This is a genomic window from Cupriavidus sp. 01L45 (genome assembly GCF_056399885.1).
In genome coordinates this window covers 1-44,286 of the sequence record NZ_JBFTSG010000068.1, presented here as the reverse complement: position 1 = coordinate 44,286, position 44,286 = coordinate 1, and the positions used below count along the sequence as shown (strand labels likewise).

General features: G+C 65.5%; 41 protein-coding genes and 2 pseudogenes. 12 read left to right on the top strand and 31 right to left on the bottom strand.

Annotated elements, in window-relative coordinates; all coding sequences use genetic code 11:
• Window positions 1–224 precede the first annotated feature (224 nt).
• Entirely contained in the window at window positions 225–887 is a 663-nt protein-coding gene (locus tag AC1DT6_RS34810; protein ID WP_441634051.1) for a copper resistance protein CopQ, read from the top strand.
• Window positions 888–1,187: 300 nt separating this feature from the next.
• Window positions 1,188–1,754: pseudogene (locus AC1DT6_RS34805) on the top strand (TetR/AcrR family transcriptional regulator).
• A 91-nt stretch (window positions 1,755–1,845) separates the two neighbouring features.
• Here the strand turns inward: AC1DT6_RS34805 and AC1DT6_RS34800 are convergent.
• Window positions 1,846–3,558, bottom strand: a complete 1,713-nt coding sequence (locus AC1DT6_RS34800; RefSeq protein WP_441634049.1) for an MBL fold metallo-hydrolase — start codon at window positions 3,556–3,558, stop codon at window positions 1,846–1,848.
• 337 nt (window positions 3,559–3,895) lie between these two features.
• On the opposite strand from AC1DT6_RS34800, the gene AC1DT6_RS34795 reads away from it, so the two are divergent.
• Window positions 3,896–4,159, top strand: a complete 264-nt coding sequence (locus AC1DT6_RS34795; protein ID WP_035872706.1) for a hypothetical protein — start codon at window positions 3,896–3,898, stop codon at window positions 4,157–4,159.
• A 25-nt stretch (window positions 4,160–4,184) separates the two neighbouring features.
• On the opposite strand, the gene AC1DT6_RS34790 is transcribed toward AC1DT6_RS34795, so the two are convergent.
• From AC1DT6_RS34790 to AC1DT6_RS34760, 7 genes are all read right to left on the bottom strand, one after another.
• Window positions 4,185–4,649 (bottom strand): DUF4126 domain-containing protein, encoded by a 465-nt coding sequence (locus tag AC1DT6_RS34790; RefSeq protein WP_477104567.1) that lies wholly within the window; start codon window positions 4,647–4,649, stop codon window positions 4,185–4,187.
• 248 nt (window positions 4,650–4,897) lie between these two features.
• Window positions 4,898–5,344, bottom strand: coding sequence for a MarR family winged helix-turn-helix transcriptional regulator (locus tag AC1DT6_RS34785; protein WP_441633551.1), 447 nt, complete (start codon window positions 5,342–5,344; stop codon window positions 4,898–4,900).
• A 49-nt stretch (window positions 5,345–5,393) separates the two neighbouring features.
• A complete protein-coding gene (locus AC1DT6_RS34780; protein WP_082095261.1) occupies window positions 5,394–5,606 on the bottom strand; it encodes a hypothetical protein in 213 nt (70 codons plus the stop codon).
• Between the two features lie 51 nt (window positions 5,607–5,657).
• Entirely contained in the window at window positions 5,658–7,316 is a 1,659-nt protein-coding gene (locus AC1DT6_RS34775; protein ID WP_441633549.1) for an FAD-dependent oxidoreductase, read from the bottom strand.
• 95 nt (window positions 7,317–7,411) lie between these two features.
• Window positions 7,412–7,843: a rubredoxin gene (locus tag AC1DT6_RS34770; RefSeq protein ID WP_477104566.1), complete on the bottom strand. Its 432-nt coding sequence runs from the start codon at window positions 7,841–7,843 to the stop codon at window positions 7,412–7,414.
• Window positions 7,844–7,894: 51 nt separating this feature from the next.
• Window positions 7,895–8,593, bottom strand: a complete 699-nt coding sequence (locus AC1DT6_RS34765) for an alpha/beta hydrolase (protein WP_441633545.1) — start codon at window positions 8,591–8,593, stop codon at window positions 7,895–7,897.
• A 47-nt stretch (window positions 8,594–8,640) separates the two neighbouring features.
• The gene (locus AC1DT6_RS34760; protein WP_441633543.1) at window positions 8,641–9,471 is read right to left on the bottom strand and encodes a dioxygenase family protein; all 831 of its coding nucleotides are present in this window, start codon (window positions 9,469–9,471) and stop codon (window positions 8,641–8,643) included.
• A 121-nt stretch (window positions 9,472–9,592) separates the two neighbouring features.
• On the opposite strand from AC1DT6_RS34760, the gene AC1DT6_RS34755 reads away from it, so the two are divergent.
• Window positions 9,593–10,555: a LysR family transcriptional regulator gene (locus AC1DT6_RS34755; protein WP_441633542.1), complete on the top strand. Its 963-nt coding sequence runs from the start codon at window positions 9,593–9,595 to the stop codon at window positions 10,553–10,555.
• Here AC1DT6_RS34755 and pqqE read toward each other — a convergent pair.
• The 5 genes from pqqE to pqqA all read right to left on the bottom strand — a co-directional run bounded on the left by pqqE (window position 10,536) and on the right by pqqA (window position 13,732).
• Window positions 10,536–11,696 carry a pyrroloquinoline quinone biosynthesis protein PqqE gene (gene pqqE / locus AC1DT6_RS34750; RefSeq protein WP_441633556.1) on the bottom strand — a complete coding sequence of 387 codons (1,161 nt, stop codon included), beginning with the start codon at window positions 11,694–11,696 and terminating at the stop codon, window positions 10,536–10,538. The two genes, AC1DT6_RS34755 and pqqE, sit on opposite strands and share 20 nt — an antisense overlap.
• Window positions 11,668–11,913 carry a pyrroloquinoline quinone biosynthesis peptide chaperone PqqD gene (pqqD, locus tag AC1DT6_RS34745; RefSeq protein WP_035872850.1) on the bottom strand — a complete coding sequence of 82 codons (246 nt, stop codon included), beginning with the start codon at window positions 11,911–11,913 and terminating at the stop codon, window positions 11,668–11,670. Before pqqD ends, pqqE begins: the two co-directional genes overlap by 29 nt.
• 41 nt (window positions 11,914–11,954) lie before the next feature.
• A complete protein-coding gene (gene pqqC / locus AC1DT6_RS34740; protein WP_441633540.1) occupies window positions 11,955–12,668 on the bottom strand; it encodes a pyrroloquinoline-quinone synthase PqqC in 714 nt (237 codons plus the stop codon).
• Window positions 12,665–13,579 carry a pyrroloquinoline quinone biosynthesis protein PqqB gene (gene pqqB / locus AC1DT6_RS34735; protein WP_477115341.1) on the bottom strand — a complete coding sequence of 305 codons (915 nt, stop codon included), beginning with the start codon at window positions 13,577–13,579 and terminating at the stop codon, window positions 12,665–12,667. The genes pqqC and pqqB overlap by 4 nt, the downstream gene beginning before the upstream one ends.
• A gap of 78 nt (window positions 13,580–13,657) precedes the next feature.
• Complete coding sequence (gene pqqA, locus AC1DT6_RS34730; protein ID WP_081862393.1) at window positions 13,658–13,732, bottom strand: pyrroloquinoline quinone precursor peptide PqqA; 75 nt, start codon at window positions 13,730–13,732, stop codon at window positions 13,658–13,660.
• Between the two features lie 317 nt (window positions 13,733–14,049).
• Here pqqA and AC1DT6_RS34725 point away from each other — a divergent pair, with 317 nt between their 5' ends.
• Window positions 14,050–15,396 (top strand): DUF1214 domain-containing protein, encoded by a 1,347-nt coding sequence (locus tag AC1DT6_RS34725; protein ID WP_477104565.1) that lies wholly within the window; start codon window positions 14,050–14,052, stop codon window positions 15,394–15,396.
• 288 nt (window positions 15,397–15,684) lie between these two features.
• On the opposite strand, the gene AC1DT6_RS34720 is transcribed toward AC1DT6_RS34725, so the two are convergent.
• The 3 genes from AC1DT6_RS34720 to AC1DT6_RS34710 form a co-directional block, all read right to left on the bottom strand.
• Complete coding sequence (locus AC1DT6_RS34720; protein ID WP_051649119.1) at window positions 15,685–16,098, bottom strand: DoxX family protein; 414 nt, start codon at window positions 16,096–16,098, stop codon at window positions 15,685–15,687.
• Between the two features lie 89 nt (window positions 16,099–16,187).
• A complete protein-coding gene (locus AC1DT6_RS34715; RefSeq protein WP_441633534.1) occupies window positions 16,188–17,780 on the bottom strand; it encodes a zinc dependent phospholipase C family protein in 1,593 nt (530 codons plus the stop codon).
• A gap of 213 nt (window positions 17,781–17,993) precedes the next feature.
• The gene (locus AC1DT6_RS34710) at window positions 17,994–18,683 is read right to left on the bottom strand and encodes an HAD family hydrolase (protein ID WP_441633532.1); all 690 of its coding nucleotides are present in this window, start codon (window positions 18,681–18,683) and stop codon (window positions 17,994–17,996) included.
• Window positions 18,684–18,894: 211 nt separating this feature from the next.
• Between AC1DT6_RS34710 and AC1DT6_RS34705 the strand changes: the two genes are divergently transcribed.
• A complete protein-coding gene (locus tag AC1DT6_RS34705) occupies window positions 18,895–21,270 on the top strand; it encodes a DNA polymerase II (RefSeq protein WP_477104564.1) in 2,376 nt (791 codons plus the stop codon).
• Between the two features lie 3 nt (window positions 21,271–21,273).
• Here the strand turns inward: AC1DT6_RS34705 and AC1DT6_RS34700 are convergent, their stop codons facing one another.
• The 3 genes and pseudogenes from AC1DT6_RS34700 to AC1DT6_RS34690 form a co-directional block, all read right to left on the bottom strand.
• Window positions 21,274–22,695 carry an MATE family efflux transporter gene (locus AC1DT6_RS34700; RefSeq protein WP_441633528.1) on the bottom strand — a complete coding sequence of 474 codons (1,422 nt, stop codon included), beginning with the start codon at window positions 22,693–22,695 and terminating at the stop codon, window positions 21,274–21,276.
• Window positions 22,696–22,833: 138 nt separating this feature from the next.
• Window positions 22,834–23,826, bottom strand: coding sequence for a fimbrial protein (locus AC1DT6_RS34695; protein ID WP_477115340.1), 993 nt, complete (start codon window positions 23,824–23,826; stop codon window positions 22,834–22,836).
• Between the two features lie 79 nt (window positions 23,827–23,905).
• A pseudogene (locus AC1DT6_RS34690) lies at window positions 23,906–24,155 on the bottom strand (IS6 family transposase); the annotation flags it as partial.
• A 392-nt stretch (window positions 24,156–24,547) separates the two neighbouring features.
• Here AC1DT6_RS34690 and AC1DT6_RS34685 point away from each other — a divergent pair.
• The 4 genes from AC1DT6_RS34685 (at window position 24,548) to AC1DT6_RS34670 (ending at window position 30,844) form a co-directional block, all read left to right on the top strand.
• Window positions 24,548–25,057 carry a sigma-70 family RNA polymerase sigma factor gene (locus tag AC1DT6_RS34685; RefSeq protein WP_441633524.1) on the top strand — a complete coding sequence of 170 codons (510 nt, stop codon included), beginning with the start codon at window positions 24,548–24,550 and terminating at the stop codon, window positions 25,055–25,057.
• Window positions 25,008–26,084 (top strand): FecR domain-containing protein, encoded by a 1,077-nt coding sequence (locus tag AC1DT6_RS34680; protein ID WP_477104592.1) that lies wholly within the window; start codon window positions 25,008–25,010, stop codon window positions 26,082–26,084. The genes AC1DT6_RS34685 and AC1DT6_RS34680 overlap by 50 nt, the downstream gene beginning before the upstream one ends.
• A 115-nt stretch (window positions 26,085–26,199) precedes the next feature.
• On the top strand, window positions 26,200–28,428 hold the full coding sequence (locus AC1DT6_RS34675; RefSeq protein ID WP_441633520.1) for a TonB-dependent receptor: 2,229 nt from the start codon (window positions 26,200–26,202) through the stop codon (window positions 28,426–28,428).
• 484 nt (window positions 28,429–28,912) lie between these two features.
• Window positions 28,913–30,844 (top strand): TonB-dependent receptor, encoded by a 1,932-nt coding sequence (locus AC1DT6_RS34670; RefSeq protein WP_441633553.1) that lies wholly within the window; start codon window positions 28,913–28,915, stop codon window positions 30,842–30,844.
• Window positions 30,845–30,869: 25 nt separating this feature from the next.
• Here AC1DT6_RS34670 and bfr read toward each other — a convergent pair whose 3' ends face one another.
• The 6 genes from bfr to AC1DT6_RS34640 all read right to left on the bottom strand — a co-directional run bounded on the left by bfr (window position 30,870) and on the right by AC1DT6_RS34640 (window position 35,443).
• Entirely contained in the window at window positions 30,870–31,346 is a 477-nt protein-coding gene (gene bfr / locus AC1DT6_RS34665; RefSeq protein ID WP_276288369.1) for a bacterioferritin, read from the bottom strand.
• Between the two features lie 377 nt (window positions 31,347–31,723).
• Window positions 31,724–32,071, bottom strand: a complete 348-nt coding sequence (locus AC1DT6_RS34660) for a cupredoxin domain-containing protein (RefSeq protein ID WP_441633518.1) — start codon at window positions 32,069–32,071, stop codon at window positions 31,724–31,726.
• Window positions 32,072–32,107: 36 nt separating this feature from the next.
• A complete protein-coding gene (locus AC1DT6_RS34655) occupies window positions 32,108–33,052 on the bottom strand; it encodes a metallophosphoesterase family protein (protein WP_477104594.1) in 945 nt (314 codons plus the stop codon).
• Window positions 33,053–33,193: 141 nt separating this feature from the next.
• Complete coding sequence (locus tag AC1DT6_RS34650) at window positions 33,194–33,979, bottom strand: anti-sigma factor family protein (RefSeq protein ID WP_477115339.1); 786 nt, start codon at window positions 33,977–33,979, stop codon at window positions 33,194–33,196.
• Window positions 33,979–34,518, bottom strand: coding sequence for a sigma-70 family RNA polymerase sigma factor (locus AC1DT6_RS34645; protein WP_441633512.1), 540 nt, complete (start codon window positions 34,516–34,518; stop codon window positions 33,979–33,981). Before AC1DT6_RS34645 ends, AC1DT6_RS34650 begins: the two co-directional genes overlap by 1 nt.
• A 580-nt stretch (window positions 34,519–35,098) precedes the next feature.
• Entirely contained in the window at window positions 35,099–35,443 is a 345-nt protein-coding gene (locus AC1DT6_RS34640; RefSeq protein ID WP_441633510.1) for a DUF4148 domain-containing protein, read from the bottom strand.
• 385 nt (window positions 35,444–35,828) lie between these two features.
• Here AC1DT6_RS34640 and AC1DT6_RS34635 point away from each other — a divergent pair, with 385 nt between their 5' ends.
• A complete protein-coding gene (locus tag AC1DT6_RS34635; protein ID WP_045242673.1) occupies window positions 35,829–36,047 on the top strand; it encodes a hypothetical protein in 219 nt (72 codons plus the stop codon).
• Between the two features lie 275 nt (window positions 36,048–36,322).
• On the top strand, window positions 36,323–37,948 hold the full coding sequence (locus tag AC1DT6_RS34630; protein ID WP_477115338.1) for an adenylate/guanylate cyclase domain-containing protein: 1,626 nt from the start codon (window positions 36,323–36,325) through the stop codon (window positions 37,946–37,948).
• 162 nt (window positions 37,949–38,110) lie between these two features.
• On the opposite strand, the gene AC1DT6_RS34625 is transcribed toward AC1DT6_RS34630, so the two are convergent.
• Genes AC1DT6_RS34625 through AC1DT6_RS34600 form a run of 6 tightly spaced genes read right to left on the bottom strand, consistent with a single transcriptional unit; the run spans window position 38,111 to window position 44,240 of the window.
• Window positions 38,111–38,935, bottom strand: coding sequence for an SDR family NAD(P)-dependent oxidoreductase (locus tag AC1DT6_RS34625; RefSeq protein WP_477115337.1), 825 nt, complete (start codon window positions 38,933–38,935; stop codon window positions 38,111–38,113).
• Window positions 38,936–38,987: 52 nt separating this feature from the next.
• The gene (locus tag AC1DT6_RS34620) at window positions 38,988–39,440 is read right to left on the bottom strand and encodes a MaoC family dehydratase (RefSeq protein ID WP_441633504.1); all 453 of its coding nucleotides are present in this window, start codon (window positions 39,438–39,440) and stop codon (window positions 38,988–38,990) included.
• A gap of 14 nt (window positions 39,441–39,454) precedes the next feature.
• Complete coding sequence (locus AC1DT6_RS34615; protein WP_441633502.1) at window positions 39,455–39,895, bottom strand: MaoC family dehydratase N-terminal domain-containing protein; 441 nt, start codon at window positions 39,893–39,895, stop codon at window positions 39,455–39,457.
• Window positions 39,896–39,935: 40 nt separating this feature from the next.
• A complete protein-coding gene (locus AC1DT6_RS34610) occupies window positions 39,936–41,123 on the bottom strand; it encodes a lipid-transfer protein (RefSeq protein ID WP_441633500.1) in 1,188 nt (395 codons plus the stop codon).
• A gap of 47 nt (window positions 41,124–41,170) precedes the next feature.
• Window positions 41,171–42,310 carry an acyl-CoA dehydrogenase family protein gene (locus AC1DT6_RS34605; protein WP_441633498.1) on the bottom strand — a complete coding sequence of 380 codons (1,140 nt, stop codon included), beginning with the start codon at window positions 42,308–42,310 and terminating at the stop codon, window positions 41,171–41,173.
• Window positions 42,311–42,350: 40 nt separating this feature from the next.
• Complete coding sequence (locus AC1DT6_RS34600) at window positions 42,351–44,240, bottom strand: feruloyl-CoA synthase (protein WP_441633496.1); 1,890 nt, start codon at window positions 44,238–44,240, stop codon at window positions 42,351–42,353.
• Between the last annotated feature and the right edge of the window lie 46 nt (window positions 44,241–44,286).

The window sequence follows — 44,286 nt, the reverse complement described above, 5'->3', positions numbered from 1 at the left end:
CTATCTACCAGTAGATAATATTCAGGACATGGAAGCCACTGCTCCGCCCCAGCAAGAAAGCTGAAGCAGGAAAGAGGATCCAGCGCAACACCCGGGGAATCCCCGTTTTTTTGGGCCAACCAGTCTATCTACTAGTAGATAACTACCAGAAAGAACGAAGGCTTCCAAAGCGTACCGATTCGATTCCGCCCCAGCGCGGATCCTCAAAGTGAATGGAGAACATCATGACCTCGAACCTCTTCGCCAAGACCCTGATCACCGCCGCCGCCCTTGCCGCCGCCTTCGTTGCCGGCACCGCGCAGGCCTCGGGCCCGAAGGACAGCAGCTTCGCCGGCGACAAGTACGGCTATGTGTTCCGCAGCGCCACGCCCGACGCGTTCACCGACGGCGCGCGTAGCGGCAAGGCCGACCCGTTCACCGACGGCGCCCGCGTWGGCAAGGCTGACCCGTACACCGACGGCGCCCGYATCGTCGCCGGCCTGGACCGCACCGGTGTGTCGGCTTCCGCGGCCCGCAGCGTGGATGCCTATACCGATGGCGCCCGCAGCGGCAAGTTCGACCCGTTCACCGAAGGTGCCCGAGTCGGCAAGGCTGATCCGTACACCGACGGCGCCCGTATCGTCGCCGGCCTGGACCGCACCAGTGTGTCGGCTTCGCCGGCCCGCAGCGTGGATGCCTATACCGATGGCGCCCGTAGCGGCAAGTTCGACCCGTTCACCGAAGGCGCTCGTGTCGGCAAGGCCGACCCATACACCGACGGCGCCCGCATCGTCGCTGGCCTGGATCGCACCGGCGTGTCGGCTTCGCCGGCCCGCAGCGTGGATGCCTATACCGACGGCGCCCGTGCCGGCAAGTTCGATGTGTTCACCGATGGCGCCAATGTCTGAGCGCAGGCAAGCGCGGGAACGGGATCGCCAGGGCGAGGAGCCGGTTCGCACCGGTTCCACCGCCTGAACGGCGACCGGGGCAGGGAATGAAACAAGGTTAGACATTTGAATGGGAGTGCATCATGAACCTACGGGACAGCTTCCTGATCCTGGCTGGCTGGGTGGTCCTCTGCGTGGCCAGCGGCTCTCTGATCACGGTAGTGGCGCAAGTGCTGCCGGCTTGAGTGAGCGTTGAGCAACTTGTGCGAATGCACACGAATTTGGCTTGAGGATCTATCAATAGATAGATAAGATCTCGCTATGAAAACGCAATCCGTACGCGAACAACTGCTCGAACACACGCTGGTGCTGATCCGCCGGCGCGGTTTCAATGGTTTCAGTTACCGCGATCTGGCCGATCTGGTCGGGGTCAAGACTTCGAGCATCCACTATTACTTCCCCGCCAAGGACGACCTTGTGCTGGAGGCGGTAAAGGAATACAGCGCCCGCATCTCGGAGCGGCTGCGTAGTGTGGATTCGTCGCTTTCACCGCGCGAGCAGGCGGAGGGTTACCTCAATTTCCTGCGCACCGCGGCCTGCGGCGACCAGATCTGCCTGGCAGGCATGTTGTCCACCGAGACGCTATGCCTGCCGGAGTCGGTCCATACCGAGCTCAAGCAGTTCTATCGCATGAACGAAAACTGGCTGATGGGCCTGATCTAACGCGCCCAGAGCGAGTACGGCAAAGTCTACCCGGTGACGCCCCGTGCGCTGGCGCAGGTGATCTACGGTGCGCTGCAAAACGGCTTGATCGTTGCGCGCTTGTTCGGTGCGCCCGAACGGCTGGAGTCAGCGGCGGATCTGTTGATGGCCTCGGTGTCCGAGTAAGCACGCCGGCACATGAAAAAGCCGACCCTTCGAGGTCGGCTTTTTGTTTGGGCGATGCAACCGATGATCCGCCCGGAGATCCGCCGCCGCATCAGCCCGGCGCGTCCGCCACTACCTTCCAATGCTCGCCTGACTCCTGCGCGCGGCCGTCCCGCGCCAGCTTGAGCAGGTGCGCCAGCAGCGAGCGCTTTGCCACTGGCAGCATGCGTTCGGGCACATCGTCGTAGACCCGCAGGAGCAGGGTGTCGATATCGGTTTCCCCCAGGTCGCGCAGCGCGTTGAGCACTTTGGCTTCGCGCTGCATGCGGTGACGGATCAGGGTACGGATGGCATCGGCGGGCCTGGGCATCAGGAAGCCGTGGCCAGGGGCGAGCCATTCCAGGTCCTCATTCTGCAAGGCTGCCAGCGAGGCCAGGTAAGCGTGCATATCGCCGTCGGGCGGATTGATCACGACGGTGGAGCCCTGCATTACGTGATCGCCGGTGAACAAGGTCTTTTCTTCTTCGAGCAGGAAGCACAGGTGGTTGGACGCGTGCCCCGGCGTGTGGATCACCCGCAGCGTGCAGCCATTGCCCAGCGACAGGCGCTCACCGTGCTCCAGGATGCGCCCGGGCTGGAACGTCTGGTCCTGCCGCGACGTCGGCGGGGCGGGCCGGCCCAGCACCGGGGCGCCGGTGGCGGCCTTCAGCCGGGGCGTCGCCGGCGAGTGGTCGATGTGCGTGTGGGTGGCGAGGATCCAGCGGATTGGCCCGGGCGCGGCTGCCAGCACGGCGGCTACATGGGCTTCATCGTCGGGGCCCGGATCGATCACCGCCCACTCGTTGCGCGCGGGATCGCCCACAAAGTAGGTGTTGGTGCCGGGCCCGGTCATGACGCTGCCATTGTTGGCGGTGACGCGCCAGACGCGCTCGGACAGGCGCACAGCGACACCTGGCGCCAGTTCGTAGCGTGCATGTCCTTCGCCGTGCGGGTCGATGCGCTCGATCTCCGCATAGGCTGCCTCGCTCGGCAAGACGGGGCGCGGGCCGCCGCTGCCTTGGGCCAGGCGAGGCATGATGCGCGCGATGTCGCGCAACTGCGCGGCATGGTCAAAGCACGCTTGCGCGGTGTCGAAACGAGCAATGGACGCGAGCGTGCGCCGCGTGACGGGCACGGTCTTGATACCGCTTGCCGGGTCGATGGCATCGCCGGGGCGCACCCAGATATGCTCCATGGCCTCGTCGCCATCGTGCGCGGCGGTCTGCCCTGGGGGCGCCACGGCGACGAAGAAGCGCGTGTCGAAGCGCTTGGGCAGGCCGGGCGGCGTCAGCCAATGGCTGTGGTAGGCCAGGCGGTCCACCGCCAGGCGCACATTCAGGCGCTCGCACAGCTGCGCCATGCCCGGGCCGCCATGCCGGGCAGACTGCCGCAGCCAGTCATGCTGCGCCGCGTCGAGGGTATCCAGCGCGATCAGCTGGCCACCGGCATCGCTGGCAAATAGCAGGCCGGCTTCCTCGAAGCACTCGCGCACGGCCGCCAGGTAGAAATCGAGGCCTCCGTCCGGCAGCTTGAGGCGCTGGCTTGCCGCGGCGTCGTCCAGGCCGGCGCAGACATCATGCAAAGCCCTGTCCTGGGGATCGAGCGTGCCGCCGGGAAAGACAAAAGCGCCGCTGCTGCGGTCGTCGTTGCGCTCGGGGCGCCGCACCAGCAGCACTTCCATGCCGGCCGCGCCATCGCGCACGACCAGGATGCTTGCCGCGTGGCGCAGGGAGGTGGATCGGGATCGCAAAGGGGGGGTGCTTCCGCTCTGTTCTTGTTCGCTCATGTGGGGCGGGTTCCTGATTGACTGGCTGGGTTCAGGCGATAGTGTAGCGGCATCGCCCGGCTATGCCACCGAGGGAAAGCGAGACAGGAAAAGGGCGCTACCGATACGCGGGTAGATACGGAGGTGCCGCGGCAGCCTTGGAACGGCGCCGGCCATTAAGATGCTGGCATCACCCCGCCCGCTGATCTGCCGCTGTGTCCGCCGAGGGGGTGAGAAGCAGCGCGCACTGTTTGCGGTGCTGCAAGCCGTTTCGGCCCGCCTGAGATGCAATACATGCCCGACGTGCGATAGGCGCCGGGTGGGGCGAAACCAGACAGATACTGGGGGAGACGCCGATATGAACCGAAAGGGTCTGCTTGATGCAGCCGCGGTACTGGAAGACCTGGCCGCCGGCCTGCAGCCGGACCGGAACCGCCTGGTGGCGGGCGCGCAGGCGCTCGAGACCATGCACGCCGATCACCCGTCGTGGCGCGACATGACCGACGCTTCGTTCGGGCTGCAGGCACTGGCCGCGGGCGGCGCGCTGGACCTGGACCAGAAGGGGCGTGCGCGTGCCGCGCGGCTGGCGGAAGTCATCAGAAGCCTGGTTGATTCCTTGTAGTCCGCTGGCCCGCCGCCGCTGCCGGCTAGGCCAGCGAAAGGACCACCAGCACGGCGCCGGTCATGGCAACCAGGTCCTCGATCAACGCTGCCGGCCGGTCCCGGCCAAACGCTGCCGCAAGGCGCGCGCGAATGGCCGCGCCGCCGAGCGTGCCGATCACGGCGCCAATGGCGCCAAGGATGGCACCGCCCGCCAGCATGCCGCCGCCCGCCCCGATCGCCGCGCCGGCGAGGGCGCCCGTGAGAATGCGTGCGCCGAACTGCTGCGGCACCTTGCGGCTCGGCGTGGCGGGCAGCTTGTCGGTGACAAGCTCGGCCAGCGCCAGCACGCTGAGGATCCAGGGCGTGAACCGGTAACCCATGAAGGCCAGCCAGTTGCCTGACAGATCCAGCAAGCCAAGGCCGGCCGCCCAACTGACGGCAGCGGGCGCCGTCATGGCGCGCAGGCCGGCCACGATGCCGATGAACAGCGAGAGCAGGTAGAGCGTCATGGAGTCTGTCCTCGATCAAGGTTGACGAATGGCGCAAGCCACGCCCGGTGCGCTGGCGCGAACCGGGGACAACGCAGATCCGGACTGCAATCATTCGTCACCCGACCCACGTCCCATGCACAAGGACCGGGGGACGGGATCGCCTCGAACGGGCCGCGCGACGAGCTTATGCTGGCGCCTTGCGCCGGCCTGTGCGCTAGCCCACATGCGGCGGAAGTGCGTCCCGTGGAAGAAGGGACGCCCCGTCTTCACAACATTGTCTCGACCTGCGCGAGCAGCTTGCCCAGGGCGCGCTCCATCACGGCGCGTTCCTGGGCGGTGAGGGCGGACATCAACGTTTCGTGCCGGCCGGAAGCCACCCGCATGATCTTCTCGTACAGCGGCTTGCCGGTCGCGGACAAGGAGATCAGCACCGCGCGGCCGTCGGTCGGAGACGGTTCGCGCTTTACCAGTCCCTGCCTGATAAGGTGATCGGCCGCGCGGCTGGCCTGGCTCTTGTCCAGGTTGGCGAAGCGCGCGAGATCGATCACCAGGAAGGGGCCGAATTCGCCGATGGCGGCGAGCGTCCGCGCCTCGCTCAGCGACAGGCCCAGTTCGTCTGTGTATGCCCGCGCGATACCGCGGTCGAACTGCTTGACGATGCGGTGCAGCCGATAGGTGGCGAAGTCGGAAAGCGACGGCTTGGGGCTGGTCATGGTTAGCAGGGCCGGGTAGGGCAAGGCGGGCAGTATGCCTGCATCGTCGTCATTCGGGGAGAGCGCCGCTGTGCCCGCCGAAGCTATCCGAGACCTCCCGCAGCAGTTGCGAGGCATCCGCGAAGCCAGCATGGCGGCTGAGCGCCAACAGTGCGACCCGGGCCAGGTAGAGGGAAGCATCGCGCTCGCCGAGTGCTGTCATGCGGTAGCACATCGCCGTGTAGATTTCATCGAGTTCGGTCGGGGTCATGGTGGTTTGCATACGGTCCTCCGTCTTTCCGCTTCAATCGTCTTGAATCGTGTTCAATCTTCTTCAGTCGATTCGCATGGCCAGGGCGATGGCATCCCGCACATCGCTGGCGCGGGCATGCTTCCAGCGCCCACTCACATAGCCATCGGGGCGGACCAGGTACAGCGTGCCGTCGGTGGCGTCCAGCGCGCGCCGCACGGCATCGTCCGGATCGGCCAGCCTGCCGGCCGCCGGTGCCGCGCCGGCAATCAGGCGGCAGTCCAGTTCCAGGCCATCCGCGCATAGCTCGCGCAACCCTGGCACGACGGCGTCCGGATCCTGGCCGGCGCCGGCAAAGCAGAAGGCGGTGAAGCCCGTGCCGAGGCAGTGGAGCAGCGAAGCCGGCATGCCCTGCGCGTCGAGCACCGGCATGTCCGGCAGCGCGGCGCCCGGCGCTGGCCCGGTGGCGAAGGCCGGGTCATCCGCCGCGGCGATGGGCGAGTCGGCAAAGGTGGCGGGGCTCGTCTGGCGCGGGTTGATCAGCGAGCGCAGTTCCGCATGCCTGGCGGACAGCCCCAGTACCGCTTCGCGCATCAGGGTGAAAGCGGGCGAGGGCGGGGCCATGAACTCTGTGCTTTTGGCGCCAAAACGCATGTTCTCGCGCGCGGCGGCCACGCGCTCGCTGGAATAGGACGGCAGCAGGCCGTGCGAGGCCTTGCCGCGCACGGCTAGCGCAAGCTTCCAGGCCAGGTTGAAGGCGTCGTCGAAGCCGCTGTTCAGGCCGCGCACGCCGAAGATGGGCACCAGGTGCGCGGCATCGCCGGCAAAGAGCGTGCGGCCGTGCACGTAGTCGTCCAGCGTCAGGCACTTCGCGTTGTAGATCGATATCCACAGCGGCTCCCACGGCGCGGTGACGCCCATCATCGCCAGGTGGCTGGCCACGCGCGGCAGCACGTTTTCCGGCTTGACCGCCTGCTCCGCATCCTCGTGTTCGCCGACCTGGTAATCGATGCGCCAGACCTTGTCCGGCTGCTGGTGCAGCAGGATGGTGGAGCCGGGGTTGGACGGCGGATCGAACCACGCCAGCCGCTCGACCTCGCGCGGCGCGTCGATGGCGATATCCACGATCACGTAGCGCCCCTCATACTGCATGCCGCGCAGCGACAGCCCCAGCGCATCGCGCACGGCGCTGCGGCCACCATCGGCGGCCACCAGCCAGTCCGCGCGCACGGTGTAGGCGGTGTCGCCCGCTGCCACCGCCAGCGTCACGCCGCCGGCGTCCTGCGCGACGCCGGTGACGCGGTTCTGCCAGCGCACTTCGATCAGTCCGGGGTAGCGCGCGATGGCGTTCAGCAGGTATTGCTCGATGTAGTACTGCTGGATATTCACCATCGGCGGGAAAGCCTGCCCGGCCTCGTGCGGCATGGTGAAGTGCAGCACTTCCTCGTTGCGGTAGTAGCTGCGGCCGCCGGCCCACGCGAGCCCTTTGCCGAGGACCGGCGCGACAACGCCGAGCGCATCGAGGATTTCGAGCGAGCGCCGGGAAATGCAGATGGCCCGGCTGCCTTCGCAGGTGCCGTCGTCGGCCTCCAGCACCACGCTGGGGATGCCGTGGCGGGCCAGAGCCAGCGCAACCGCCAGCCCGACCGGGCCGCCGCCGGCAATGACGACCTGCCGCGGCGCATCCGTGCCATCGGGGTTCAGCACCGGCATGGATGCGGCGTGGACTTCGCGCTGGTACATGTCTTGTCTCCTGGTTGTGTGCGCAACCAGTTCAAGATATACCAAAATGGTTGCGGGCACAACCAGATTGCCAAGGCCTGCGCGGAAGGCGCCGCTTAGAATTCGACCATCGCAAAGTCCTCCTTGCCCACGTCGCACAGCGGGCAGCGCCAGCCGGCGGGGATGTCCTCCCAGCGGGTGCCGGGCGCGATGCCTTCTTCAGGCAGGCCGGCGGCCTCGTCATAGACCCAGCCGCAGATGATGCATACCCATTGCTTGAATTCGCCGGCGACGGCAGTGGCCGAGGCAGCCTCAATGGGCCTTGCTGTGTCATCTGGCCCGGTTTTATCCGCCTGCGCCGGCTCGTCCAGGCTGAAGACAAGCGGCGCCGACGTGCCTTGCCCGCCGGCGGCCACGCGGGCCTGCAGCAGCGCAAGGAGCTGTTGCGTCTCTTCCGCCGTCAGGTCGATCCAATACGGATCGCCCGCGCCGTCATTCAGGCGGTCAGGGGAAAACTGGATCTCTACTGCGGTGCCTTTTTTGTACATGCCAATGAAATTGGGGTTGCGCCGGGGGCGTAGTGTCGCTCAGGATGCTGGTCAGCCAGGAAACAGCACGCCGGCGAGCCATTGCCGGAAATCGGCAACGACATCCGCATTCAGTTCGTGGCCGATCGGGTAGCGCCGGGTCTGGTGCGCAACGCCCAGCGCATCCAGCCACTGGTCAGCGCGTTCCGCCCAGCCAACCGGCAGTTTGTTGTCGAACTCGCCGTGGGCGATGAAGGCCGATAGCCCGGCAAGCGCCTCGCGCGGTGCGAGATGCGGCTCGATTTCCGGCAGGATGCGGCCGCTGAGCACGGCAAAGCCGGCGACGTCGGTCGGCGCGCTCAGGCCGACACTGGCGCTGAGGATGCCCCCCTGGCTGAAGCCGGCGATCACCGTGCGCGCGGGCAGGGCGCCATCCTGCGCGCGCAGCGCGCGCACCAGCGCAATCAGTTGCTGGCGGCTGCGCTCCGCCTGGGCGGCGTTGATGGCGGGCGCGCCGCCATGGAAGCTGACCTCGAAGAAACCATACTGGTCCGGCGCAAAGGTCAGCGGGCCTTGCACCAGTACCACCTGGACACGCGGATCGATACGCGTGGCCACCGCCGCGAGGCTGGTCTCGTTGCTGCCCACGCCGTGCAGAAGGAGCAGCCGCGCTGCCGGCGTCGTGTCCGGCACCGCGTTGCGCAGGCGATAGCGCAGGCCCGTTGCGGCGTCCTGGGTCAGTGGGCTGATGTCGTTGCTGGTGGTGTTCATGTCATCTCGGGTCTGGTAACGCTTGCCTTGAAGGAGCGTGGCACCGGTCAGGCCGCCACGGGTTGGTCGTGCCGGTATTGGCCGATCACATAAGATTCCATCGACAGGATGCCGTACGTAATGCCGCCGTCGATCACCTGCAGCGGTTCGCCCGCCGCCGCCGCGCCGATGGCCACCAGCAGCGGCAGGAAATGCTCGTCGGTCGGATGGGCGCGCTCGGCGTGCGGCGCCAGCCGCCGGTAGTCGATCAGCGGTTGGACATCGCCATCGCGCATGGCGTTGCGCGTGGCCTCGCGCACCCATTGGGTGAATTGCGCCACATAGGGCGCATCGCCGCCGCCGTGGCCGCGGAACTCGTAGAGGTTGTGCGTCATGCTGCCGGAGCCGACGATCAGCACGCCCTGGCCGCGCAGCGGCGCCAGGGCGCGGCCAAAGGCCAGCGCGCCCGCCGGGTCCAGCGGCTGCGGCAGCGATACCTGGAACACCGGCACCTGCGCCTCGGGATACAGGTGCCGCAGCGGCACCCACGCGCCGTGATCGAGCCCGCGCTGCGGGTCCGGACTGGCAGGGTAGCCGGCCTGCGCAAGCAGTTCCGCCGCGCGCGCGGCCAGCGCGGGGTGTCCGGCCACGGGATAGCGCAACGCGTACAAATCGCGCGGAAAGCCGCCGAAATCGTGAATGGTCTCGGGCAGCGGGCTTGCGGTCACGCGCACGCCGCCCCGCGTCATCCAGTGCGGCGAGACCACCAGCACCGCCTCGGCGGCCGGCAGCGCGCGGCCCAGCGCGGCAAGTTGCGGGCCGGCAAGGCCCGGCTCGATGGCGAAGGTGGGCGCGCCATGGGAGACGAACAGTACGGGAAGAGGAGTAGCGGCTGACATGGCGGAAGTCCCATCTCGAAAACTTCCAGTCTATTGATTCGACTGGCGATGATAAATAGCCTTCATCGTGATATATAGTCCCGGTAATCGAGACAATCAGGCGCAAGCCGACACGTAGCGCATGGACCGGGCCCTGGAAATGAGTGTGTTTGCCGCCGTAGTCGAGGCCGGCAGCTTTATCGGCGCGGTGGAAGGCCTGCGCATGTCCAAGGCCGCAGTCTCGCGCCATGTGGACGCGCTGGAGCAGCGCCTGGGCGTGCGCCTGCTACAGCGCACCACCCGCCGGCTGTCCCTGACCGAGGAGGGGCGGATCTTCTATCAGCGCGCCAAGGAGGTGCTGGCCGCACTCGACGATGCCGAGTCCGAGATCACCTCGCGCACGCAGGAGCCCAGCGGCCTGATCCGCATCAATGTGCCGCTGACGTTCGGCATCATGCATCTCGCGCCGCTCTGGAGCGCATTCATGCAGGTGTATCCCCAGGTCGACCTGGACATCACCCTCAACGACCGCGTGGTGGATCTCGTCGATGAAGGCTACGACCTCGCGGTGCGTATCGGCGACATGCCAAGCTCCGCGCTGATCAGCCGCAAGCTGGCCAGCACGCGCATGATGCTTTGCGCATCGCCCGCCTATCTGGCGCGGCACGGCGCGCCAGCGCATCCGCAGGAACTGGCGAAGCATCGCGTGCTCGCCTACACCAACTGGTCCGGCCGCGACGAATGGCATTTCGATGGCCCGGACGGCAAGGTAAGCGTGGGCACGCGCGCCCGTGTGTACACCAACAACGGCGACACCTGCCGCGCCATTGCGCTGGCCCATGGCGGCATCATGCTGCAACCGAGCTTCATGCTGCAGGAAGACCTGCGCAGCGGGGCACTGGTCGAACTGATGCCCGAATACCGGGCGAGCGAACTCGGCGTGTACGCGGTCTACCCGACGCGCAAACAGCTCCCGCTCAAGGTGCGCCGGCTGGTGGATTACCTGGTGGAGGCGTTTCGGGATGTGTCGTGGGGAGACGGGGGAGAGGGGGGAGTAGGGCGAGGCGGCCTGTCACGCCCCCTCGCTAGCGGCCCGATTCGCTGAAGCGGCGGGACGCCGCGTCCGCGCGAAACACCAGCGGCGCCTCGTGCGCCGTGGCCTGCAACTGGCCGTGGGCGGCAAGGCGTCCGTGCAGGACGACTTCGCGCACGGTGGCGTGGTCCGGAGATTTGTCGCAAACGGGATCGGTGCGGTTGGCATCGCCCGTCAGCAGGTAGGCCTGGCAGCGGCAGCCGCCGAGGTCGTTCTCTTTCTCGCCGCAGGACCGGCACGGCTCCGGCATCCACGCGGTGCCGCGATAGCGTTGGAAAGCATCGCTGTGGTACCAGATGTCGTGCAGCGATTGCGTGCTCACGTTCGGCAGGATGAGGCCGGGCAGCATGCGCGCGGCATGGCAGGGCAGCGCGGCGCCGTCAGGCGATATGCCGAGAAACACAGAGCCCCAGCCGTTCATGCATTTCTTGGGCCGCGTCTCGAAATAGTCCGGCACCACGAACAGGATGCGGCAACGCTTGCCGATCCTGGCGCGGTAGGACGCCACTACCGCTTCGGCTTCGCGCAATTGCGCTTCGGTCGGCATCAGCGCCAGCCGGTTCTCCCAGGCCCAGCCGTAGTACTGGGTATTGGCCAGTTCCAGGTATTCGGCGCCCATATCCAGCGCCATGTCGATGATGGTGCCGACGTGGGCCAGGTTATGCCGGTGCAGTACGCAGTTGAGCACCATCGGGTAGCCATGCGCCTTGATCCGTTTTGCCACCCGCTGTTTCAGGTCGAAGGTGCGGGTGCCCGACAGGAAGTCGTTCATCTCGCGCGTGGCGTCCTGGAACGAAAGCTGGACATGATCGAGCCCGGCCGCGCGCAGCGCGCCCAGGCGCGCGTCCGTCAGGCCCACGCCGGAGGTGATCAGGTTGGTGTAGAAGCCCAGTTGCCGGGCATGGCCGACCAGTTCTTCCAGGTCGTCGCGCACCAGCGGCTCGCCGCCCGAGAAACCAAGCTGGGCGGCGCCGAGCGCGCGTGCTTCCTCCAGGACCCGCCGCCATTGCGCGGTGTCGAGTTCCGGGCCGTAGCGTACGTAGTCGACCGGGTTGGAGCAGTAGGCGCAGTGCAGCGGACAGCGGTAGGTCAGCTCCGCCAGCAGCCACAGCGGCGGACCCGGTTCAGACGAGCCAGCCGCGTTCGCAGGCATGTTCGACAAAGGTGCGCACCTCGGGGGCAATGCCCTGCACGCCGAAGGACGTCTGCAGTTCGTCGATCAGCATGTCGAGCGTATGGGCGCCGTCGCAGCGCTGCAGGATGGCGGCGGCGCTGTCGTTCAGCTTGACCATGCCTTCAGGATAGAGCAGCACCCATGCCTTTTGGGCCTCTTCCCATTGCAGGCGATAGAGCGTGTCGAGCCGTGGCATGGCGGGAGCGGTCTCGGGGGTGACGGGCGTGGCGGGGGCGTTCATACGGGATAGGCCTTTTCGATGGCATCCAGCATCGACCACAGGATGTCGAGCTTGAACTGCAGGATTTCCGTGGCGCGCTGCTGTTCGGCCGGTGTGCGGAAATAGTCCAGTGTGACCCGCAGGCCGTGATCGACATCGCGCTGCGCCAGCGGAATGCGCGTACGGAAATAGCTTAGCCCCTCGGCCTCGATCCAGGGGTAGTGCTGCGGCCAGCCGGCCAGCCGTTCCTTGTGGATGGCGGGCGCGAACATCTCGGTGAGCGAGGAGCACACGGCCTCCTGCCAGGGAGCGCGCCGGGCGAAGTTGACGTATGCATCCACCGCGAAGCGCACGCCGGGCAGCACCAGCCGTTGAGACCAGAGTGCCTCGCGCGTCAGCCCCACAGCCTCGCCGAGCCGGCTCCAGGCTTCGATGCCGCCGGGCTCGGTGGCGGTGCCGTCGTGGTCGAGGATGCGTATCACCCACTCTCGCCGCGTTTCGCGGTCGGGGCAGTTGGAGAGGATGGCGGCATCCTTGAGCGGGATATTGACCTGGTAGTAGAAGCGGTTGGCCACCCAGCCCTGGATCTGCTCGCGCGAGCATTGCCCGCTGGCCATGCGCCGGTTGAAGGGGTGATGGATGTGGTAGCGCGATTCGAGTCCGCGCAGCCGCGCTTCGAAGGCCGCGCGTTCCTCGGGGGAAACCGGTTGGGGGCGTGCTGCGGGCGTCACAGGGCGATCTCCATGCCGTCGTAGGCCACCTCGATCCCGTGCGCCGCCAGTTCGCGGCGCTCCGGGGAGTCGTCCACCAGGATCGGGTTGGTGTTGTTGATATGAATCAGGATCTTGCGCGCTGCCGGCGCTTCGTCCAGTGCCGCGATCATGCCGTGCGGGCCGGACTGCGCCAGGTGGCCCATGTCGCTGGCGAGCCTGGACGACAGGCCGAGCCGGCGCATTTCATCGTCGGTCCAGAAGGTGCCGTCGACCAGGATCACGTCGGCCCGGGCCAGTTCCGCGCGCACATGCGGTTCGACGCTGCCCAGTCCGKGGGCGTAGAACACGCGCTTGCCACCGGCGCTGACGATGCGCAGGCCGATATTGTCGCCACGCTGCGGCGCGGCGCGGTTGGGGGAGTAGGGCGGCGGCTTGCTGTCCAGCGCGATCGCATGCAAGGTCAGCCCTGCTAGCGGCGGCACGGTGAAGGCACTCGCGTCCAGCGGCAGCGGATGGGTTTCCAGGGTGCAGTAGTGGGACAGGATGCGGGACAGCGGGAAACCTTCGGACAGGTCCCGCAGCACAGGGGGCGTGGCGTAGACGGGCAGGGCGCTGCGGTGCTCGCGCAGCATCAGCAGGCCGGTGACGTGGTCGATCTGCGCGTCCATGAGCAATACGGCGGCGATGCCGGTGTCGCGCACCGCGCGGGCTGGCTGCAGGGCCGGGGTGGCGCGGATCTGGGCCAGGACGTCCGGCGAGGCGTTGACGAGGAGCCAGTGGATGCCATCTTCGGTCAGCGCAATGGAGGATTGCGTGCGGGCCGTGGCGGCGATGGTGCCGCGGCGCAGGCCGTCGCAGTTGCAACAGTTGCAGTTCCATTGTGGAAAGCCGCCGCCAGCGGCGGAACCTAGTACCCGAAGTGTCGTCATGGCCTGGTGCCTGTCCAGCCGGAGCCAAGGAAAAAGCCCGCTGGACAGCGGGCTTTCGCGGATTCCGCCGTCCGCCGGTCAGCGGTTGGCGATGTACATGGTGATTTCGAATCCGTACCGCATATCGATGTATGCGGGAGTGGTCCAGGTCATTGGCGGCTCCTTTCAGATCGGGGGTAGGCAAGTACAGCATAGTTCATGCAGAGGTAACGGCGGGACATCGGGCCGGATTTCGGTTAAGTGCGGCATCGCACTTTTGTGGCTGCTGCATCATGCAACCATGGCTTGCCCCGCCGGTCGGGCGGGACAGACGGCCTCGGCATCCAAGTTACGTAGATCGCTCGCGCAATATTTTTAATTCACTTTTACCCACCGGCCAGCGAAAGTGTACGGTGTGCAAATGGCACCCCTCAGGACACTTCAGACACTTCGGGCATTTCATCAGTCGCTTTTCTGGAGCGGAGTAAGTCATGGATCACTCATCTCGTCCCGTCGCCGCGGTTGTGCTGGCCGCCGCCATGCTGGCCGGCCTGTCTGGGTGCGGCAGTGCGCCGAAGGGTGAGCCAGCCGCGGGCATGGTGCCGGACCAGGACGTCAACGATGCCTACGTCTACCTGCTGGGCCGCCTGCTTGTCCTGCGCCAGGAGCAACTTGACTTCCAGAAAGACGGTTTCCAGTGGAACCAGATCCTGCACCGCGATGTGGGCGGCGTTTCCTGGGCCAATCCGAACCTGGATGTTGCCTACAGCGAGGCCTGGATCGCGGTGGACGAGAAGACTTGCGCGGTCGTCAACGTACCGCGCATCAAGGGGCGCTACTACACGGTCCAGTTCCTGAACGGGTGGGGGGAGACAGTCGCCAACATCAACGAACGCAACTATCCCGGCCATCCCGGCGGCAATTTTGCGATGTGCCTGAAAGGCGCCACCGCGCCACTGCCACCGGATGCGAAGCGCATCGACCTGCCGGGCAAGGCAACGCGCGTGCTGGCGAGAGTGGAGTTGGGCGCGGACAAGAAGCAAGCCATCGCCCTGCAGCGACAGATCACGATCCGGATGACCGGCACGCCGCAGATCGCCCCGATTCCCGCCACCCCGGTTTTCAGCAATGACACGCTGCCCGGTGTGGAAGCCTTCGACTCGGCCGCCATCGCGCTGGACAGCGAGCCGGACATCAATCCGGGCATGGGCGATGTCCGGGCCAAGGTACGCGCAGTGAGCGCCGCGGTGGCGGGCAACCCCGCCGAACGCGCGCGGGTGGACAAGGTCATCCGCGAGCAAACACTGCCGGGATTCCTCAAGTCGTTTTCCACTGCCGGCACCATCAAGAACGGCTGGAACCGGCCCAGCACGATTGGCAAGTACGGAGACGATTACCGGACCCGCACCCGTATCGATATGGCTGGCATCTGGGCCAACAGCACCGATGAGGTGGTGTACTTCAAGACAGATACCGACGGGACAGGCGCCCGGCTGGACGGCGGCAACGCGTACACCATCACCTTTGCCAAGGCCGACCTGCCCGCTGGCCACGTGAAGTACTTCTGGTCGGTGATCGCGGTGGATTCCAGGGACTTTCGCGTGATCCCGAATCCCAAGAACCGGTTCCTGATCAACAAGCAGTCCAGGCTGAGCTACGGGAAGGACGGTTCGCTGACGCTGTACTTCGCGCCGTCCAGGCCGGACGGCGCACCGGACGGCAACTGGCTGCCGACTCCCAGGGGACAGGGTTACAACCTGACGTTCCGCCTTTACGGGCCGGACCAGGCTATCCTGTCCGGCGAGTGGTTCCCGGCCCCGCTGGTCAGACGAAACTGAGCCGCCGCGAGGGGGAGGAGGCGCCTGATTCGCAGGAGCCCGGCCTTGCACCAGCCGCTTACGCGCACGAGGACGTCCATGATGCCGGCGCCGCCAGCGGTCGCTCGGCAACGGCTTTGCCCCCCGCGTTCAGCCGGGGCGGATGATCGACGAAGCCGCCATGGCGAAGGTACTGCACAAATTGCTGCCGGCGCTACTCAAGGTGTTTCGTGGTGGCAAGCCTTCAGGCGCGAGTGAAGCTGGCGATCAGGCCACTCTGCATGGCTCAGCCAACGCTCAGTCAACGGTTCATCTCTGCCTGCGTGATGATTCGATCGCGAATACAACCAGCATGCCACCCAGGATTGAGACGTTCTTCAGGATGTGGTTGAGCTGGTTTGCAACGTCTGAGGGATCGGCGCGCCAGAACCAATGGAAGATCAGGGTCGTGGGGACCAGGAACAGCGCAAGAACCAGTGCGCCCCATCGCGCGTTCCAGCCCGTGGCAAGGGTAAGGCCGGCGCCGACTTCGATCGCGATGGTTAGTATCAGCAGCAGGCCCGGCAGCGGCAGTTCGGCGCTGGCAATCCACGCGGAGTAGCCCGCGAAGCTGCCGATCTTCAATAACCCCGAAATCAGAAAGAGAGAGCCAAGAAGGGCGCGGCCGACAGCGTACAGTCGCGAAACGGTCGTGGGCGTGAGGGAAATTGTGGACGTGGCCATGATGATTCTCGGATATCGACAGAGGAAGAAACTTGAAATTCATCGAACGACTTCACTCGGCCAGCCTCGGCGGCAGGCGCTGATCGACATCAGCGGTACAGGCCCGTGGCGGGGTCCAGCGGCGAGTACTCCCGCGGGGCAAGGCGCAAGCGGTCGAGCGCCTCGTCCGGCTGCAACCTGGTGCGGCCATTGCGCGCCGCCGGGCAGGCCAGCATGAGCTCAATGGCGCGGGCCGGCGGCTCGGCGCCGAGCAGGCATTGCGCGTCCAGGCGAAAAGTGGTCTGGTGCCATCGGAAGTTCGCTGGCCGGCAGGAATTGGCCTGGACGGCGGAGGCCGGTGTCGTCTGTGCCGCCGTTGCCGCACGCGTTGCCGCGCTTGCCGGTGCTGCTGCGCCACCCGGCCGCGGCGGCAGCGTGAGATCCCACAGCCAGTACCGTTCGATCAACGCCAGCGCGGCCGACGGCGGGCGCGCGGCGCACGAAAGGGTCCGCATCGCCTCGCTGGCGGCGTGGCGCACGCAGACCCCGGCGGCCTGGTAGCCATGCCAGTCACGTAGCGCGCCGGTCACGATAGCCTCGGGATGCGCCGGATCGCAGCGGTCACCGGATGCTGCACCGAGGCGGCGATAGGCGACGTCCGCATGCGCGTACTGGCCTCCGACCGAGGGCAGGTTGGTATCGAGGTTGTAGTTGGCGAGCAGTCCCTTGCCCGCGTGGCGCAAGGCCACCGTGACCTTGTCGATCGAAGCCTCGTAAATCGTTTCCAGACCGGCGCGGTTGGCCAACTGGATGCCCTCGGCGGCCAGTTGGTCGGAGGCGGGGTCTTTCTGCGCGCCGGTGGGCTTGACGGTCTGCGCCATCTTCCTGCACGCGTCGAGCATCGCGCGCAGGTCGGCGGTCCGCGCGGGACCTTCGCCGTACGTCGCGTGGGCGGTCTGGCAGACGCTGTCGCTGACGTGGTACAGGAAGATCAGGATGGTGGCGTAGCCTGGCACCAGCGTCGCGCCCGCCTTGCCATAGGTCATCTCCGCGGCCACGGCCAGCACGTATCTCGCTCGCTCGACGAGGCGGCTCTCGCTGCCGCCAACAATAAAACCGGTAGCCACGCGGATGGTGCCGTAGCGAAGGTCGTAAACGGAAAAAGCCCCGAGTTCGAGCCGCTTGTGCATGGCAATGTCCATCTCGTAGGCGACGCGCGTCAATGCCTTGTCGTGGTTCTTGGCCGATAGCGTAGCCACGGCGACGTTGGTGCCCTCGTGATGTCCCACACGATCCGCCCAGTAGTGGGATCGCACCCCCGCGAGGAAGGCGATCATGGCCGGATCGCCACCGTACTTTTCACAAGTCGTCTTGACGAGGTTGTCGATGTAGTTGCCGGTGCCGACGTAGTGCATCAGGTCGCTGAACTGTTCGGTGCCCTGGGTGATGTAGCCGATATCGCCGATGACAGCGCCCAGGCCCGCGGCGAGCGCGATTTCCTGCCGGGTCAGGTCCAGCGCGCCAGGCTTGAAGGTATGCTGACCGGATTGGCCGTCGCACAGGCCGGCGCTGAGCGACGGCCATGCCGCTTCCATGACTCGCCAGTGCCCCGTCCAGCCGTAGCCCCAGACCGGCTGGCACGTCGCAAAGCACAGCCAGACGATGGTCACGAGGCGACAGGCGTTGAGACGTGACGGGTGCATGACGGGCTCCTTGCGACACGCCGGCCGTGATCGGCCGCGATGCGGGCAGCATGGAAGGGCAACACCCGGCACTTATTTATAGGCGGCGGCAGACCTGCGCGCAATGCGCAAAAAAATGCCCATTTGCTGAAGCGCCCGGATCACGAGGCGGTGGTGGGCGTCGCGACCGATTGGCTCATTGCCGCACTGGCGCGGACGCTACACGCGCCACAGTCAGGCAACAACCAGCGGCCCGGCCTGCTCGGCAACGGGCCAGCCCCGTTCCTCCGCGATGGCCCGCAGGCGCGGGTCCGGCGCCACCACGACCGGATGGCTGACATGTTCCAGCAGCGGCAGGTCATTGAGCGAATCCGAATAGAACAGCGTGCGCTCGAATTCCTCCCAGCGCCGCCCGATCGCGGCGAGCCAGTCGGCCACCCGCCCCACCTTGCCGGCGCCGAAGCTCGGCACGCCGATCATCTCGCCGCTGAACCGGGCCAGCGGGCCGTCGCCGATGGTGGCCGCCTGCGAGGCCACCAGGTGCTCCACGCCGAAGCTGTCGGCAAAGCCGCGCGCGACGAAGTCGTTGGTGGCGGTCACGATGCAGCACAGGTCGCCCGCGGCGCGATGCTGGTCCACCAGTTCGCGTGCCGGCGCCGGGATGCGGTCGGCAATGCTGGCGATAAAGGCGCTGCGCCACGCTTCCAGATCGCCGCGGTCGTAGCGGGCCAGGAAGGACATGCAGAAGCGCTGGAAGGCGTGGATATCCAGTTTGCCGTCGACGTAGTCCTGGGCGAAGCGCTGGTTCTGCGGGGCGAATTCGGTTTCGTCCAGCACACCGAGTTGCATCAGGTAGCGCAGCCAGGTGGAGCCGCTGTCGAAGGGAATCAGGGTGTGGTCAAGGTCAAACAGTACGAGTTGCATGTGCGGTACGGGTAACGATGAAGTCGGGAATGGCAAAATCACGCACATGATACGGTGTCGGCGCGGGCGCGCGTGGAAGCTGCCGCAAGTGCGCTGCACCAAATCGTCCTGAATCCGGGGCTGTCAACTGACTCATCCTGACAATGCCGCCCGGCCTCCAACGACCAGTAAAATAGCCGCCCCAGGTTCGGCAGGTTCTCAAAGGCAGCAGGTGGCGCAACGACAACAGGGTTTTCTTCTGACTCGACACTGGCGCGATACGCCCGCCGGCACGGAGGTCGAGTTCTGGCTGGCAACCGATAGCGGCCCGCGGCATATCCGCCTGGCCCCGCAGCCTTCGGTGGCGTTCATCCCCGCCGAACACCGCCAGATGGCCGAAATCGTCTTGCATGGCGAGCGCCAGGCCGAACTGCGCGAACTGCCGCTGCGCGATTTCCACCGCCGCCCGGTACTGGGGCTGTATTGCCAGCAGCATCGCCAGCTGATCAAGCTGGAAAGGCAGCTGAAGGAGGCCGGCGTCAGCGTCTACGAGGCCGACATCCGTCCCCCGGAACGCTACCTGATGGAGCGGTTCATCACCGCGCCGGTATGGTTTGCCGGCGAATCCGGTGAGTCCGGAGAAAATGGCCCGTTGCTCAACAGCCAGATGAGGCCGGCGCCGGAATATCGGCCACGGCTGAAGCTGGTGTCGCTGGATATCGAAACCACCGCCCACGGCGATCTGTATTCCATCGCGCTCGAAGGCTGCGGCCAGCGCCAGGTGTATATGCTCGGGCCGCCGAACGGCGACGACAGCGGGCTCGACTTCGGCCTGGAGTACTGCGCCACCCACGCGCTGATGCTGGAAAAGCTGAACCAATGGCTGGCGGTGCACGATCCCGATGCCATCATCGGCTGGAACGTGGTGCAGTTCGATTTGCGCGTCCTGCAAAAGCACGCGGACCGCTATCAGGTTCCGCTGGCGTTCGGCCGCGGCGGCAGCCTGCTCGAATGGCGCGAGCACGGGTTCAAGGAGAACCATTTCTTTGCCTCCGCCGCCGGCCGCCTGATTATCGACGGCATCGAGGCACTGCGGTCCGCCACCTGGAATTTCCCGTCCTTCAGCCTGGAGAACGTCGCCCAGACCTTGCTGGGCGAGGGGAAATCCATCGACAACCCGTATCAGCGGATGGCGGAAATCGACCGCCGCTTCGCCGAGGACAAGCCGGCACTGGCGCGCTACAACCTGAAGGACTGCGAGCTGGTGACGCGAATCTTCGCCAAGACCGAGTTGCTGACCTTCCTGCTGGAACGCGCCGCCGTCACGGGGCTGCCCGCGGATCGCAGCGGCGGCTCCGTCGCGGCCTTTACGCACCTGTATATGCCGCTGATGCACCGCCAGGGCTATGTGGCGCCGAACCTGGGCGAGGTGCCGGAGGGAGGGAGCCCCGGCGGCTTCGTCATGGATTCGCAACCCGGCCTGTACGACTCGGTGCTGGTGCTGGACTACAAGAGCCTGTACCCCTCGATCATCCGCACCTTCCTGATCGATCCGCTCGGGCTGGTGGAAGGGCTGGACGACCCATCGGACGCGAATTCGGTGCCGGGCTTCCGCGGCGCGCGCTTCTCGCGCACAAAGCACTGCCTGCCCGCCATCGTCAGCCAGATCTGGCAAGGCCGGGAGGCCGCGAAGCGCGAGCAGAACAAGCCGCTGTCGCAGGCGCTGAAGATCATCATGAATGCGTTCTACGGCGTGCTGGGATCGAGCGTCTGCCGCTTTTTCGACCCCCGCCTGGCGTCCTCCATCACCATGCGCGGGCACGAGATCATGCACCGGACGCGCGAACTGATCGAGGCCCAGGGCTACCAGGTCATCTACGGCGACACCGATTCCACTTTTGTCTGGCTGAAACAGCCGCACTCGGAAGAACAGGCCGCAAAGATCGGCCGCATGCTCGTCCAGCATGTGAACCAGTGGTGGCAGCAGCATCTGCGACAGCAGTTCGGACTGCAAAGCGCGCTGGAACTGGAGTTCGAGACCCATTACCGCCGCTTCCTGATGCCGACCGTGCGCGGCGCCGAGCAGGGCAGCAAGAAGCGCTACGCGGGGCTGGTCGCCAAGGCGGACGGTAGCGAGGAAATGGTCTACAAGGGCCTGGAGACGGTACGCACCGACTGGACGCCGCTGGCGCAGCAATTCCAGCAAGAGCTGTATCAGCGCATTTTCAAGAAGCAGCCGTACCGGGAGTACGTGCAGGACTACGTTGCCCGCACCTTGAACGGCGAGTTCGAAGCGTTGCTGGTGTACCGCAAGCGGCTGCGCCGGACCCTGGAAGACTACCAGCGCAACGTGCCGCCGCACGTCCGCGCGGCGCGCGTCGCCGATGCATTCAATCGCAAGGAAGGGCGGCCATTGCAGTACCAGAACGGCGGCTGGATCAGCTATGTGATGACCGTCGCGGGCCCGGAGCCGCTTGAGACGCGGCGCTCCGCGATCGATTATGAGCATTACCTGAGCCGGCAGCTGCAGCCGGTGGCCGATGCCATATTGCCTTTCCTGGGCGACGCGTTCGAGACCCTGGTGACGCGGCAAAGGGCGTTGTTCTGACGGTCAGCAACTGCCCAGACGGCTGGCCTCGATGCGCGGCAGCACCCGCGCCAGGGTGATCCCGCGCACTGCCATGAACAACAACAGCGCCGCCCACAATCCGTCATTCCCGAACGGCCCCGCCAGCGTCACCGCGGCCAGCATGAACGCCCCGAACGAGAGCGCCATCGAGTGCATCAGGTCGCGGGTGCAGGTCGCGCCAATAAAGACGCCATCCAGCAGGAAACCCCAGACCGAAACCAGCGGCAACGCGACCGCCCACGGCAGGAAGCGCACAGCGGCGTCGCGCACCGCCGGCTGGTCGGTCAGGCACGCGATGATCCATTCGCCGGCGCAGGCATAAACGAGCGAAAAACCCATCGCGCCGACCACCGCCCAGATCATCGTGACCCGGACCGCGCGCCGGAATGCGTGGCGGTCCCGCGTGCCGATGGCCGCTCCGACCAGCGCTTCTGCCGCATGCGCAAAGCCATCCAGCGCGTACGCCATGAAGGTCTGGAAGTTGAGCAGCAGCGCATTGGCCGCGAGGATGACGTCGCCTTGCCTGGCGCCGGCATGCGCGAACCAGCCAAAGCTGGCGATCAGGCACAGGGTCCGGATAAAGATGTCGCGATTGAGGTAGACCAGTTGCCGCAGCTCGTGCGCGTGGGCGATGGCCGCCCAGCGCAGCGGCGGCAGGCCGCGGGGACGCAGCCGCCACAGCAACGCGGCGCCCAGCACGAAGCCGCACGCGTCGGCGGTTGCGGTGGCGGCGCCGATTCCAGCGATGCCCCAGTCGAACACATAGACGAAGAGCAGCACCGCGGCGATGTTCACCGCATTGATGAACAGCTGGGTCAGCAAGGCGAGCCGCACGTGCTGGCAGCCAAGCAGGTAGCCCAGCACGACATAGTTGCACAATGCAAAAGGCGCGGCCCATATCCGCGCGTGGCTGTAGGCGCGCGCGTGGTGCTGGAGGGTATCGCTGCCGCCGATCAGTCCTAGCGCGGTCGTGATCAGCGGCATCCGCACCGCCAGGACGCCGGCGCCGATGACAGCCGCCAGCAGCAGCGCGCGTACCACCGTCGCGCGCAGCGCCGCGCCGTCCCGGGCGCCGAACGCCTGCGCGACGAGGCCCGTGGTGCCCATGCGCAGGAAGCCGAAACCCCAGAACACAAAGCTGAAGAACAACCCGCCCGCGGCGACTCCGCCCAGGTAGGCCGGGTCCGGCAGGTGGCCGGCAACGGCGCTGTCGACCGCGCCGAGGATGGGCTGCGTCAGGTTGGCGAGGATGATGGGGAATGCCAGTGACAGGACGCGGCGGTGCCAGCCGGAAACGGGGAGGGGCGGGGCCACGCCCGACGGGCTGTTGGCGGGACAGGAAGAGGGGCTATCGGCGTCTGGCACGGTGCGGGGCGGAAGCTGGATGCTTGGGGCGACCGCCATTATGGTCTATCCACTGCTATCCACTGTGCCGGCCGGGAACGTGGCTATTGCGGTCCGGGCGTTTCGCGACGTGGTGTCGTTTCGCCGCAGCCGCGTGGGGAGGGGCGACCCCGCCGATGCGGCGGGCCGCTTGCCCTGTTACTGATAGCTCATCGTGAAAGTCGCGCGACCATTTGCAGTTCCGGCTTTCACCGCGGGTGCGGTCTGGATGTACCGGGCTGCCAGCGGTACAGTGAATGTGCCATTACCAGTTGAACCTGCCTTCCACTGATTCTTATTGCCCGCGGCGCTGGAATCCGGGCCATATTTGATCACCGTGGTCCCATTTAAAACCTGAATGCCAACGCCGGATGCGGTGGAGTCCTTGGTAAGGGACAGGGTATCTGAAACATTACTCGGATCGGTCTGATCGGTCAGCGTTGTATAGATATTTGTCTTTGTGCCGGTATCTCCGCCAGAGCACTGCAGCACGATATCAAAAGACTGGTTTGGTGACGTCTTTCCGACACCGCTAAAGACGTTTACATTCACGTCTCGAAGACGGACCGCAATCGATGGCGTCGATACCTTGCATGTCGGGATAGTTGGCTGTATTACGACGCTGCCCCCCCAAGAGTAGGTGGCATAATCACCGTCATAGTACCAGTGCGCAAACATTCCTGACAATATCCCGCCGCCGGTAATTGAGCCTGTCTTTATAAGTTCAACGGACAACGTATGGTTTACCATTCCTCCCGACTCGATTACGCAGACGCCTGGGAAATATTGCGTCCAACACATTTGCTGGCCGATTACCGGGTCACTCATCTTGAAACGATATGAAATACCGGGTATGCCAGTCTCGTAAAGATTGTTGCCCAGATAGGGTTTTGATCCTGTGATGCCAAATCTAGTGAGCCCTTTCGGACACCAGCGGGCGCCATTAATTGAGCTGGTACTACGAAACTGCGTCTGAATACCTCTACTCCACAGTACCGTCCCTACCGGGACCGTTGGATCGAAAGCGATTGTCGACGGCGGTGCCATAAGCGTCGTGTAAGGACACGCTAGTTGGGCTTGCGYTATTGAAGGTATTGCATTCAACACAATGGCTATGCTAAAAAATGCAAAAATCCGGATCAGCTTTTTCATCATTCCAGCAAATAGGTAGGGTGCATGCACCGTGCGGCAGAGGCTTCACCGCCGGGATCTCGGTCTTTGCCGCCGGTTAGCTGTGGAGGTGGCCGGGCACGATTTTGCGCGGCCCTTCGGGACAAGAGGCAGGCACGCGCTTGAAAGGCCGCTTGGCTGCGGCCTTGACGCGACGCGATGGTTTCGTAGCTGACAACCACGCCGCGCTCTAGCAGCATCGCTTCGATATCGCGCAGGCTCGACGGAAAGCGGAAATGCCAACGCACTGCGCAACGGATAACCGCCGCGGGGAAGGGGCGACCGTGACAGAGCGATTTGGCTTTCTTCATCGCACCATCCTACTGGACCGCCTCGGTAACGTGGCTGTGCCCCCTCCTTTTTTGGATATTGCCCCCCCTTAAAAGGACCTGTTTGGCGATACCCCGCCAATGGCGGGCCAGGCGGCGATGCGTGCGGTCGGAATGATCTCGAATGGCACGCGTGAACGTGGGAGCCGGATGCGCGGCCTCTCCGCTATTGCGTCATCAACACCTCAACGTGACAGCGCCGCCGCCGTGCGCTTCGGCGCGGCGCCCGGCATGCTGGCCGGCCTTGCGCCGTCGTTCTTCCTCCTTCCCGGAAAGTTGTACCAGCGGACCCGCTTGTACTATAATGCGAACAATTCTCATTTAAGCCAATCGATGTTTGGCCGCGCCAGACCCGTCATCATCAGGAATGCAGCATGGCTGCCGCCGAATCCGCTCTCCAGCAGCACGTCAACACCCTCTACAGCGAGCACAACCGCTGGCTCCAGGGATGGCTGCGCCGCAAGCTGGGCAACGCCTGCGATGCGGCCGACCTGGCGCAGGACGTATTTCTCCGCCTGCTCCACCGGCAGCCCGCCGATATCCGGGAGCCGCGCACCTACCTGAGCACGATCGCGCGCGGGCTGGTCATCGAGCACTGGCGGCGCCGGGAGCTGGAGCTGGCCTGGCTGGAGACGCTGGCGCAGTTGCCGCCGGCCCACGCGCCGTCGCCCGAGAGCCGGATGGTCTTCCTGGAAACCCTGATCGCCATCGACCGCGTCCTGGATGCGCTCAAGCCGCAGGTGCGCGCGGCATTCCTGTGGGCCCAGCTGGAAGGGCTGACGTGCCGGCAGATCGCGGAGCGCCTCGGGGTGTCGCTGGCGACCGCCGAACGCCATGTCGCGGCGGCGCTGCGGCATTGCTACGCCTTACGCTTCGGTGACTGATCCCGCCAGCCCGGCGGGGAAATCGCCCGCGCCCGACCCCCCGATTCCCGCTCGCATCGTCGACCAGGCCATCACCTGGACGATCCAGCTCGACTTCGGCGAGCCCACCGCCAGCACGCGCGAGGCGTTTGCGCAGTGGCTCGCCGCGGACCCGCTGCACGCGCTTGCCTGGCAACGGGTGCAGGCGCTGCGGGACGATTTCTCCGGCATGCCGCCGACGCTTGCCCTGGATACGCTGCAAAACGCCGGCGCGCGGCGCGGCGCCAGCGGGCTGAGGCGCCGGCAGGCGCTGAAGGTGCTGGCGCTGGCCGGTATCTCGGTGGTGGCCGTGCAGGGCGTGCGCGAACTGGCGCCATGGCAGCGCCTGCTTGCCGATGCGAGCACCGCGACCGGCGAACAGCGCACCGTGCGGCTGGACGATGGCAGCACCATCGTGCTCAACACCGATACCGCCATCAGTACCGGGCTGGGCGGCGAGCGCCGCCTGATCACATTGCGGCGCGGCGAGATCCTGGTCACCACGGGACATGACGATCGCTTTGCCGCCGCCAGCGGGGCGGCGCGGCCGTTCTGGGTGCAAACGCCGTTCGGCAGCCTGCGCGCGCTGGGCACCCGCTTCGTGGTCCGCATCGGGGACGGGCGCGCCCGGGTCAGCGTGCAGGAGGGCGCCGTCGCCTTGTATCCGTCGACGGGGGGAACCGGGGACGTGGCCCAGGCGGGTACGAGCTGGTGGCTGGCCAGTGGCGGCAGTGCGCCGGCACCGGCGCAGACCTTCGAGGCGGACGGCTGGGCCAGTGGCGTCATCGCCGGCAAGGACATGCGCCTGGCCGACGTGCTGGCCGAGCTTGCGCGTTATCGCATGGGCCGCATCGTCTGCGATCCGCGCGTGGCGGACCTGCGCATCTCCGGGGCCTATCACCTGCGCGACACCGATCAGACGCTGCGTTTCCTGGCGCAGTCGCAGCCGGTTGCCGTCGTCTACCGCACGCGCTTCTGGGTCACGGTGGGGCCCGCCGCAGGCAGCTAAGCGCCATGCCAGCCATGCAAGAAAAAGAATTCAGGAAAATTTGAGGGGATTTTGATTCTCGACCGGCCTACTGCGTAGGAACTTCAAACACCACGCTGCCGGAGAAGAGAATCAGATGTCTGCAACACGCCATGCCACTGCCACTGCCACCGTCATTGCCACAGCGCGCCCACCCCGGCTCAAGCCGTTCGCGGTCGCGCTGCACCACGCCTTCGTCTGCCTTGCGTTGGGCGCGAGCATGGCGCCGCTCGCAGTGAGGGCGCAATCGCAGGCTGCGGCCCAGGACACCACGGCCACGCTGCCGGCGGTGACCGTCACCGCCGCCACCGAAGCGCCGGGCGAGCTGCCGCCGGCCTATGCGGGCGGCCAGGTGGCGCGCGGCGGCCGCCTCGGGCTGCTGGGCAACAAAGGCGTGATGGACACGCCGTTCGCCGTCACCAACTACACCGCCCAGCGGATCGAGGACCAGCAGGCCGTCACGCTGGCCGAGGTACTGAACAGCGATCCTTCCGTCCGCTTTACCGGCCAGGTCGGCGGCGTGACCGACTCCTTCTTTATCCGCGGCTTTCCGATCAACGAGGGCAACCTGTCCGAGATCGCGTTCGACGGCGTCTATGGCGTTTCGCCGAACTACCACCTGTTCACCGAGTACCTGGAGCGGGTCGAGGTGCTGAAGGGGCCAGCCGCCTTGCTGTACGGCATGTCGCCCAACAGCGGCGTGGGCGGCGTGGTCAACGTCGTGCCCAAGCGGGCGCTGGCGCAGGACCTGACGCGCTTTACCCTCGACTACGCCTCCGATGCGCAGGTGGGCGGCGCGGTCGACCTGAGCCGCCGCTTCGGCAGCGAGCGGGAGTGGGGCATCCGTTTCAACGGCCTGCACCGCCAGGGACCGACCGCGCTCGACAACCAGAAGTCGCGCGCCGAAGTGGCGGCGTTGTCCCTGGACTATCACGGCGATCGCCTGCGTGCGTCGCTCGACGTGATCGAGCAATACCAGTGGGTCGATGCGCCGACGCGTCCCTTCCTGGTCGCGGCCGGCTTGCAGGTGCCATCCGCGCCGGACGGCCGGCGCAATGTCAGCCAGCCCTGGGGCTGGTGGAAGTCCAACGATGTCTCGACGCTGCTGCACGCGGAATACGATGTCACCGACAATGTGACCGTATTCGCCGATGCCGGCGGTACCCGCTCCGATGTGGCGCGCCTGTCCGACCAGACGCCGACCATTCTGAATCCGGCTGGCGCCACCTCGTCGGCCGTGCAGAACTGGAAGTTCCAGGTCAACCGGTCGAGCTTCGATACCGGCGTCAGGAGCAGGTTCGAGACCGGCCCCGTCAGGCACGCACTGGCGCTGCAGGCGAACCTGTATATGGACCGTATCGCCAATGCCAATGTCTCCGGCATGCCCGTCACGTCGAACATCTACGCGCCGATCGACCGCCCGGCGCAGGACATCGCCTCGCCGCAGCGGGTGCCCAAGGTCTCCGACTCCACGCTGTCGGGCCTGTCGCTGGCCGACACCCTGAGCGTGCTCGACGACCGCGTGCAGTTGACCCTTGGCTTGCGCTACCAGCAGGTCAGGTCGAACAACTACGCCGCCACCGGCGCAAAGACGTCCGCATACGACGAGAGCGCCGTCACGCCGCTGGCCGGCATCGTCTACAAGCCCTGGCAAAACGTGTCGCTGTATGCGAACTACGTCGAGGGGCTGAGCAAGGGCGACATCGCACCGGCCACGGCGTCGAACGCGGGGCAGGTCTTCGCGCCGTACAAGACCAAGCAGCAGGAGGTCGGCGTCAAGTACGACTCGGGCAAGGTGATGGCGACGCTGGCGGCGTTCCGCATGACCAAGCCGAGCGGCCAGCTGTTCGGCACGGTCTACGCCATCGATAGCGAGCAACGCAACCAGGGGCTGGAGCTGACGCTGTCGGGCCAGGCCTACAAGGGCGTGCGCCTGCTCGGCGGCGTGACCCTGCTCGACGGGGAACTGACCAGGACCAACAGCGCGGCCACGCGCGGCAACCGTCCGGTGGGCGTGCCTGCCGTGATGGCTAACCTGGGCACGGAATGGGACCTGCCGTGGGTGCCCGGCCTGACCCTGACGGGGGCGGTCAACTACACCGGCAGCGAATACGTCAACCAGGCGAACACGCAGCAGGTGCCGTCGTGGACCACGGTCGACCTGGGCGCGCGCTACAAGACATCGCTGTACGGCAAATCCACCACCTTCCGCGCGGGTTTGTTCAATGCCTTCAACCGCAAGTACTGGTCGGGGGTGGCGTCGTACGGCACGATTTCGCTGGGCGCGCCGCGTACCTTCATGGCGTCCATGAGTGTGGACTTCTAAGCCGTTGCGCGTCCGATACCGCGCGCTTGCCGGCGCTCTCGCCTGTATTGCACTGTGGGTGGCCATGCCGTCGCCCACCGCGCGCGCGCAGGCGCCGGGCGCTGGCCAGGCGCGGTCCTTCGCCATCGCGCCCGGCCCGCTCCATGCGGTGCTCAACCGCTTCGCCAGTGCCGCCGGCATCGATCTTTCCTACGATGCCGCGCTGCTCGGCGCAGCCCGGAGCCCGGGATTGCAAGGCAGCCATACGGTGCCCGAGGGGCTGAAGACGCTGCTGGCGGGCACCGGGCTGGATGCGGTGGCGTTGCCGGGCGGCGGCTTCGCCGTGCGCAAGGCGCGGGAGGGCGCTCGCACCGAGGCCGTGCCGGTGCTGCCCGCCRTGACCATCACCAGTACGTCCCCAGCCGCGGGCGAATTGCCGCAGCCCTTCGCGGACGGGCAGCTCGCGCGCGGCGTCCGGCTGGGGATGCTCGGCAACACGGACATCATGGACGCGCCGTTCAGCGTCACCAGCTACACCGCCAGGGCGATCGAAGACCAGCAGGCGCGCACGGTAGGCGATGTGCTGGCCAACGATGCGTCGGTGCGCTTTGTCAGCCAGCCCGGCGGCATCCTGGATGCCTTCACGATCCGCGGCTTTCCCGTGGGCAACGGCAACTTCGGGGAAATCGCCTTCGACGGCCTGTATGGCGTCGCCTCCAACTACCGGGTGTCGACCGGCTATGTCGAGCGCGTCGAACTGATCAAGGGCCCGACCGCCATGCTGATCGGCATGGCGCCGAGCGGGAGCGTCGGCGGGGGCATCAACATCGTCCCCAAGCGGGCCACCGCGGAGGACCTGACGCAGGTCACGGCCGACTACGCCGCGGCGTCGCAGCTTGGCGGCAACGTTGACCTGAGCCGGCGGCTTGGCGCCGGGCGCCAGTTCGGCATCCGCCTTAACGGGAGCTATCGGGCGGGTGATACCAGCCTGGACAACCAGTCGCGCAATGCCGGGGCCGGCGCGCTGGCGCTGGATTACCAGGGCGAGCGCTTGCGCGCGACACTGGATTTCATCGGCCAGCGGGAGAGGATCAACGCGCCGTCGCGGCTCCTGCACATTGTCCCCGGCATCGCCGTACCCGGCGCACCGGATGGCCGGCGCAATATCACGCAGCCCTGGGAGCACTCCAGCATCCGCGACCAGTCGCTGCTGTTGCGGGCGGAGTACGACATCAGCGACAAGCTGGCCTGGTTCGTGGACGGTGGCGGTGGCCGCACCCGGGTTGCCAGGCTCTTTGCCATCACGCCCACCATTGTCAACGAGGCCGGCGATGTTGCCGTGTCGGACACGAACTACAAGTTCAACGTTGCCCGGGCCACGGCGGATACCGGCCTGCGGGCCCGCTTCGATACCGGGCCGGTCAGCCATCGCCTGAGCCTGGTCGTCAGCGGCTATCGGGACCAGCTTGAGCGAGGCTTCAATCATGCGTCCACGAGCGCGCTGACCAACCTTTACCATCCGCTATCCCTGCCCGCGCAGTACATCCTGGAGCCCGCCAGCGTACCGAAGGTGTCCGAGACGCGGCTGAACGGCGTGGCCGTGGCCGATACGCTGTCGCTGCTGGACAAGCGGTTGCAGGCGACGCTGGGCGTGCGTTACCAGCTGGTCAGGTCGGAGAATTTCGGCACGGCCGGCGCCGTCACGTCGCGCTATGACGAGGGGGCAGTGACACCGATGCTCGGCCTGGTGGTGAAGCCCTGGCAGCACGTCTCCCTGTACGCCAACCGCATCGAAGGACTGAGCAAGGGCGACACGGCGCCCTCCAGCGCCAGCAATGCGGGCGAGGTATTCGCGCCCTACAAGTCGACCCAGTATGAAGCCGGCGTCAAGCTGGAGCGGGGAGGCATGATCGCGACTGTCAGCGCGTTCCAGATCACCAAACCGGGTGGCCAGATGTCCGGCACGCTGTTCACCGCCAGCGGCGAGCAGCGCAACCGTGGGCTGGAGTTCGGCCTGTACGGCGAGGCGGCGGCAGGGGTGCGGCTGCTCGTCAGCGCCGCCGTGCTCGACGCCAGGCTCACCCGGACCGGCAGCGCCGATACGGAGGGCAAGACCGCCGCCGGCGCGCCCCGGCTGCAAGCCAATCTTGGCGCCGAATGGGATGCCGCGTTCGCGCCGGGCCTGACGCTGAGCGGCAGCCTGGTCTACACCGGGCGCCAGTATGTGGACCAGGCCAATACGCAGCGCATTCCGCAGTGGACCCGCGTGGATCTCGGCGCGCGCTACCAGACCACGCTGGCTCGCCGGCAGACCACCTTGCGGCTTAATGTCCGCAACGTCTTCGACCAGCGCTACTGGGCCGCGGTCGATGCATTCGGCGGCGTGGCGATTGGCGAGCCGCGAACGCTGCTGTTGTCGGCGACGATGCGTTTCTGAGGCACGGCGCCGCCGGTTCCCGGAATCAGGCGGGGGACCCCATCGCGGATTGCAGATAGTTTTGCAGGCCGACCTTTGCCACCAGCTCGATTTGCGTCTGGAGCCAGTCAATGTGCTCTTCGGTGTCATCCAGAATCCCGACGACTATCTCGCGCGACACGTAATCGCCCACGGATTCGAAGTACTTGATGGCTTCCTTGCAGCTGGCTTGGGAAACAAGTTCCAGTTTCAGGTCGCAACCCAGCATTTCCTCGGTGTTCTCTCCCAGCAGCAGTTTGTCGAGATCCTGCAGGTTCGGCAGCCCGTCGAGCATCAGGATGCGTTCGATGAGCTTGTCGGCATGCTTCATCTCTTCGATCGACTCGGCGTACTCGTGCTTGCCCAGCGCGCTCAAGCCCCAGTGTCCGTACATGCGGGCGTGCAGGAAATACTGGTTAATCGCTGTCAATTCGTGCTTGAGCTGGCCATTGAGAAGCTGAAGAACCTTCTTGTCGGTTTTCATGGTATTGATTCCCAATTACATTATTTATAAAACCAGTCATTGGATAAAAAATAATAATTTTATTGTTTGAAAAGGCAAGGAGTGAATTATGTATTTTTGTCCGCATTGTAATTGCTAATTGTTTTGATTTTCATTTGGCGGATGAGGGGGGCTTCGGGTGGCGTGTGCTGCATTTTCGGTCCCGGCTGGCGAGAGGCCGCGAGGGCGGGGTTTGTCTTTTGATAAGGATAGATGCCTTGCCAGCGGCTTGTTCGGGGCCGTAGTCGGATTGCCAGTGACCGGCTTGCGGGGCAAGGCAGGCGCGCTGCATGGCCAGTAGCGGCTCGTCGAACACCTCCTCGACGCGGTGGCAGCCGGTCTGGCCGTGCATGCCCGAGCTACTGGACGGTGATTGTCTCCTTCATATTCGGGTGTATGCCGCAGAAGATCTTGTAGACCCCCGGTTTGTCGAACCTGAACTTGAAGGTGTCGTTTTGATCGAGCGCGCCGGAGCGGAACAGGCCGGCGTCGTCGACAATCGTGTGCGGTTCGCCATCGAGATTTTTCCAGGTCACGGTCGAGCCGGCTTTGATCGTGAGCGACATCGGCGAGAACATGAAATTCTTCACAACGATGACATGGGTCTCCTGCGCTTGCGCGACGGAGAAGCCGGGAACCGATGCCGCCATGAGCATCCCGGCCCCGAGGGGGACGACGAGGGCGCGTCGAAGTAGAGTCGTTAGCATGATTTGGGTCCTGGTAGGTGAACAGTGCCTGGCAAGTCAGGCGAGCGTCGTGTCGGCAAGCGTCGCCTGGAACGGGTGGCGCATGATCTTGATGCTGGTCACGCCGAGCATCCTGGGAAGCTGATCGCCCGGGACTGTCAGCGGCATGGGTCCGGGGCCGTTGCCGGCCGTCGGTTGCGGGTAGGCTGTCGAGCGCGCCGTGTGGAAGGTGATATTGCCTTCCACCTTTGAGACGATCTGGTGGATATGGCCGTTCAGGACAGTGACCGAACCGAAACGCTTCAGATAACCCATCGCCTCGCCGGCATCGCCGGTGCCCCACCCCCACGGTTGATAGATCGTCCACATCGGCATGTGCGCGAAGACGACGATCGGCGTGCTGGACGAACGGCCCTTCAGGTCGGCTTGCAGCCAGGCGATCTGGTCGTCGCCCAGTCCCCCCAAACCGTTCGGCTTGAAATGCATCACGTTGACCAGGCCGATAAAGTGGACGCCACTGTGGTCGAAGCTGTAGTAGCCCCTGTTGCCGGAGGCATGGCCGAAACGCTTGAAGTACTCTGTCCCGGGCCCATCGGTGACATCATGCTCGCCGGGCACGGTATGCAACTCGGTGATATTCAGCCCCGACATTAATTGGGCCGCGTGGTCGAATTCCTCGGCCTTGGAAAGATGCGTAATGTCGCCCGTGTGAATCGTCAGCGCAGGCTTGACCGGCATGGCATTGACGAAGTCAATCGTCTGCCTGAGCGTACCAGCGACGTCGGGATTGGCTTCCTTGTTGAAGCCGATATGCGTGTCGCTGATCTGCAGGAAAAGAGGGATGCCCGCGGCAGCCGGCTGACCCTTCCCCGAGGCGGAAAGGGCCAGTTCCACCGGCGCGAGAACGCCGCCGGCTAGGACAAAGACGGTGCCCGCGCCACCGAAAGCGAGACACTTCAACGCGCCGCGGCGCGACGGATTGGATGGATGATCTGACGACATATTGCCCTCACGAGACAGGTTCGAGAGGCAGACCGCCGGACCATCCGACGGCCCCCCCCCGATTGGGTTCATGAGGAAGACCGCCGGGCCATCCGTTTTATTCCGCCGTTTTGTTCCACCGTGAGCACCGCGCCGCGCAGGCTAGGAAGCCGGATGCGCGCGCAGGTCCGTGATGAAGTCGTTCAGTTCCGCTTCGCCGGCATCGGTGATCGCCCAGTAATTCATGCCCGCGGCACTCCAGTGGGCGAGGTGATAGCCCTGCTGCGCATAGATGCGAGGCGTGGCGCCCGCGTCGTTGCCCGGCCACACATAGAGATTGATCGGGTGCAGCTTGTAGTGATAGACCATCACGGCGACCGCCCGCCCGTTCAGGTAATCCAGCCGCCCGCCGACCAGCGGATACCCCTGCTGCACAAGATCGACCACAGGTGGCGCAAAGTCCAGCTTGCCGTCAAACCACGGCTTGACCGTATGCCGGTCGGTTGAAATCACATCGGAGAGGTGATTGACCTGCAACGAGCGAATATGGTTATCCACGAGTTCCTGGGTCAGGCGCGTCTCGCTCGATGGCACCGAGAGGTACAGCCCCACGCTCCAGGTCAACGCGACCACACTCATCASCATCGCGCCAGCCGGCGCCCAGGCCAGCGGCCCGCCGCCGCTCCACCGGCCGAATCGCTCACCCAGCCGCTGCCAGAGCGTGCGGCGCGCCGGCAGCGCAGCCTTGATGCGTTTCACCAGTTCCCGCGGCGCCTCTACACGCAAATCCGCCTGCCGCAGCTGCGCACTCACCTGGCGGTGTTGTGCATAGACCTGCTGGCACTGTTCGCAGTCAGCAAGATGGCGCTCGAATTCGAGCGCTTCGGACAGGCTCAACTCCTGGTCGAGATAGCCCGGCAGTAATTCAAATGCCTGTTTGTGATCCATCACGCCTCCTGATCCGTCGGGGCGAGCAGCGCCGCGAGTTGCTGGCGGCCTCGGCCCAGGCGAGACATCACCGTGCCTATCGGGATGCCCACGATGGTGGCGATTTCCTTGTACGACAAGTCTTCCAGTTCCCGCAACACGACAACTTCCCGGTATTCCAGCCGTAAGCCCTGCAACGCCTTATGCACCCGCTTCTGGCTCTGGCTGCGTATGAGCATCGCTTCGGGACTGACGTCATGGTCAGCGGCACTCATCTCAAGGCTGTGCATGTCTTCCTCGAACATCATGGTTTCCGCTGCATGCCCCCGGTTCTGCTGATGCCAGGTGTAGAAGGTGTTGCGCACAATGCTCAATAGCCATGCACGGGCATCCTCGCCGCGGAATCCGCCAAAAAACCGGAACGCGCGCAGGTACGCCTCCTGCACCACGTCCTGGGCATCCTGGTCGTTATGCGTCAGCCATCGCGCGACATTGAAAGCCGAGTTCATATGAGGCAATACAAGCGTCTCGAAGCGCTGCGCGGTGTCTGGATCGGCCATTGTGAAGTTTCTGCTGTAACCGCAATCCGTGACCGGCAGTGAGTTAACAACAGGACCGCCGGCATGCCATTTTTATTCCCGGAACCGCCGCCTGAATCGGATCCCGTGTTGATTCGGCATAGGAAGTGCCGGTCGTGTGATCGGTACGCCTCCTATGTCCGTCTTCTTCCCGGGCAGCCAGTTCCGCACCACCGACGATCCGCGCGCGCGTCGCAAGCGGATGACTGCGTGCAGAAGCGGGAATATCCGGCGACGGAACGGCGTCTACTCATTGTTGTGTATCAAAGGGAAGGAAAGTGCAACTTATCCGCCATGCGGTAGCGACCCGGCTCGCCGCCTCTCTCTATGGCTTCGAACCGAACGATGAACGTATCGTGATCCTGCTGATCACCAGCGGCACGCAAGGCTTGCAGATTGCATTGCTCGCCCCGGGCGTAATGATGCCAACGGCATTCCAAAACTTGAACTGGTCTCGATTCATGATCCCATCCGATCAGGATTGGTACGAAACAAAAAGTCGTTCAATTTCCCTGCCAGCCGTATCCTCTTTCGAGAAACCGTGTGCGACCTGCGCCCGCAATCAAGGGGTGGGCCTCGTCTGCGCGGTCTGGTTTTCACCGGTCTGTGCTGCCTGGTTTCCACTCATCAGCGCACTCCTCTGCGCTTGATGTTTGGCTTCCAGTCTTTGTTCCGCCGCTTGAATGTCGGCGGGGTAGTTACTATCCCCGCCTTGGGAAGGGTTGTAACCGACCGACTCCAATTCCTCGAGTTCATGCCGCACTTCCGCACGAGTGACTTGATGCGTGCCGGGTTCGGGCGACGTTTGCGCGTATACACAAGCTGAGGTTGCCATCAACGCAGCGCTCACGATGAGCGAACCGCGCATGGGCAGGAAAAAAAGCCGATTCAGCGAATTCGATTTCATGTCAATACTCCTTGGTTGTTCGAGCGAGGGATGCCGCAGTCGATTCGACTGCGCAGCATGACGCTCTGCATGGGTTAACCGCGGAGCCAGTCTCCTTATTCCCCAATTTCTTTCGCGGAAAAAACGCATCCGTGGCGCATCCGTGGCATCAGCGATAGGAGGACACAGGAGCACGAACCGGGGCACGGGAATTTCCCTTGGCCGGCAGCCGCGTCAACAACTGGAGCGGGAATAAAACGGGTGGCTGCGCGGTTCTACAAATGCACGGCGAACGAGTTCTCGGGATGGATCAATATCCCGGAAACCGGAAGCGAGTTGCGTGCCCGGGCGTAGCCTTCACGGCGATGCGCTTTGGAAGCTATCCCTACTGTAATTGGAGATCGTCATGAAAATCCTGATTTCGGCCGCTGTCGCGGCATTGGCTTCGTTCGCAGCGCTGGCCCAGTCACCCAGCATCCCCGCAACCTCTGACAGCAACACCCATATCGCCGGGCCGCGCGATCCCTACACGGATGGCGCGAAAGCAGGCAGGTACGACGTCTATTCCGACGGCGCAAGAATCACGGATCGGCGCGATCCGTTCACCGACGGCGCGCACGGCTAAGACGCTGCCAGAACCGCAGGCGGCATGAATGAAAAGAGAAAGGGCGGGGCTGCGGCCCGCCCTTGTCGCGCCAGAGCCCGGAAATTGCCAAGGCCCTCAGGCGCCTGCACTACCCATTGGAAGTGATGCTAACCTAGCGTGCGCTCGGCAGTGTCAGCGCTTGGTGGCAAGCGCCGCCGCATCGGGATGCGTGGAGGTAGAGCATGTCACACTTTCCCTATCTTCAAAGGTTGCGGCCGGCGGGTGTGCGATCGGTCCGCCTGACCACCGGACTGGTGCTGTTTACCTACGTGGGTACGCATCTCCTGAATCACTCGCTGGGGAATATCTCGCTCGCCTGGCTGGAGCGTGGCCTGCTTGTGCAGAAGTTCATCTGGCAGGGATGGCTTGGAACGGCAGTGCTGTACAGCGCGCTGGTGACGCATTTCTTCCTGGGTTTGTGGGCGCTGTACGAACGGCGCTCGTTGCATTGGACGCCGGGCGAGGTGGCGCAGCTCGTCCTCGGCTTGTGCATACCGCCGCTGCTGGCCAACCATGTCGCGAATACGCGGATCGCCTTTGCCGCGTTTGACCTGAACAAGGGTTATGCGCAGTTGCTGTACTCGTTCTGGATCGCTTCACCGTTCTTCGGCCGTGTGCAGCTGATGCTCCTGGTGGTTGCCTGGCTGCATGGGTGTTACGGCCTCTGGTTCTGGTTGCGCTTGAAACCATGGTTTGGTGCGTGGCGAAGCGTGCTGCTGAGCGTTGCCGTGCTGCTTCCGGTGCTTGCGCTGCTAGGCTTCTTGCAAGGCGGACGGGAAGTGATCGCGCTCGCGCAGGATCCCGTCTGGCGCGCCGCGGCGACCCGCCCGGCGATCATCGGAACGGATTTGCAAAATCTCTGGCTCGCCGAGCTGCGCAACGATTTCTTGCTCTTCGATGGGGGTGCGCTGCTGCTGGTGCTCTCAGCGCGGCTGGTGCGCATGGTGCGGGAGCGCAAGGTCGGGCGGCTCTGCATCATGTATCCGGACGGGCGAAAGGTATTCGCGCCGCTTGGATTCTCGGTGCTGGAGGCTAGCCGCATGGCCGGCGTTCCCCATGCCAGCACCTGCGGTGGCCGCGCCCGATGTACGTTGTGCCGGGTGCGCGTGCTCAGCGCTGTGCCGCTGCCCGCGCCGGCCGAGGCGGAGCGGCGTGTTCTGGAGCGGCTGGGAGCGGATTCGCAGACAGTGCGCCTCGCCTGCCAGTTGCGGCCGACCCATGCGCTCTCCRTGTGGCCACTGGTGCCTCCGGCCGCCTCCACGGCCTTCCTGCAGCGGCGCCAGCGGGACGTCATGCCGCAAGAGCGATTCGCGGCGTTCATGTTCGTGGATATGCGGGATTCCACAAAGCTTGCGGCGGCACAACTGCCGTTCGACAGCATCTTCATGGTCAGCCGCTTCCTGAGTGCGGTCTGCGCCGCGGTGGTCCAGGCGGGCGGTCTGCCAAACCAGTTCCTGGGAGACGCGGTGCTCGCGATCTTTGGCTTGCACAGCGAGCCGGCCGTGGCCTGTCGTCAGGCGCTCAGCGCGGTGCCGCTGGTCGCAGCCAATATTGACGAACTCAACGCCGCTCTCAAGCAGGAGTTGCAGACGCCAATCCGCTTTGGCATTGGATTGCATTGCGGCCGGGCCGTCATGGGCGAGATTGGTTTCCGCGAGCATGTCACGTTCACGGCGATTGGCGACCCGTTAAACGTGGCCTCGAGACTTGAACAGTTGACAAAAGAGATCGCTTGCGAGGCGATCGTCTCGGAACAGGTCTTCCAGCACGCCGGCGTTTCGGCCGCAGGCTTGCCGCAGCTTGCCGCACGCCTGCGAGGCCGCGATGAGCCGGTGCCCGTCCGCGTGCTGTCCAAGGCGGCGGAGATGCCCCGGGCCTGACAATGCCTTCCACGCCACGCCCGCTGCGGCGGTGCTGGAACTAGCTCAGCGACGAATCGACCCACACTAAAGCCGGATGAACCCGTAGCGTGGCTGGCGCCGGCCCGAGGGCGATGCAAGGCCGGTCATCGCATCACGCCCGATGACCGGCCGGCTTCCCACTTACTGCACGTTACCTGCCACGGCGATGGTCTGGCCGGTGATGTAGTTCGAGTCCGGCGAGCAGAACAGGTACACGCCGCCAGCGGCTTCCTCCGGGGTGCCCCCACGGCCGAGCGGGTTGCGCTGGGCGTGCGCCTTCAGCAGTTCCGGATTCAGGCCGACGCGGATGTCGCGGCCCTCGATATTCACAGTCGCGCCGGCCTTGGCGTCGGCCGACGTCATGCGGGTGTGGATCAGGCCGAATGCCACGGCGTTCACATTGACATTGAAACGGCCCCATTCGCGGGCGAGCGCGCGGGTCATGCCGATCACGCCGGACTTGGCGCCGGAGTAGTTCAGCTGGCCGGCATTGCCGTTCAGGGCCGAGGTCGACGAGATGTTGACGATCTTGCGGTACACCTCGCGGCCGGCTTCCTTGTCGGCGGCGTGCAGTGCCTTGATGTGCGGATAGGCGGCGCGGATGATGCGGAAGGGCGCGGTCATGTGGCAGTCCAGGATGGCGTACCACTGCTCGTCGCTCATTTTCTGCACCACGTCGYCCCAGGTGAAGCCGGCGTTGTTGACGAGGATGTCGATGCTCTTGAAGTGGCTCATCGCCGTGTTGATGAAGCGATCGGCGAAGTCCGGCGCGGACACGTTGCCCACGCAGGCCACGGCCTCGACGCCCATCGCCTTCAGTTCTTCCACGGTCTGGTGCGCCGGTTCGGCGTCCAGGTCGTTGATCACCAGGCGCGCGCCTTCGCTGGCCAGGCGCCTGGCAATCGCGTTGCCGATACCACGGCCGGAACCGGTGACCAGTGCCACCTTGCCGTCAAGTGTTCCCATGTCTTATCTCCTGAATTTGTGAATTTACTGAATTTGCTGAACTTGCTTGGGGTTACAGGGCGACGACCGCGTCGCCCAGGATCTTGGTTTCGCCATATTGGTTGGCGGTCTGGATTTCCAGCTTGATGCGCTTCTCGCCGTTCACTTCCAGCTTTTCCACCACGTGGCCGCTGCAGGTGATGCGGTGGCCGAGATGCGTGATGCCGACAAAGCGCACGCCGAATTGGCGCAACTGCCGCTGGTCAACCCACAGCGTGAGCAGGCGGCCCAGATAGGCCATCGACAGCATCCCGTGCGCGAACACGTCGGGCATGCCGGCCTTGCGCGCGAAGTCGGTATCGATATGGATCGCGTTGTGATCGTTCGAGGCGCCGGCAAACAGCGCCAGCGTGGTGCGGTTGATCGGCTCCAGCGTCAGCGGGGGCAGGGTGTCGCCGACCTGGATCTGCTCAAAGCTCAAATTGCTCGGATTGCTCAAATTGCTCGGATTGCTCGGATTGCTCATTGGGGGTCTCCGGTTCAGCCGTTGCGCTGCACGAGTACGCTGCGCAGGTCGGCCACATGTTCGCCGTCCTGGTTGGTCACGCGTGTCTCGCGTACCACGAAGTCCAGCGCGCCGCCTTTCTTCTCGTAGATGTCGGTGATGCGCGTTTGCAGGTGCAGCGTGTCCCCCGCATAGGCCATGCGGTGGTAGGTGAAGGACTGTTCGCCGTGCAGGATGCGCTCGACCTTGATGCCGAGTTCGTCGCGCCAGGCGCTGGGCGGCTGCACCAGTTCCAGCGAAAAGAGGAAGGTGGGCGGCAGCGGCAGGCCGGGGTGGCCGGCRTCGCGCGCGGCGGCTTCGTCGAGATAGATCGCCCTGGTCTCGCCGGTGGCCTTGGCGAAGAAGCGCAACTGGCTGGCGGCGGCGGTGGTGCGGAAATCCGCGATCACCTTGCCGATGAATTTCTTGTCAATCATGGGAAAGACTCCGTCGGGTAGCGTTCGGTAATCAGCGCAATCAGGCGTGCTTCTTGTAGACCGTGACAACGCACGCGCCGCCCAGCCCCAGGTTGTGCGCCAGCGCCACCTTTGTGCCCTCGACCTGGCGCTGCTCCGCCGTGCCGCGGATCTGGTGCGTCAGCTCGTAGCACTGGGCCAGGCCCGTGGCGCCGAGCGGGTGGCCCTTGGACAGCAGGCCGCCGGACGGGTTGACGACCCAGCGGCCGCCGTAGGTGTTGTCGCCGTCGTTGACCAGCTTCTCCGCGCCGCCTTCTTCGCACAGGCCCAGGCCTTCGTAGGTCAGCAGTTCGTTCTGCGCGAAGCAGTCGTGCAGCTCGATCACATCCACGTCCTCGGGGCCGATGCCGGCCTGCTCATAGACGCTTTGCGATGCCGAGCGCGTCATGTCGAAACCGACCACGCGGATCATGTCCTTGCTGTCGTAGGTGCTGGGGGTGTCGGTGGTCAGTGCCTGGCCGGCGATCAGCACGTCGGTGCGCAGGCCGCGCTTGCGGGCGAATTCTTCCGAGACCACGATGGCGGCGGCGCCGCCGCAGGTCGGGGGGCAGGCCATCAGGCGCGTCAGCACGCCATCCCATAGCATCGGCGAGGCCAGCACGTCTTCCGGCGTGACGATGTTGCGGAACACAGCGAGCGGGTTGCGCGCGGCATGCTGGCTGGCCTTGGCGCGGATCTTGGCGAAGGTCTCCAGCCTGGTGCCGTACTTGGTCATGTGCGCACGGCCCGCGCCGGCGAACTGGCGGATGGCGCTGGGCAGGTCGGTACGGTCGACCAGTTCGTTGACCAGGTTCAGCGCGCGCTCCAGCGCCGGTGCGCGGTCGCTCCACTTGGAGCTGAGCGCGCCCGGCTGCATGAACTCGAAGCCCACCGCCAGCGCGCAGTCCACCGCGCCGCTCTGCACCGCCTGGCGTGCCAGGAACAGTGCCGACGAGCCGGTGGCGCAGTTGTTGTTGACATTGATGACCGGGATGCCGGTCATGCCCGCATGGTAAAGCGCCTTCTGGCCGCAGGTGGAATCGCCATAGACGTAGCCGGCGTAAGCCTGCTGCACGTCGGCGTAATCGATGCCCGCATCCTCCAGCGCCTGGCGCACCGCGTGCGCGCCCATCATGTCATAGGTTTCGCTGGTGCCCGGCTTCTTGAACGGGATCATGCCGACGCCGGCGACGAATACTTTACGAGTCATGTCATTCTTCCTTCGGATTGCGGTGGTGTTTACGATGGCGATATGAATTACATCTTTCGCGAGATCAGGTCGCGCATGACCTCGCTGGTGCCGCCGTAGATCCGCGTGACGCGGGAGTCGGCAAAGGCGCGCGCCACCGGGTACTCCAGCATGTAGCCGTAGCCGCCGTGCAGCTGCACCATTTCGTCCAGTGCCTTGCCCAGGGCTTCCGTGGCATAGAGCTTGGCGATGGCGGCTTCTTCCAGCGTCAGGCGGCGGCGCACGTGCTCGGCGAGGTAATGATCCACCATCAGGCGCACGGCCACGGCTTGCGCCTTGATGTCAGCCAGCTTGAACTTGGTGTTCTGGAAGTCCCACACGGTCTGGTTGAAGGCCTTGCGTTCCTTCACATAGTTGATGGTGTGTTCCAGGCAGACTTCCAGCTTGGCGGCGGCGCTCACGGCGATGCTCAGGCGCTCCTGCGGCAGTTCGCCCATCAGGTAGGCGAAGCCCTTGCCTTCCTCGCCCAGGCGGTTGCCCACCGGCACGCGCACGTTGTCGAAGAAGAGTTCGGCGGTGTCCTGCGCGTGCTGGCCCACCTTGTCGAGCTTGCGGCCGCGGCGGAAGCCTTCGCGGTCGGCTTCCACCATGATCAGGCTGACTCCCTTGGAGCCGGCGCTGGGATCGGTCTTGCACACCATGATGATCAGGTCGGCATTCAGGCCGTTGCTGATGAAGGTCTTGCTGCCGTTGATCACGTATTCGTCGCCCTCGCGCACGGCGGTGGTACGCACGGCCTTGAGGTCGCTGCCGGTGCCCGGTTCGGTCATGCCGATGGCAAGGATGGCCTCGCCGGAGCAGACCCTGGGCAGCCAGCGTTGCTTCTGTTCCTCGCTGCCGATGCGGTTGATATACGGGGCAATKATGTCGGAGTGCACGCCAAAGCCGGGGCCGCTGACGCCGGCGCGCGCGACTTCCTCGTTGAAGATCGCGCAGTGGCCGAAGTCGCCGCCGCCGCCGCCGTACTCGGTCGGCAGCGTGATGCACAGCAGGCCCTCGCGGCCGGCCTTGAGCCAGGTTTCACGGTCGACCACGCCAGCCTTGTCCCAGGCGGCCTGGCGGGGAACGCATTCGCGTTCGAGGAAGCGGCGCACGGTGGTGCGGAACATTTCGTGGTCGTCGCGGAAGACGGTCCGGGTGACTTGCATGTGAAGCTCCGATAGAAAGGGTGAGGGCGTTGGTCCGCTCTTAGCGTACGCAGGCGACGTGTGCCGCGGGTTCGGGGTGGAATAGCTGATCGACCAGGTGCGCGCGGCGCGCGCGGGTGGTTGCCTGGTTGACGTAGCCCTTTTCGGCCATCTCGTTGGCGTCGATCGAAGGCGGCTCGGCCATCAGCAGCACGCGCCGCACGCTCAGGCTGGCGCCGTCCTTGCCCTGGGCGCGCAGGCGTTCGCATAGCGCATTCACCACCAGCGGGTGCTGCACCAGCGCTGCGGCGTCCAGTTCGGCCAGCTCCGGGGCCAGCGCACGGCAGGCGGCGAGGTTGGGCCAGGCCAGCGCGGCGAGGTAGTCGTGATCGTGGCCGCAGATGACGGCATCGGTAATCAGCGGCGCGCATCGATCGATCAGCGCCAGGCGCACGGCGCCGGTGCGGACCCAGGTGCCGTTGGCCAGCTTGAAGTCCTCGACCACGCGCCCGGCGAACACCAGGCCGCGGGCCGGATCGGCGGGATCGGCCAGGCGCACGGCGTCGCCCAGGCAGAAATAGCCCTCATCGTCGAAGGCCGCGGCGGTGAGGTCGGGGCGCTTGACGTAGCCGGAGAAAACGAAGGGGCCGCGCATGCGGATCTCGAAACGCCCGTCGCCACCGTCCAGCGGCACCAGCTTGATCTCGGCACCGGGCATCGGCACGCCGACATTGCCGACGCCGTCGGTGGCCCAGCCGCAGTACACGCCCATGGCGGTGGTTTCCGTGGAGCCCAGGCCGGAGCAGAAGACAATGTGTTCGCCCACCGTCTGTTCGGCCACGCGCTGGATGCGCTGCAACACGTCGCCCGGCAGGCTGGCGCCGCCATAGCCGAAGCTGACCGCATTGGCGAGCAGGCTGCGCGCCAGCACCGGGTCGCGTTCGAGTTCAGTGACCAGCGCGCTCCACGCGGACGGCACGCTGTTGAACATGGTGGGCGAGACTTCGCGCAGGTTGCGCACGGTGCGCTGGAACAGGCCGGGCAGGGGGCGGCCATCGTCAATGTAATGCGTGGCGCCCAGCACGATGGCGCGCGCGAAGTTGGTCACGCCGCCCAGGCCATGGTGCCAGGGCAGCCAGTCGAGGAACACCGGCTGCCGCTCGATCAGGGCGGCGAGGTTCTCCGCGTGATAGGCAGTCACCGCGTTGAGATTGCTGTAGGCGGTGGCCACGCCCTTGGGGACACCGGTGGAACCCGAAGTAAACAGCACGCGCACCGTGTCCGTGGGACGGATGGCGGCGTGCGCGCTGGCCAGCGCGGCCAGCCGCGCCGGCGTCAGCTCGGTGGCTGCCAGGCTGCTCCAGGCGTGCTGGCCGGCTGCCGCGCCTTCCACGGCGATAACCGCCGCCTTGTAGCCTTCCAGGGCCGCGATGGCACGCTCGAAGGGCGCGGCCGATTGCACGAACAGTGCCGCGGGCGGCACCAGTTCAGCTACGCCCTTCAGACGGGCGAAATCGCGGCTGATGGTGGAGTAGGCGGGCGACACCGCGGCGGCGGGCACGCCTACGTACTCGGCGGCAAGCAGCACGACGGCCTGCTCGATGGAGTTGCCGGAAAGCAGCATCAGCGGACGGTCTTGTCCGAGGCCGAGTTCCAGCAGCGCGGCGCCCACGGCCTGTACCTGGTGCCACAGTTCGGTCCAGGTGATTGTGCGCCATGCGCCCTGCGCGTCGCGCTCGCGGAATGCGGCGTTGGTGCCGCGGCGCTCTGCCCAGTAGGGCAGGAAGTCGGCCATGCCTTGCTGGGGGATCTTGGTCGGCGGCGTGGCGCAGCGCAGCAGAAGCGTGCCGTCGGGGCGGCGCTCGATTAGGGTGCGGCGCTTGGGGAAGCAGACCGGGCGGTAGGGGTGATCGGTGGCGGCTGGCGGGTGCGCGGCCGTTGGGGTGTTCATTGGGGCTGTCTCCTGGGCTGGATGCGGGTCCTGGGCTGGATGCGGG

Excerpts from the sequence above, each read along its gene's own strand:
- AC1DT6_RS34800 (WP_441634049.1), bottom strand. The coding sequence starts at position 3,558 with ATGAGCGAACAAGAACAGAGCGGAAGCACCCCCCCTTTGCGATCCCGA.
- pqqD (WP_035872850.1), bottom strand. The coding sequence starts at position 11,913 with ATGCCACGGCTCGACACGCTCTATCGCCTGCAATGGGAAGAGGCCCAA.
- AC1DT6_RS34610 (WP_441633500.1), bottom strand. The coding sequence starts at position 41,123 with ATGACTCGTAAAGTATTCGTCGCCGGCGTCGGCATGATCCCGTTCAAG.
- AC1DT6_RS34785 (WP_441633551.1), bottom strand. The coding sequence starts at position 5,344 with ATGACCAGCCCCAAGCCGTCGCTTTCCGACTTCGCCACCTATCGGCTG.
- AC1DT6_RS34620 (WP_441633504.1), bottom strand. The coding sequence starts at position 39,440 with ATGAGCAATCCGAGCAATCCGAGCAATTTGAGCAATCCGAGCAATTTG.
- AC1DT6_RS34700 (WP_441633528.1), bottom strand. The coding sequence starts at position 22,695 with ATGGCGGTCGCCCCAAGCATCCAGCTTCCGCCCCGCACCGTGCCAGAC.
- AC1DT6_RS34710 (WP_441633532.1), bottom strand. The coding sequence starts at position 18,683 with ATGCAACTCGTACTGTTTGACCTTGACCACACCCTGATTCCCTTCGAC.
- AC1DT6_RS34640 (WP_441633510.1), bottom strand. The coding sequence starts at position 35,443 with ATGAAATCGAATTCGCTGAATCGGCTTTTTTTCCTGCCCATGCGCGGT.
- AC1DT6_RS34795 (WP_035872706.1), top strand. The coding sequence starts at position 3,896 with ATGAACCGAAAGGGTCTGCTTGATGCAGCCGCGGTACTGGAAGACCTG.
- AC1DT6_RS34770 (WP_477104566.1), bottom strand. The coding sequence starts at position 7,843 with ATGTACAAAAAAGGCACCGCAGTAGAGATCCAGTTTTCCCCTGACCGC.
- AC1DT6_RS34725 (WP_477104565.1), top strand. The coding sequence starts at position 14,050 with ATGGATCACTCATCTCGTCCCGTCGCCGCGGTTGTGCTGGCCGCCGCC.
- AC1DT6_RS34670 (WP_441633553.1), top strand. The coding sequence starts at position 28,913 with ATGGACGCGCCGTTCAGCGTCACCAGCTACACCGCCAGGGCGATCGAA.
- AC1DT6_RS34660 (WP_441633518.1), bottom strand. The coding sequence starts at position 32,071 with ATGCTAACGACTCTACTTCGACGCGCCCTCGTCGTCCCCCTCGGGGCC.
- AC1DT6_RS34655 (WP_477104594.1), bottom strand. The coding sequence starts at position 33,052 with ATGTCGTCAGATCATCCATCCAATCCGTCGCGCCGCGGCGCGTTGAAG.
- AC1DT6_RS34765 (WP_441633545.1), bottom strand. The coding sequence starts at position 8,593 with ATGAACACCACCAGCAACGACATCAGCCCACTGACCCAGGACGCCGCA.
- AC1DT6_RS34600 (WP_441633496.1), bottom strand. The coding sequence starts at position 44,240 with ATGAACACCCCAACGGCCGCGCACCCGCCAGCCGCCACCGATCACCCC.
- AC1DT6_RS34720 (WP_051649119.1), bottom strand. The coding sequence starts at position 16,098 with ATGGCCACGTCCACAATTTCCCTCACGCCCACGACCGTTTCGCGACTG.
- AC1DT6_RS34645 (WP_441633512.1), bottom strand. The coding sequence starts at position 34,518 with ATGGCCGATCCAGACACCGCGCAGCGCTTCGAGACGCTTGTATTGCCT.
- AC1DT6_RS34675 (WP_441633520.1), top strand. The coding sequence starts at position 26,200 with ATGTCTGCAACACGCCATGCCACTGCCACTGCCACCGTCATTGCCACA.
- AC1DT6_RS34715 (WP_441633534.1), bottom strand. The coding sequence starts at position 17,780 with ATGCACCCGTCACGTCTCAACGCCTGTCGCCTCGTGACCATCGTCTGG.
- AC1DT6_RS34780 (WP_082095261.1), bottom strand. The coding sequence starts at position 5,606 with ATGCAAACCACCATGACCCCGACCGAACTCGATGAAATCTACACGGCG.
- AC1DT6_RS34680 (WP_477104592.1), top strand. The coding sequence starts at position 25,008 with ATGTCGCGGCGGCGCTGCGGCATTGCTACGCCTTACGCTTCGGTGACT.
- AC1DT6_RS34775 (WP_441633549.1), bottom strand. The coding sequence starts at position 7,316 with ATGTACCAGCGCGAAGTCCACGCCGCATCCATGCCGGTGCTGAACCCC.
- pqqE (WP_441633556.1), bottom strand. The coding sequence starts at position 11,696 with ATGCCTGCGAACGCGGCTGGCTCGTCTGAACCGGGTCCGCCGCTGTGG.
- AC1DT6_RS34685 (WP_441633524.1), top strand. The coding sequence starts at position 24,548 with ATGGCTGCCGCCGAATCCGCTCTCCAGCAGCACGTCAACACCCTCTAC.
- AC1DT6_RS34635 (WP_045242673.1), top strand. The coding sequence starts at position 35,829 with ATGAAAATCCTGATTTCGGCCGCTGTCGCGGCATTGGCTTCGTTCGCA.
- AC1DT6_RS34755 (WP_441633542.1), top strand. The coding sequence starts at position 9,593 with ATGGACCGGGCCCTGGAAATGAGTGTGTTTGCCGCCGTAGTCGAGGCC.
- AC1DT6_RS34760 (WP_441633543.1), bottom strand. The coding sequence starts at position 9,471 with ATGTCAGCCGCTACTCCTCTTCCCGTACTGTTCGTCTCCCATGGCGCG.
- bfr (WP_276288369.1), bottom strand. The coding sequence starts at position 31,346 with ATGAAAACCGACAAGAAGGTTCTTCAGCTTCTCAATGGCCAGCTCAAG.
- AC1DT6_RS34790 (WP_477104567.1), bottom strand. The coding sequence starts at position 4,649 with ATGACGCTCTACCTGCTCTCGCTGTTCATCGGCATCGTGGCCGGCCTG.